At 49.2% G+C, this 56541-nt stretch carries 60 protein-coding genes (2 of these 60 running past the window's edge); 35 read left to right on the top strand and 25 right to left on the bottom strand.

The window, feature by feature from the left end; translation table 11 throughout:
* Both glsB and sad read right to left on the bottom strand, forming a co-directional pair.
* A protein-coding gene (gene glsB, locus QUE34_RS09730; RefSeq protein ID WP_032303054.1) for a glutaminase B crosses the window boundary here: on the bottom strand, positions 1 to 107 show its 5' portion. Its footprint begins 820 nt before the window's first position; the window shows 107 of its 927 coding nt (coding positions 1-107); its start codon is at positions 105 to 107; its stop codon lies off the left edge, out of view.
* A gap of 63 nt (positions 108 to 170) precedes the next feature.
* A complete protein-coding gene (gene sad / locus QUE34_RS09735) occupies positions 171 to 1559 on the bottom strand; it encodes a succinate-semialdehyde dehydrogenase (RefSeq protein ID WP_103253601.1) in 1389 nt (462 codons plus the stop codon).
* Positions 1560 to 1659: 100 nt separating this feature from the next.
* Between sad and ptrR the strand changes: the two genes are divergently transcribed.
* The 3 genes from ptrR (at position 1660) to ydeA (ending at position 5072) form a co-directional block, all read left to right on the top strand.
* Positions 1660 to 2541, top strand: a complete 882-nt coding sequence (gene ptrR / locus QUE34_RS09740) for a putrescine utilization regulator PtrR (RefSeq protein ID WP_032303055.1) — start codon at positions 1660 to 1662, stop codon at positions 2539 to 2541.
* A 77-nt stretch (positions 2542 to 2618) separates the two neighbouring features.
* The gene (yneK, locus tag QUE34_RS09745; RefSeq protein ID WP_088541883.1) at positions 2619 to 3734 is read left to right on the top strand and encodes a putative protein YneK; all 1116 of its coding nucleotides are present in this window, start codon (positions 2619 to 2621) and stop codon (positions 3732 to 3734) included.
* Between the two features lie 147 nt (positions 3735 to 3881).
* On the top strand, positions 3882 to 5072 hold the full coding sequence (gene ydeA, locus QUE34_RS09750; protein WP_000210785.1) for an L-arabinose MFS transporter: 1191 nt from the start codon (positions 3882 to 3884) through the stop codon (positions 5070 to 5072).
* 24 nt (positions 5073 to 5096) lie between these two features.
* Here ydeA and marC read toward each other — a convergent pair whose 3' ends face one another.
* Positions 5097 to 5762, bottom strand: coding sequence for an NAAT family transporter MarC (gene marC / locus QUE34_RS09755; RefSeq protein ID WP_000885028.1), 666 nt, complete (start codon positions 5760 to 5762; stop codon positions 5097 to 5099).
* 211 nt (positions 5763 to 5973) lie between these two features.
* On the opposite strand from marC, the gene marR reads away from it, so the two are divergent.
* From marR to marB, 3 genes are read left to right on the top strand one after another with little or no spacing between them, the layout of a single operon-like run.
* On the top strand, positions 5974 to 6408 hold the full coding sequence (marR, locus tag QUE34_RS09760; RefSeq protein WP_000843424.1) for a multiple antibiotic resistance transcriptional regulator MarR: 435 nt from the start codon (positions 5974 to 5976) through the stop codon (positions 6406 to 6408).
* Between the two features lie 19 nt (positions 6409 to 6427).
* The gene (gene marA / locus QUE34_RS09765) at positions 6428 to 6811 is read left to right on the top strand and encodes an MDR efflux pump AcrAB transcriptional activator MarA (protein ID WP_000091199.1); all 384 of its coding nucleotides are present in this window, start codon (positions 6428 to 6430) and stop codon (positions 6809 to 6811) included.
* 31 nt (positions 6812 to 6842) lie between these two features.
* A complete protein-coding gene (gene marB, locus QUE34_RS09770) occupies positions 6843 to 7061 on the top strand; it encodes a multiple antibiotic resistance protein MarB (protein ID WP_000803541.1) in 219 nt (72 codons plus the stop codon).
* Between the two features lie 30 nt (positions 7062 to 7091).
* Here the strand turns inward: marB and eamA are convergent, their stop codons facing one another.
* Positions 7092 to 7991, bottom strand: a complete 900-nt coding sequence (eamA, locus tag QUE34_RS09775) for an O-acetylserine/cysteine exporter (RefSeq protein WP_032184269.1) — start codon at positions 7989 to 7991, stop codon at positions 7092 to 7094.
* A 194-nt stretch (positions 7992 to 8185) separates the two neighbouring features.
* On the opposite strand from eamA, the gene ydeE reads away from it, so the two are divergent.
* The 3 genes from ydeE (at position 8186) to mgtT (ending at position 9699) form a co-directional block, all read left to right on the top strand.
* The gene (gene ydeE / locus QUE34_RS09780; protein ID WP_105268488.1) at positions 8186 to 9373 is read left to right on the top strand and encodes an efflux MFS transporter YdeE; all 1188 of its coding nucleotides are present in this window, start codon (positions 8186 to 8188) and stop codon (positions 9371 to 9373) included.
* Positions 9374 to 9499: 126 nt separating this feature from the next.
* Positions 9500 to 9595 (top strand): protein MgtS, encoded by a 96-nt coding sequence (gene mgtS / locus QUE34_RS09785; RefSeq protein WP_000901367.1) that lies wholly within the window; start codon positions 9500 to 9502, stop codon positions 9593 to 9595.
* A complete protein-coding gene (gene mgtT / locus QUE34_RS09790; protein ID WP_212734532.1) occupies positions 9595 to 9699 on the top strand; it encodes a hypothetical protein in 105 nt (34 codons plus the stop codon). Before mgtS ends, mgtT begins: the two co-directional genes overlap by 1 nt.
* Before the next feature lie 114 nt (positions 9700 to 9813).
* Here mgtT and dgcZ read toward each other — a convergent pair whose 3' ends face one another.
* Entirely contained in the window at positions 9814 to 10704 is an 891-nt protein-coding gene (gene dgcZ / locus QUE34_RS09795; RefSeq protein ID WP_105268489.1) for a diguanylate cyclase DgcZ, read from the bottom strand.
* 254 nt (positions 10705 to 10958) lie between these two features.
* Positions 10959 to 11351 (bottom strand): YdeI family stress tolerance OB fold protein, encoded by a 393-nt coding sequence (gene ydeI / locus QUE34_RS09800; RefSeq protein WP_000671737.1) that lies wholly within the window; start codon positions 11349 to 11351, stop codon positions 10959 to 10961.
* 275 nt (positions 11352 to 11626) lie between these two features.
* On the opposite strand from ydeI, the gene QUE34_RS09805 reads away from it, so the two are divergent.
* On the top strand, positions 11627 to 12145 hold the full coding sequence (locus QUE34_RS09805; protein WP_001024558.1) for a 2-oxo-tetronate isomerase: 519 nt from the start codon (positions 11627 to 11629) through the stop codon (positions 12143 to 12145).
* Positions 12146 to 12189: 44 nt separating this feature from the next.
* On the opposite strand, the gene dcp is transcribed toward QUE34_RS09805, so the two are convergent.
* Entirely contained in the window at positions 12190 to 14235 is a 2046-nt protein-coding gene (gene dcp / locus QUE34_RS09810; RefSeq protein ID WP_103253638.1) for a peptidyl-dipeptidase Dcp, read from the bottom strand.
* A gap of 136 nt (positions 14236 to 14371) precedes the next feature.
* Between dcp and ydfG the strand changes: the two genes are divergently transcribed.
* The 3 genes from ydfG to ydfZ all read left to right on the top strand — a co-directional run bounded on the left by ydfG (position 14372) and on the right by ydfZ (position 16273).
* Positions 14372 to 15118 (top strand): bifunctional NADP-dependent 3-hydroxy acid dehydrogenase/3-hydroxypropionate dehydrogenase YdfG, encoded by a 747-nt coding sequence (ydfG, locus tag QUE34_RS09815; RefSeq protein WP_000636571.1) that lies wholly within the window; start codon positions 14372 to 14374, stop codon positions 15116 to 15118.
* Between the two features lie 88 nt (positions 15119 to 15206).
* A complete protein-coding gene (gene rspR / locus QUE34_RS09820; protein ID WP_000215549.1) occupies positions 15207 to 15893 on the top strand; it encodes a DNA-binding transcriptional regulator rspR in 687 nt (228 codons plus the stop codon).
* Positions 15894 to 16069: 176 nt separating this feature from the next.
* On the top strand, positions 16070 to 16273 hold the full coding sequence (ydfZ, locus tag QUE34_RS09825) for a putative selenium delivery protein YdfZ (RefSeq protein ID WP_000214712.1): 204 nt from the start codon (positions 16070 to 16072) through the stop codon (positions 16271 to 16273).
* Between the two features lie 35 nt (positions 16274 to 16308).
* On the opposite strand, the gene QUE34_RS09830 is transcribed toward ydfZ, so the two are convergent.
* From QUE34_RS09830 to QUE34_RS09850, 5 genes are all read right to left on the bottom strand, one after another.
* Positions 16309 to 17769 (bottom strand): mannitol dehydrogenase family protein, encoded by a 1461-nt coding sequence (locus QUE34_RS09830; protein ID WP_103253595.1) that lies wholly within the window; start codon positions 17767 to 17769, stop codon positions 16309 to 16311.
* An 89-nt stretch (positions 17770 to 17858) separates the two neighbouring features.
* Positions 17859 to 19226 carry an MHS family MFS transporter YdfJ gene (ydfJ, locus tag QUE34_RS09835; RefSeq protein WP_286338957.1) on the bottom strand — a complete coding sequence of 456 codons (1368 nt, stop codon included), beginning with the start codon at positions 19224 to 19226 and terminating at the stop codon, positions 17859 to 17861.
* 57 nt (positions 19227 to 19283) lie between these two features.
* The gene (locus QUE34_RS09840; protein ID WP_032303095.1) at positions 19284 to 20303 is read right to left on the bottom strand and encodes a Zn-dependent oxidoreductase; all 1020 of its coding nucleotides are present in this window, start codon (positions 20301 to 20303) and stop codon (positions 19284 to 19286) included.
* Between the two features lie 11 nt (positions 20304 to 20314).
* Entirely contained in the window at positions 20315 to 21529 is a 1215-nt protein-coding gene (gene rspA / locus QUE34_RS09845; RefSeq protein ID WP_001354684.1) for a starvation-sensing protein RspA, read from the bottom strand.
* 205 nt (positions 21530 to 21734) lie between these two features.
* The gene (locus QUE34_RS09850; protein ID WP_001314753.1) at positions 21735 to 22061 is read right to left on the bottom strand and encodes a YnfA family protein; all 327 of its coding nucleotides are present in this window, start codon (positions 22059 to 22061) and stop codon (positions 21735 to 21737) included.
* 134 nt (positions 22062 to 22195) lie between these two features.
* Here QUE34_RS09850 and QUE34_RS09855 point away from each other — a divergent pair, with 134 nt between their 5' ends.
* Together QUE34_RS09855 and speG are read left to right on the top strand one after the other, a co-directional pair.
* Positions 22196 to 22537: a DUF1283 family protein gene (locus tag QUE34_RS09855; RefSeq protein WP_032303097.1), complete on the top strand. Its 342-nt coding sequence runs from the start codon at positions 22196 to 22198 to the stop codon at positions 22535 to 22537.
* A gap of 34 nt (positions 22538 to 22571) precedes the next feature.
* Positions 22572 to 23132, top strand: coding sequence for a spermidine N1-acetyltransferase (gene speG, locus QUE34_RS09860; RefSeq protein WP_001138584.1), 561 nt, complete (start codon positions 22572 to 22574; stop codon positions 23130 to 23132).
* Positions 23133 to 23134: 2 nt separating this feature from the next.
* Here speG and QUE34_RS09865 read toward each other — a convergent pair whose 3' ends face one another.
* On the bottom strand, positions 23135 to 23845 hold the full coding sequence (locus QUE34_RS09865) for a YnfC family lipoprotein (protein ID WP_103253696.1): 711 nt from the start codon (positions 23843 to 23845) through the stop codon (positions 23135 to 23137).
* 107 nt (positions 23846 to 23952) lie between these two features.
* Here QUE34_RS09865 and QUE34_RS09870 point away from each other — a divergent pair, with 107 nt between their 5' ends.
* The 7 genes from QUE34_RS09870 to clcB all read left to right on the top strand — a co-directional run bounded on the left by QUE34_RS09870 (position 23953) and on the right by clcB (position 32958).
* The gene (locus QUE34_RS09870) at positions 23953 to 24258 is read left to right on the top strand and encodes a DUF1161 domain-containing protein (protein WP_103253694.1); all 306 of its coding nucleotides are present in this window, start codon (positions 23953 to 23955) and stop codon (positions 24256 to 24258) included.
* A gap of 198 nt (positions 24259 to 24456) precedes the next feature.
* Entirely contained in the window at positions 24457 to 26883 is a 2427-nt protein-coding gene (ynfE, locus tag QUE34_RS09875) for a selenate/tellurate reductase subunit YnfE (protein WP_129708342.1), read from the top strand.
* Positions 26884 to 26943: 60 nt separating this feature from the next.
* A complete protein-coding gene (ynfF, locus tag QUE34_RS09880) occupies positions 26944 to 29367 on the top strand; it encodes a selenate/tellurate reductase subunit YnfF (protein WP_077756966.1) in 2424 nt (807 codons plus the stop codon).
* 10 nt (positions 29368 to 29377) lie between these two features.
* Positions 29378 to 29995 (top strand): DMSO reductase like molybdoenzyme iron-sulfur subunit YnfG, encoded by a 618-nt coding sequence (ynfG, locus tag QUE34_RS09885; protein WP_032184287.1) that lies wholly within the window; start codon positions 29378 to 29380, stop codon positions 29993 to 29995.
* A gap of 1 nt (position 29996) precedes the next feature.
* Entirely contained in the window at positions 29997 to 30851 is an 855-nt protein-coding gene (ynfH, locus tag QUE34_RS09890) for a selenate reductase membrane anchor subunit YnfH (protein WP_103253692.1), read from the top strand.
* 42 nt (positions 30852 to 30893) lie between these two features.
* Positions 30894 to 31508, top strand: a complete 615-nt coding sequence (gene dmsD, locus QUE34_RS09895) for a Tat proofreading chaperone DmsD (RefSeq protein ID WP_032303100.1) — start codon at positions 30894 to 30896, stop codon at positions 31506 to 31508.
* A gap of 157 nt (positions 31509 to 31665) precedes the next feature.
* Positions 31666 to 32958 (top strand): voltage-gated ClC-type chloride channel ClcB, encoded by a 1293-nt coding sequence (clcB, locus tag QUE34_RS09900; protein WP_103253691.1) that lies wholly within the window; start codon positions 31666 to 31668, stop codon positions 32956 to 32958.
* On the opposite strand, the gene bioD is transcribed toward clcB, so the two are convergent.
* From bioD to ynfL, 3 genes are all read right to left on the bottom strand, one after another.
* Positions 32911 to 33606 (bottom strand): dethiobiotin synthase, encoded by a 696-nt coding sequence (bioD, locus tag QUE34_RS09905; RefSeq protein WP_032184291.1) that lies wholly within the window; start codon positions 33604 to 33606, stop codon positions 32911 to 32913. The two genes, clcB and bioD, sit on opposite strands and share 48 nt — an antisense overlap.
* Before the next feature lie 124 nt (positions 33607 to 33730).
* Positions 33731 to 34951 carry a sugar metabolism global transcriptional regulator Mlc gene (mlc, locus tag QUE34_RS09910; RefSeq protein ID WP_000225276.1) on the bottom strand — a complete coding sequence of 407 codons (1221 nt, stop codon included), beginning with the start codon at positions 34949 to 34951 and terminating at the stop codon, positions 33731 to 33733.
* 134 nt (positions 34952 to 35085) lie between these two features.
* Complete coding sequence (gene ynfL / locus QUE34_RS09915; protein ID WP_001019560.1) at positions 35086 to 35979, bottom strand: multidrug efflux transcriptional activator YnfL/SxtR(Kp); 894 nt, start codon at positions 35977 to 35979, stop codon at positions 35086 to 35088.
* Between the two features lie 106 nt (positions 35980 to 36085).
* Here ynfL and ynfM point away from each other — a divergent pair, with 106 nt between their 5' ends.
* On the top strand, positions 36086 to 37339 hold the full coding sequence (gene ynfM, locus QUE34_RS09920) for a multidrug efflux MFS transporter YnfM/SxtP(Kp) (protein WP_000091858.1): 1254 nt from the start codon (positions 36086 to 36088) through the stop codon (positions 37337 to 37339).
* A gap of 47 nt (positions 37340 to 37386) precedes the next feature.
* Here the strand turns inward: ynfM and QUE34_RS28430 are convergent, their stop codons facing one another.
* Positions 37387 to 37506, bottom strand: a complete 120-nt coding sequence (locus QUE34_RS28430) for a KPN_01571 family protein (protein ID WP_212591547.1) — start codon at positions 37504 to 37506, stop codon at positions 37387 to 37389.
* Positions 37507 to 37761: 255 nt separating this feature from the next.
* On the opposite strand from QUE34_RS28430, the gene asr reads away from it, so the two are divergent.
* The 3 genes from asr to QUE34_RS09935 all read left to right on the top strand — a co-directional run bounded on the left by asr (position 37762) and on the right by QUE34_RS09935 (position 39167).
* Positions 37762 to 38070 (top strand): acid resistance repetitive basic protein Asr, encoded by a 309-nt coding sequence (gene asr / locus QUE34_RS09925; RefSeq protein WP_001362115.1) that lies wholly within the window; start codon positions 37762 to 37764, stop codon positions 38068 to 38070.
* A 92-nt stretch (positions 38071 to 38162) separates the two neighbouring features.
* A complete protein-coding gene (ydgU, locus tag QUE34_RS09930; protein WP_000233092.1) occupies positions 38163 to 38246 on the top strand; it encodes a small membrane protein YdgU in 84 nt (27 codons plus the stop codon).
* Positions 38247 to 38345: 99 nt separating this feature from the next.
* The gene (locus tag QUE34_RS09935) at positions 38346 to 39167 is read left to right on the top strand and encodes a trypsin-like serine peptidase (protein WP_032303104.1); all 822 of its coding nucleotides are present in this window, start codon (positions 38346 to 38348) and stop codon (positions 39165 to 39167) included.
* A gap of 38 nt (positions 39168 to 39205) precedes the next feature.
* Here QUE34_RS09935 and mdtI read toward each other — a convergent pair whose 3' ends face one another.
* From mdtI to QUE34_RS28590, 3 genes are all read right to left on the bottom strand, one after another.
* The gene (gene mdtI, locus QUE34_RS09940) at positions 39206 to 39535 is read right to left on the bottom strand and encodes a multidrug/spermidine efflux SMR transporter subunit MdtI (RefSeq protein WP_000046674.1); all 330 of its coding nucleotides are present in this window, start codon (positions 39533 to 39535) and stop codon (positions 39206 to 39208) included.
* On the bottom strand, positions 39522 to 39887 hold the full coding sequence (gene mdtJ, locus QUE34_RS09945; protein WP_000276155.1) for a multidrug/spermidine efflux SMR transporter subunit MdtJ: 366 nt from the start codon (positions 39885 to 39887) through the stop codon (positions 39522 to 39524). The genes mdtI and mdtJ overlap by 14 nt, the downstream gene beginning before the upstream one ends.
* Positions 39888 to 39993: 106 nt before the next feature.
* Complete coding sequence (locus QUE34_RS28590) at positions 39994 to 40164, bottom strand: protein YdgV (RefSeq protein ID WP_085948401.1); 171 nt, start codon at positions 40162 to 40164, stop codon at positions 39994 to 39996.
* Between the two features lie 134 nt (positions 40165 to 40298).
* Here QUE34_RS28590 and tqsA point away from each other — a divergent pair, with 134 nt between their 5' ends.
* On the top strand, positions 40299 to 41333 hold the full coding sequence (tqsA, locus tag QUE34_RS09950) for an AI-2 transporter TqsA (protein WP_001118215.1): 1035 nt from the start codon (positions 40299 to 40301) through the stop codon (positions 41331 to 41333).
* A gap of 24 nt (positions 41334 to 41357) precedes the next feature.
* Here the strand turns inward: tqsA and pntB are convergent, their stop codons facing one another.
* Positions 41358 to 42746 (bottom strand): Re/Si-specific NAD(P)(+) transhydrogenase subunit beta, encoded by a 1389-nt coding sequence (gene pntB / locus QUE34_RS09955; protein ID WP_032303105.1) that lies wholly within the window; start codon positions 42744 to 42746, stop codon positions 41358 to 41360.
* Between the two features lie 10 nt (positions 42747 to 42756).
* On the bottom strand, positions 42757 to 44289 hold the full coding sequence (pntA, locus tag QUE34_RS09960; protein WP_001219378.1) for a Re/Si-specific NAD(P)(+) transhydrogenase subunit alpha: 1533 nt from the start codon (positions 44287 to 44289) through the stop codon (positions 42757 to 42759).
* A 523-nt stretch (positions 44290 to 44812) separates the two neighbouring features.
* On the opposite strand from pntA, the gene ydgH reads away from it, so the two are divergent.
* The 3 genes from ydgH to folM all read left to right on the top strand — a co-directional run bounded on the left by ydgH (position 44813) and on the right by folM (position 48084).
* Entirely contained in the window at positions 44813 to 45757 is a 945-nt protein-coding gene (gene ydgH / locus QUE34_RS09965) for a DUF1471 family protein YdgH (protein ID WP_000769317.1), read from the top strand.
* A gap of 185 nt (positions 45758 to 45942) precedes the next feature.
* Positions 45943 to 47325 (top strand): amino acid permease, encoded by a 1383-nt coding sequence (locus QUE34_RS09970; protein WP_000412394.1) that lies wholly within the window; start codon positions 45943 to 45945, stop codon positions 47323 to 47325.
* Positions 47326 to 47361: 36 nt separating this feature from the next.
* Entirely contained in the window at positions 47362 to 48084 is a 723-nt protein-coding gene (gene folM, locus QUE34_RS09975) for a dihydromonapterin reductase (RefSeq protein WP_000520808.1), read from the top strand.
* Here the strand turns inward: folM and QUE34_RS09980 are convergent.
* Entirely contained in the window at positions 48081 to 48416 is a 336-nt protein-coding gene (locus QUE34_RS09980; RefSeq protein ID WP_032303107.1) for a GlpM family protein, read from the bottom strand. The genes folM and QUE34_RS09980 overlap by 4 nt on opposite strands.
* 128 nt (positions 48417 to 48544) lie before the next feature.
* On the opposite strand from QUE34_RS09980, the gene rstA reads away from it, so the two are divergent.
* The 3 genes from rstA to tus all read left to right on the top strand — a co-directional run bounded on the left by rstA (position 48545) and on the right by tus (position 51575).
* Positions 48545 to 49264 (top strand): two-component system response regulator RstA, encoded by a 720-nt coding sequence (gene rstA / locus QUE34_RS09985; protein WP_001092506.1) that lies wholly within the window; start codon positions 48545 to 48547, stop codon positions 49262 to 49264.
* A gap of 3 nt (positions 49265 to 49267) precedes the next feature.
* Positions 49268 to 50569, top strand: coding sequence for a two-component system sensor histidine kinase RstB (rstB, locus tag QUE34_RS09990; protein ID WP_000732483.1), 1302 nt, complete (start codon positions 49268 to 49270; stop codon positions 50567 to 50569).
* 76 nt (positions 50570 to 50645) lie between these two features.
* Positions 50646 to 51575 carry a DNA replication terminus site-binding protein gene (gene tus / locus QUE34_RS09995; RefSeq protein WP_105268561.1) on the top strand — a complete coding sequence of 310 codons (930 nt, stop codon included), beginning with the start codon at positions 50646 to 50648 and terminating at the stop codon, positions 51573 to 51575.
* Here the strand turns inward: tus and fumC are convergent.
* Both fumC and fumB read right to left on the bottom strand, forming a co-directional pair.
* The gene (gene fumC / locus QUE34_RS10000) at positions 51572 to 52975 is read right to left on the bottom strand and encodes a class II fumarate hydratase (protein ID WP_032303110.1); all 1404 of its coding nucleotides are present in this window, start codon (positions 52973 to 52975) and stop codon (positions 51572 to 51574) included. The two genes, tus and fumC, sit on opposite strands and share 4 nt — an antisense overlap.
* A gap of 142 nt (positions 52976 to 53117) precedes the next feature.
* Positions 53118 to 54764 (bottom strand): class I fumarate hydratase, encoded by a 1647-nt coding sequence (gene fumB / locus QUE34_RS10005; RefSeq protein WP_000066639.1) that lies wholly within the window; start codon positions 54762 to 54764, stop codon positions 53118 to 53120.
* Positions 54765 to 54962: 198 nt separating this feature from the next.
* Between fumB and manA the strand changes: the two genes are divergently transcribed.
* Both manA and QUE34_RS10015 read left to right on the top strand, forming a co-directional pair.
* A complete protein-coding gene (gene manA, locus QUE34_RS10010) occupies positions 54963 to 56138 on the top strand; it encodes a mannose-6-phosphate isomerase (protein ID WP_103253688.1) in 1176 nt (391 codons plus the stop codon).
* 100 nt (positions 56139 to 56238) lie between these two features.
* On the top strand, positions 56239 to 56541 hold the 5' portion of the coding sequence (locus QUE34_RS10015) for a YdgA family protein (protein ID WP_001043385.1). Its footprint extends 1206 nt past the window's final position; 303 of the gene's 1509 nt are visible here — the first part of the coding sequence; its start codon is at positions 56239 to 56241; its stop codon lies beyond the right edge, outside the window.

The raw sequence follows: 56541 nt of genomic DNA on the forward strand, positions 1-56541 counted from the left end.
ACCGTCGCCAGCGCCGGAATATAATCCGCGACTTTACCCTGACCAATGAGCGGCTGCACTTGCCGCAAGATGTTTTCTAAAATTGCATTATCCATGGCGACTGCCACTTTCTACTCCTGGACCGCAGGTCTGAAAAGACCTGCGAGTATATCAGAGCTGAATATGTAGCGTCAGATCCGGTCTTTCCACACCGTCTGGATATTACAGAACTCATGTAAACCGAAATGGGAAAGTTCACGACCAAAGCCACTCTTCTTCACGCCACCAAAGGCGACTCGCGCATCACTGGCACAATAACCATTGATAAACACGCCACCGCATTCCAGACGTGCCGCCATCTGTCTGGCCCGTGTTTCGTCGGTGGTGAAAATGGTCGCTGAAAGGCCGAACTCGCTATCATTAGCCAGTTCCAACGCATGTTCTGCATCCTTTGCAATAGTGATTGCCGCAACGGGGCCAAACATCTCTTCCCGAAATGCAGTCATTTCTGGGGTAACATTCGCCAGAATCGTCGGCGGATAGTAGTTACCTGCCCCAGCCATCTTTTCCCCGCCCAGTAACAAACGCGCACCCTGCGCCAGGGTTTTCTCCACCTGATGATGCAGCTCATCACGTAAATCAAAACGAGCCATTGGTCCGAGAGCGTTCTCTTCGTCACGGGGATCGCCCATTTTCAAGGCTGCCGCAGCTGCCACAAAACGTTCGGTAAATGCCGAAGCAATTCCCTCTTCGATAATAAAGCGTTTTGCCGCTGCACAAACCTGTCCGGTATTCTGATAACGTCCGGCTACTGCCGCTTTCACCGCAAGTTCCAGATCGGCATCGTTAAGCACAATAAACGGATCCGAACCGCCCAGTTCCAGTACACATTTTTTCAGTGCCGCTCCAGCCTGTGCGCCAATAGCTGCTCCCGCACGAACACTTCCGGTCACTGTGACAGCAGCAATGCGCGAGTCTTTAATCATCTGACTGACACCGTCGTTGTCAGCATTCAGCCAGCCATATACGCCTTGCGGGATCCCCGCATCTTTAAACACCTGGGCAATGAGCTGTGCACAGCCCATCACATTCGGCGCATGTTTAAGTAAGTAGCCGTTACCTGCAAGAATGATGGGAACAGCGCCACGCATCACCTGCCATAACGGAAAATTCCACGGCATAATCGCCAGAATCGTCCCCAACGGTCGATACTCAATAACCGCCTGCTGATTTTCCACCAGCGTAGATTCTGCTTTCAGCATTGCTGGACCATGTTCTGCATACCAGTCACACAAATTCGCCGATTTCGCCACTTCAGCACGCGCCTGGTTGATCGGTTTGCCCATTTCACGGGTGATCATTTGAGCCATTTCTTCGCTACGGGCGCGCAGAGCCTTACCGATATCACGCAGTTTTTCAGCACGATAATCTATATTTGTCTCGCGCCAGTCGCGAAAGCCTGCTGCCGCCAGCTGAAGTGCGTTTTCTATATCGTCAGCGCCAGCCCACGGCAGCACAGAAAGTTGTTCACCAGTGGCAGGATTTATCGAAATTGCATGGGTTGCCGGAGTAATGGTCATCGGGGTATCTCCTTTATGGGTTATGGTAAAAAGATACGCAGATTTACTCTTGCTTGAAAATGAATAATATTAAGCCACTTATTCACGAATTGAGAATGCCATGGATCTGACCCAACTGGAGATGTTCAACGCGGTTGCCGAAGCTGGCAGCATTACCCAGGCTGCAGCAAAAGTGCATCGCGTCCCGTCGAATCTCACTACCCGTCTACGCCAGCTGGAAACAGAACTGGGGGTTGATCTGTTTATTCGCGAGAATCAGCGTTTACGTCTCTCGCCTGCCGGGCATAACTTTTTACGCTATAGCCAACAAATTCTCGCGTTAGTGGATGAAGCGCGGAGTGTTGTCGCTGGCGATGAGCCGCAAGGTTTATTTTCTCTTGGTTCGCTGGAAAGCACCGCTGCAGTGCGCATTCCGGCCACGCTGGCGGAATATAACCGTCGTTATCCCAAAATTCAGTTTTCACTTTCCACCGGTCCTTCCGGCACCATGCTGGAAGGTGTGCTGGAGGGAAAACTGAATGCGGCATTTATTGATGGGCCCATTAACCATACTGCTATTGATGGAATACCGGTCTACCGCGAGGAGTTGATGATTGTCACGCCGCAAGGACATGCACCAGTAACCCGCGCCAGTCAGGTTAATGGCTGTAACATTTATGCATTCCGTGCCAATTGTTCATATCGTCGCCACTTTGAAAGCTGGTTTCATGCCGACGGTGCAGCGCCGGGGACCATCCATGAGATGGAGTCGTATCACGGTATGTTAGCCTGTGTGGTTGCAGGTGCGGGCATTGCACTTATCCCACGCTCAATGCTGGAAAGTATGCCGGGGCATCACCAGGTTGAAGCGTGGCCGTTGGCTGAGCAATGGCGTTGGTTAACAACCTGGCTGGTCTGGCGTCGCGGTGCGAAAACGCGTCCTCTTGAAGCGTTTATTCAACTGCTCGATGTGCCTGACTCAGCAAAACAGTCTTCCCAATGAGCTATTTTTGATAGTTCTTGCAGCTCATATGCTCTATATAGTGATGTTCCGATGACTTATGACTATATGGGGCAAATATGGTTACGCCAGTAAGCATCAGCAATTTCATCTCACTTCCTGATGATTTTCCCGTTCGCAATATTGCACCTCAGGTAAAAGAAGTTTTGAAGGATTTTATTGATGCGCTCAGCATTATAATATGTGATGAGGAGTGGCGTACGTCTTTAAACATCAATTCAAACACCAAAAAGATATTCAATAATCTTGATAACCTATCTTATATACAGAGGACAACTTTCCGAGATAACGACACGCTATACAATGAAAAGGTTCAATTTAAACTCACTTATCCTGTTAAGAATGGAAGACATAAAGAAAACATTGAATTTCAGGTAGTAATAAATTTAAGCCCTATTTATTTAGATAATTTTCGCCACGATGGGGAAATTAATATTTATTGTGCTCCCGACCCAAAGCCTGTCACTATGGGTCGGGCCTTTCAGACCGGCGTCGAGCGTGTGCTCTTTCTGTTTCTTAATGACTTTATTGAACAATTTCCAATGATCAGCCCCGGCGTCCCCATCAAAAGGTCTCATACTCCACATATTGAACCTCTTCCTCCTGAGCATCATACCGCTGCAGATTACTTACGTCAGTTTGATTTATTCGTACTGAACTTTATCTCTCGTGGTAATTTTGTCATACTCCCACGACTATGGAATAAGCCGCAGGTCCACAGGTGGTTCGCGAATAAAAACCCAAACTTAATCACCGCCATCTACGACATAAAGGATAACCCATTAAAAGAGGAGTTATTACAAAACCTCATGGATTCATTAGGTTCTAACAAACAAGTACTACCTGAAGTTTGTATCTGCTTTTTATCGCTTTTATCAAACAAAGAAATACCTCACTTTCAGAGTCTATTCTTATTTTTTACAAATATGTTATTGCACTTTCAAATTTTTATGAAACCTAATGAAAATGACCTGAATGATGTGTTGATACCGGCATTATTAAGTGAAGATAAAAGTATCCATCGTATGGCACGCAAGATTTTAAAACTTTTTGTAAAAAATGAAATTCCGCCCAAAATTAGTAACGAAGAACTACTGGACAACAGGCCTCGTTCCCCTGTGAGGCCACCTTTACCATCAGCCACCAAAACGCCAGACCTTCCTGATCGTCATTAAAATGTGATGTTAACAACTCTCTGACGCGTGACAGAACAACCGTCAGAGAGATGGAAATGCGATCCAGATCACAAATGCATTGTATTCACATCATTAACCGTTTTAAGATCATTTCATTACTTTTCGCAACTCACCCGATAATCTGTTATGACAACAAACACTGTTTCCCGCAAAGTGGCGTGGCTACGGGTCGTTACGCTGGCAGTCGCCGCTTTCATCTTCAATACTACCGAATTTGTCCCTGTTGGCCTGCTTTCTGACATCGCACAAAGTTTCCATATGCAAACCGCTCAAGTCGGTATCATGTTAACCATTTATGCATGGGTAGTGGCGCTAATGTCATTGCCTTTTATGCTAATGACAAGCCAGGTTGAACGCCGCAAATTACTGATCTGCCTGTTTGTGGTGTTTATTGCCAGCCATGTACTGTCTTTTTTGTCGTGGAGCTTTACCGTTCTGGTGATCAGTCGCATTGGTGTAGCTTTTGCACATGCGATTTTCTGGTCGATTACGGCGTCTCTGGCGATCCGTATGGCTCCGGCCGGAAAGCGAGCACAGGCATTGAGTTTAATTGCCACCGGTACAGCTCTGGCGATGGTATTAGGTTTACCTCTCGGGCGCATTGTGGGGCAGTATTTCGGTTGGCGTATGACCTTCTTCGCGATCGGTATCGGGGCATTTATCACCCTTCTGTGCCTGATTAAGTTACTTCCCTTACTCCCCAGCGAGCATTCAGGGTCGTTGAAAAGCCTTCCGCTATTGTTCCGCCGCCCGGCATTGATGAGCATTTATTTGTTAACTGTGGTGGTTGTCACCGCCCATTACACGGCATACAGCTATATCGAGCCTTTTGTGCAAAACATTGCGGGATTCAGCGCCAACTTTGCCACGGCATTACTGTTATTACTCGGTGGTGCGGGCATTATTGGCAGCGTGATTTTCGGTAAACTGGGTAATCAGTATGCGTCTGCGTTGGTGAGTACGGCGATTGCGTTGTTGCTGGTGTGCCTCGCACTGCTGCTACCTGCGGCGAACAGTGAAATACACCTCGGGGTGCTGAGTATTTTCTGGGGGATCGCGATGATGATCATCGGGCTTGGTATGCAGGTTAAAGTGCTGGCGCTGGCACCAGATGCCACCGACGTCGCGATGGCGCTATTCTCGGGAATATTTAATATTGGAATCGGCGCTGGCGCGTTGGTAGGTAATCAGGTCAGTCTGCACTGGTCAATGTCGATGATTGGTTATGTGGGCGCGGTGCCTGCTTTTGCCGCGTTAATATGGTCAATCATCATTTTTCGCCGCTGGCCAGTGACACTCGAAGAACAGACGCAATAGTTGAAAGGCCCATTCGGGCCTTTTTTAATGATACGTTTTAATGATTTCCAGGATGCCGTTAATAATAAACTGCACACCCATACATACCAGCAGGAATCCCATCAGACGGGAGATCGCTTCAATTCCCCCCTTGCCCACCAGCCGCATAATTGCGCCAGAGCTGCGTAGGCTTCCCCACAAAATAACCGCCACCAGGAAAAAGATCAGCGGCGGCGCAGCCATCAGTACCCAATCAGCGAAGGTTGAACTCTGACGCACAGTGGACGCCGAGCTAATAATCATCGCAATGGTTCCCGGACCGGCGGTACTAGGCATTGCCAGAGGTACAAAGGCAATATTGGCGCTGGGTTCATCTTCCAGCTCTTCCGACTTGCTTTTCGCTTCCGGTGAATCAATCGCTTTCTGTTGCGGAAAGAGCATCCGAAAACCGATAAACGCGACGATTAAGCCGCCTGCAATTCGCAGACCGGGAATCGAAATGCCAAATGTATCCATCACCAGTTGCCCGGCGTAATACGCCACCATCATGATGGCAAAGACGTACACCGAGGCCATCAACGACTGACGATTACGTTCGGCACTGTTCATGTTGCCTGCCAGACCAAGAAATAACGCGACAGTTGTTAATGGGTTAGCTAACGGCAGTAACACCACCAGCCCCAGGCCTATTGCTTTAAACAAATCTAACATTAGTGGTTGTTATCCTGTGTATCTGGGTTATCAGCGAAAAGTATAAGGGGTAAACAACGATAAAGTGTCACTCTTTAGCTAGCCTTGAATCGCATTGACCAAAACTTGAACCGATTTAGCAAAACGTGGCATCGGTCAATTCATTCATTTGACTTATACTTGCCTGGGCAATATTATCCCCTGCAACTAATTACTTGCCAGGGCAACTAATGTGAAAAGTACCAGCGATCTGTTCAATGAAATTATTCCATTGGGTCGCTTAATCCATATGGTTAATCAGAAGAAAGATCGCCTGCTTAACGAGTATCTGTCTCCGCTGGATATTACCGCGGCACAGTTTAAGGTGCTCTGCTCTATCCGCTGCGCGTCGTGTATTACTCCGGTTGAACTGAAAAAAGTGTTGTCGGTCGACCTGGGAGCGCTGACCCGTATGCTGGATCGCCTGGTTTGTAAAGGCTGGGTGGAAAGGTTGCCGAACCCGAATGATAAGCGCGGCGTACTGGTAAAACTTACCACCAGCGGCGCGGCAATATGTGAACAATGCCATCAATTAGTTGGCCAGGACCTGCATCAAGAATTAACAAAAAACCTGACGGCGGACGAAGTGGCAACACTTGAGCATTTGCTTAAGAAAGTCCTGCCGTAAACAAAAAAGAGGTATGACGATGTCCAGACGCAATACTGACGCTATTACCATTCATAGCATTTTGGACTGGATCGAGGATAACCTGGAATCGCCACTGTCACTGGAGAAAGTGTCAGAGCGTTCGGGTTACTCCAAATGGCACCTGCAACGGATGTTTAAAAAAGAAACCGGTCATTCATTAGGCCAATACATCCGCAGCCGTAAGATGACGGAAATCGCGCAAAAGCTGAAGGAAAGTAACGAGCCGATACTCTATCTGGCAGAACGATATGGCTTCGAGTCGCAACAAACTCTGACCCGAACCTTCAAAAATTACTTTGATGTTCCGCCACATAAATACCGGATGACCAATATGCAGGGCGAATCGCGCTTTTTACATCCATTAAATCATTACAACAGCTAGTTGATAACGTGACAACGTCACTGAGGCAATCATGAAACCACTTTTATCCGCAATGGTAACTGCGCTTATTCTCTTCTCTGCGCAGAGCTTTGCGGAACAAACCACGCAGCCGGTTGTTACTTCCTGTGGCAATGTGGTGGTTGTTCCCCCATCGCAGGAACAACCACCGTTTGATTTAAATCACATGGGTACTGGCAGTGATAAGTCGGATGCGCTCGGCGTGCCCTATTATAATCAACACGCTATGTAATTTATTCTGGCCCCGACATCTCGGGGCCTTTTAGCCTCTCACTTTCACGGCTTTACGCCACCGCATACCAAACACATTGATATATAGCCCGGTCATAATGAGCACCGCACCAAAGAATTGCAGACCCGTTAAGCGTTCATCCAATAATAGTGCTGCACTTGCCAGTCCTACTACGGGCACCAGTAACGATAACGGTGCAACCCGCCAGGTTTCATAGCGTCCCAGTAACGTCCCCCAGATCCCATAACCAACAATTGTCGCCACAAACGCCAGATACATCAGAGACAAGATGGTGGTCATATCGATAGTGACCAGGCTGTGAATCATGGTTGCGGAACCATCGAGAATCAGCGAGGCAACAAAGAAAGGAATGATCGGGATTAATGCGCTCCAGATGACCAGCGACATCACTGCCGGACGCGTTGAGTGTGACATTATTTTTTTATTGAAGATATTGCCGCACGCCCAACTAAATGCTGCCGCCAGGGTCAACATAAAGCCGAGCATCGCCACATGCTGACCGTTAAAACTATCTTCGATTAACACCAGTACGCCAAAAATCGCTAACGCGATCCCCGCCAGTTGCTTACCGTGCAGCCGTTCGCCAAAAGTAAACGCACCGAGCACAATAGTAAAAAACGCCTGAGCCTGTAATACCAGTGAGGCCAGCCCAGCAGGCATACCAAAATTTATGGCACAGAACAGAAAGGCAAACTGCGCAAAACTGATGGTTAATCCATACCCCAGCAGCAAATTCAGTGGTACTTTCGGTCGTGCGACAAAAAAGATGGCCGGAAAAGCGACCAGCATAAAGCGCAAACCGGCCAGCATCAGCGGTGGCATGTTATGAAGCCCCACTTTGATGACAACAAAATTTAGCCCCCATACGACCACTACCAGTAGCGCCAACACCCCATCTTTTCGCGACATTCTACCGCCTCTGAATTTCATCTTTTGTAAGCAATCAACTTAGCTGAATTTACTTTTCTTTAACAGTTGATTCGTTAGTCGCCGGTTACGACGGCATTAATGCGCAAATAAGTCGCTATACTTCGGATTTTTGCCATGCTATTTCTTTACATCTCTAAAACAAAACATAACGAAACGCACTGCCGGACAGACAAATGAACTTATCCCTACGACGCTCTACCAGCGCCCTTCTTGCCTCGTCGTTGTTATTAACCATCGGACGCGGCGCTACGCTGCCATTTATGACCATTTACTTGAGTCGCCAGTACAGCCTGAGTGTCGATCTAATCGGTTATGCGATGACAATTGCGCTCACTATTGGCGTCGTTTTTAGCCTCGGTTTTGGTATCCTGGCGGATAAGTTCGACAAGAAACGCTATATGTTACTGGCAATTACCGCCTTCGCTAGCGGTTTTATTGCCATTCCTTTAGTGAATAACGTGACGCTGGTGGTGCTCTTTTTTGCCCTTATTAACTGCGCCTATTCCGTTTTTGCTACCGTGTTGAAAGCCTGGTTTGCCGACAATCTTTCGTCCACCAGCAAAACGAAAATCTTCTCAATCAACTACACCATGCTCAACATTGGCTGGACCATCGGTCCGCCGCTCGGCACGCTGTTGGTGATGCAGAGCATCAATCTGCCCTTTTGGCTGGCAGCTATCTGTTCCGCGTTTCCCATGCTTTTCATTCAAATTTGGGTAAAGCGCAGCGAGAAAATCATCGCCACGGAAACAGGCAGTGTCTGGTCGCCGAAAGTTTTATTACAAGATAAAGCACTGTTGTGGTTTACCTGCTCTGGTTTTCTGGCTTCTTTTGTTAGCGGCGCATTTGCTTCATGCATTTCACAATATGTGATGGTGATTGCTGATGGGGATTTTGCCGAAAAGGTGGTCGCGGTTGTTCTTCCGGTGAATGCTGCCATGGTGGTTACGTTGCAATATTCCGTGGGCCGCCGCCTTAACCCGGCTAACATCCGCGCGCTGATGACAGCAGGCACCCTCTGTTTCGTCATTGGGCTGGTCGGTTTTATTTTTTCCGGCATCAGCCTGCTATTGTGGGGTATGTCAGCTGCGGTATTTACTGTCGGTGAAATCATTTATGCGCCGGGCGAGTATATGTTGATTGACCATATTGCGCCGGCAGGAATGAAAGCCAGCTATTTTTCCGCTCAGTCTTTAGGCTGGCTTGGTGCGGCGATTAACCCATTAGTGAGTGGCGTAGTGCTAACCAGCCTGCCGCCTTCCTCGCTGTTTATCATCTTAGCGTTGGTGATCATTGCTGCGTGGGTGCTGATGTTAAAAGGGATTCGTGCAAGACCGTGGGGGCAGCCCGCGCTTTGTTGATTTAAGTCGAACACAATAAAAATTTAATTCAGCCTTCGTTTAGGTTACCTCTGCTAATATCTTTCTCATTGAGATGAAAATTAAGGTAAGCGAGGAAACACACCACACCATAAACGGAGGCAAATAATGCTGGGTAATATGAATGTTTTTATGGCCGTACTGGGAATAATTTTATTTTCTGGTTTTCTGGCCGCGTATTTCAGCCACAAATGGGATGACTAATGAACGGAGATAATCCCTCACCTAACCGGCCCCTTGTTACAACTGTGTACAAGGGGCCTGATTTTTATGACGGCGAAAAAAAACCGCCAGTAAACCGGCGGTGAATGCTTGCATGGATAGATTTGTGTTTTGCTTTTACGCTAACAGGCATTTTCCTGCACTGATAACGGATCGTTGACACAGTAGCATCAGTTTTCTCAATGAATGTTAAACGGAGCTTAAACTCGGTTAATCACGTTTTGTTCGTCAATAAACATACAGCGATTTCTTCCGGTTTGCTTACCCTCATACATTGCCCGGTCCGCTTTTCCAATGACCACATCCAGAGGCTCTTCAGGAAATGCACGACTCACACCAGCAGTCACGGTAATGTTGATATGCCCTTCAGAATGTGTGATGGCATGGTTATCGACTAACTGGCAAATTCTGACACCTGCACGACATGCTTCTTCATCATTAGCCGCTTTCACAATAATGATAAATTCTTCGCCACCGTAGCGATAAACCGTTTCGTAATCGCGCGTCCAACTGGCTAAGTAAGTTGCCAGGGTGCGTAATACTACATCGCCGATTAAATGCCCGTAGGTATCATTAACCAATTTAAATCGGTCAATATCCAACAACATTAAATAAAGATTCAGAGGTTCAGCGTTGCGTAACTGATGATCAAAGGATTCATCAAGAACCCGACGACCCGGCAAACCCGTCAAAACATCCATATTGCTACGGATCGTCAGCAAATAAATTTTGTAATCGGTTAATGCCGCAGTAAAAGAAAGCAACCCTTCCTGAAAGGCGTCGAAATGCGCGTCCTGCCAGTGATTTTCAACAATAGCCAGCATTAATTCCCGACCACAGTTATGCATATGTTGATGGGCAGAATCCATTAGCCGAACGTAAGGTAATTCATCGTTATCGAGTGGCCCCAGATGATCAATCCACCGACCAAACTGGCACAGTCCATAAGAATGGTTATCCGTTATTTCTGGCTTACTGGCATCTCTCGCGACCACGCTGTGAAACATACTTACCAGCCACTGGTAGTGGGCATCGATAGCCTTATTGAGATTTAACAAGATGGCATCAATTTCCGTTGTCTTCTTGATCATTGCCACTCCTTTTTCACAGTTCCTTGTGCGCGCTATTCTAACGAGAGAAAAGCAAAATTACGTCAATATTTTCATAGAAATCCGAAGTTATGAGCCATCTCTGAGATAACATTGTGATTTAAAACAAAATCAGCAGATAAAAAAGTGTTTAATTCTATAAATTAACTCTGCATTATCGCAATTAAAAGGATGACAAATAGCATAACCCAATACCCTAATGGCCCAGTAGTTCAGGCCATCAGGCTAATTTATTTTTATTTCTGCAAATGAGTGACCCGAACGACGGCCGGCGCGCTTTTCTTATCCAGACTGCCGCTAATGTTGATCATCTGGTCCGGCTGAACTTCTCGTCCATCAAAGACTGCCGCAGGAATAACAACATTAATTTCACCGCTCTTATCGCGAAAAACGTAACGGTCCTCTCCTTTGTGAGAAATCAAATTACCGCGTAGTGAAACCGAAGCGCCATCGTGCATGGTTTTTGCGAAATCAACGGTCATTTTTTTTGCATCATCGGTTCCGCGATAGCCATCTTCTATTGCATGAGGCGGTGGTGGCGCTGCATCCTGTTTTAAACCGCCCTGGTCATCTGCCAACGCATAAGGCATGACAAGAAAACTTGCTAATACAATGGCCTGAAATTTCATACTAACTCCTTAATTGCGTTTGGTTTGACTTATTAAGTCTGGTTGCTATTTTTATAATTGCCAAATAAGAATACTGCCAATTGTTATAAGGCATTTAAAATCAGCCAACTAGCTGTCAAATATTCAGAGAATTTAACTCACTAAAGTTAAGAAGATTGAAGAGTCTTAAACATATTTTCAGAATAATCGGATTTATATGTTTGAAAATTATTATATTGGACGAGCATACAGAAAAAGCAAATCACCTTTACATATAATAGCGTGGACAAAAAACAGTGAACATTAATAAAGATAAAATTGTACAACTCGCAGATACCGACACTATTGAAAACCTGACATCCGCGTTGAGTCAAAGACTTATCGCGGATCAATTACGCTTAACTACCGCCGAATCATGCACCGGCGGTAAGTTGGCTAGCGCCCTGTGTGCAGCTGAAGATACACCCAAATTTTACGGTGCAGGCTTTGTTACTTTCACCGATCAGGCAAAGATGAAAATCCTCAGCGTAAGCCAGCAATCTCTTGAACGATATTCTGCGGTGAGTGAGAAAGTGGCAGCAGAAATGGCAACCGGTGCCATAGAGCGTGCGGATGCTGATGTCAGTATTGCCATTACCGGCTACGGCGGACCGGAGGGCGGTGAAGATGGTACGCCAGCGGGTACCGTCTGGTTCGCGTGGCATATTAAAGGCCAGAACTACACTGCGGTTATGCATTTTGCTGGCGACTGCGAAACGGTATTAGCTTTAGCGGTGAGGTTTGCCCTCGCCCAGCTGCTGCAATTACTGCTATAACCAGGCTGGCCTGGCGATATCTCCAGGACAGCCATTGGTTGTGTTTATACGTTCAAGCCACGATGTTGCAGCATCGGCATAATCTGAGGAGCCTTACCGCGCCATTGTCGATACAGGCGTTCCAGATCTTCGCTGTTACCTCTGGAAAGGATCGCCTCGCGAAAACGCCTCCCATTTTCACGCGTTAATCCGCCCTGCTCAACAAACCACTGGTAACCATCATCGGCCAACATTTGCGTCCACAGATAAGCGTAATAACCTGCGGCATATCCGCCACCAAAAATATGGGCGAAATAACTGCTGCGATAGCGTGGCGGTATAGCAGGAAGATCCATATTTTCCGCCACCAGCGCCCGCAATTCGAAATCATCGACATCCTGTATTGCTTCGTTTTCTTCCAGGCAATGCCAGCGCATATCGAGAAGTGCGGCGCTAAGCAGTTCGCTCATCTCATACCCTTTGTTGAACAGGCTGGCTTTACGCATTTTCTGTTGCAGTTCGTCAGGCATTGCTGCCCCGCTCTGATAATGCCGGGCGTAGCGAGCGAATACCTGCGGATACGTTGCCCAGTGTTCGTTGATTTGCGATGGAAATTCGACAAAATCACGCGGCGTGTTGGTACCGGAAAGCGTGGTATAACGCTGGCGGGCAAAAAGGCCGTGCAGCGTATGACCAAATTCATGGAATAAGGTTATCACATCATCCCAGAGTAACAACGCAGGTTCACCGGCAGCGGGTTTCTGATAATTGCAGACGTTATAAATTACCGGATGCGTTTCATTCAGCGTTGATTGCTCAACAAAATTGCCCATCCATGCACCGCCGCTTTTTGAATCACGGGCGAAGAAATCACCGTAAAATAACGCCAGCCCCACGCCATTATGATCAAAAATTTCCCACACACGAACGTCAGGATGGTAGACAGGAATATCAAAACGTTCGACAAACTTAATACCGAAGAGCTGATTCGCGGTCCAGAATACACCTTCATTCAATACTGTGTTTAATTCAAAATATGGCTTGAGCTGCGCCTCATCAAGATCAAATTTCTCTCGCCGTACCTGTTCGGCATAAAATGCCCAGTCCCAAGGCTGGGCGATAAATCCGCCTTGCTGCTTTTCAATAACCGTCTGAATAGACGCAAGTTCATCGTCTGCTCGCTTACGCGCGGCCGGGACAATTTCCCGCATAAAGTTGAGTGCTGCTTCAGGCGTTTTTGCCATCTGATCGGCGATTTTCCATGCAGCATAATGAGGGAAACCAAGCAGTTTTGCCTGCTGCGCGCGGATCTCCACCAGCCGTTGAATAATGGCACGGGTATCGTTAGCGTCATTTTTTTCTGCCCGAGTCCAGCCCGCAGTGAATAGTTTTTCACGCGTCGCGCGATCGCGCAGTTCAGCAAGCGCCGGTTGCTGGGTGGTATTCAGCAGCGGAATAAGCCATTTGTTATCCAGACCTTTCTCGCGAGCCGCCTCTGCCGCCAGCGCAATCTCCTGCTCGCTCATCCCAGCCAGTTGCGCAATATCGTCCAGAACCAGACCGCCGGATTTATTTGCCGCAAGTAACCGCTGGTTAAACTGGCTGGTCAGGGTCGCAGCTTCTGTATTAAGAACTTTTAATTTTGCTTTATCAGCTTGTGCAAGTTTGGCTCCGGCAAGGACAAAACGTTGATGAATAACCTCCACCAGGCGAATGGATTCACTATCAAGCCCCTCGGATTCACGGCGCTGCCAGACAGCATCTACTCGCGCGAATAATTCACCGTTCAGATAGATATCATTAGCCAGTTCTGCCAGTTCAGCGGAAAACTGCTCATCAAGACGCTGTAATTCATCATTGGTATGCGCCGCAGTCATCGCAAAAAAAACGCTGGTGACGCGGGTCAGCAGTTCCCCACTCTGCTCCAGTGCCAGAATAGTATTGTTGAAATCAGGTGTTTGCGGGTTGAGCTCAATGGCGGCAATTTCGGCCCGCTTTTGCTGCATTCCCTCATCAAATGCCGGTCGATAGTGATGATTGGCAATTTGATCAAAATGGGGAGCCAGATACGGCAGTGTGCTTTGCACAAGGAAAGGATTCATTGTTGTCATTTTCTTCTCCTGAACGCGAGGTGTTCCATAGCGTAGGCTTACTGATAACGGAGTGCAATCTTGCAAACCAGTATTACCCGCTCTTAAGCATCACGTGCTATGTTATTGACACACAAAAGCGTTGAGGAACAGTGAGATGATCGTTTTAGTAACTGGAGCAACGGCAGGTTTTGGTGAATGCATTACTCGTCGTTTTATTCAACAAGGGCATAAAGTTATCGCCACTGGCCGTCGCCAGGAGCGGTTGCAGGAGTTAAAAGACGAACTGGGTGATAATCTGTATATCGCCCAACTGGACGTTCGTAATCGCGCCGCTATTGAAGAGATGCTGGCATCGCTTCCTGCCGAGTGGTGCAATATTGATATCCTGGTAAACAATGCCGGTCTGGCGCTGGGCATGGAGCCTGCGCATAAAGCCAGCGTTGAAGACTGGGAAACGATGATTGATACCAACAACAAAGGCCTGGTATATATGACGCGGGCCGTCTTACCGGGTATGGTTGAACGTAATCATGGTCATATCATTAACATTGGCTCCACGGCAGGCAGCTGGCCGTATGCTGGTGGTAACGTTTATGGTGCGACGAAAGCGTTTGTTCGTCAGTTCAGCCTTAATCTACGCACAGATCTGCACGGTACGGCAGTACGTGTCACAGACATCGAACCGGGACTGGTGGGTGGCACCGAGTTTTCCAATGTCCGCTTTAAAGGTGATGACGGTAAAGCGGAAAAAACCTATCAAAACACAGTTGCATTGACGCCAGAAGATGTCAGCGAAGCCGTCTGGTGGGTGTCAACGCTGCCTGCTCACGTCAATATCAATACCCTGGAAATGATGCCGGTTACCCAAAGCTATGCCGGACTGAATGTCCACCGTCAGTAATTTTTATACCCGGCGTAACTGCCGGGTTATTGCTTGTCACAAAAAAGTGGTAGACTCATGCAGTTAACTCACTCACAAGCAAGAACGAATGACCGTCGAAACGCAACTTAATCCCACACAGCCTGTCAATCAGCAGATTTATCGTATTCTTCGCCGCGACATTGTCCATTGCCTGATTGCACCAGGCACACCGTTGTCGGAAAAAGAAGTTTCTGTTCGTTTCAATGTGTCACGCCAGCCGGTTCGTGAAGCCTTTATTAAACTGGCGGAAAACGGCCTGATTCAAATTCGTCCGCAGCGTGGCAGCTACGTCAACAAAATTTCCATGGCCCAGGTGCGCAACGGCAGTTTTATCCGTCAGGCCATTGAGTGCGCGGTGGCGCGTCGGGCGGCGAGCATGATTACCGAAAGCCAGTGCTACCAACTGGAACAAAATCTTCACCAGCAACGCATTGCCATTGAGCGCAAGCAACTGGATGATTTTTTTGAACTTGATGACAACTTCCATCAACTCCTGACGCAGATTGCCGACTGTCAACTGGCGTGGGATACCATTGAGAACCTGAAAGCGACCGTTGATCGCGTGCGCTATATGAGTTTCGACCACGTTTCTCCACCAGAAATGCTGTTACGCCAGCATCTTGATATTTTCTCTGCCCTGCAAAAACGTGATGGCGATGCGGTAGAACGTGCAATGACGCAACATTTGCAGGAAATCAGCGAATCCGTGCGCCAGATCCGCCAGGAAAACAGCGACTGGTTTAGCGAAGAGTAATTCATTTCCTCTCATCCCATCCGGGGTGAGAGTTTTTCCCTCCGTCATATGGCTCATGCATGCATCAAAAAAGATGTGAGCTTGATCAAAAACAAAAAATATTTCACTCGACAGGAGTATTTATATTGCGCCCGTTACGTGGGCTTCGACTGTAAATCAGAAAGGAGAAAACACCTATGACGACCTACGATCGTAACCGTAACGCAATCACCACTGGCAGCCGTGTTATGGTTAGCGGCACCGGTCACACTGGCAAGATCCTGTCGATTGATACTGAAGGTCTGACCGCTGAGCAAATCCGCCGCGGAAAAACCGTAGTTGTTGAAGGTTGTGAAGAGAAACTGGCACCTCTGGACCTGATTCGTCTCGGCATGAACTAAGCGTGTGAATGCCGCCGATGGCGGCATTGCTTTTTTTACTTCACGGAATATTTCGCCACGGTCGCTTTTGCGCCATGCGCTAATAAAGACAAGTACGCTTCCGTCACTTTTGCAGTAAACAAGCTATTGCCCGGTAAATCATCACCAAAGATCGCCTTAATCGCCAGCAATGACTGGACGCGCGCTTTCCCTTCAGCACTACTTTGTACTGCCTTCTGAATAACAGGTAACAGTGGGTCACTGATTTCTATCTGATTTCCCTGTTCATCAACACCACCGACATAACGCATCCAACCCGCGACGCCCAGCGCCAGCAGATCGAACTTGCTGTCATGCGCCAGATGCCAGCGAACAGAATCCAACATCCGCTGTGGCAATTTCTGGCTGCCATCCATCGCAATCTGCCAGGTTCGATGACGTAGCGCCGGGTTGCTATAGCGTTCAATTAATCGGTTAGCGTAATCTTGCAAATCAACGCCCTGCACTTTCAGCGTGGGCGCTTGTTCCTGCAACATCAAGGCATACGCTGCATGATGATAATGTTCATCTTCCATGCAGTCATTAATGTGCTGATATCCGGCAAGATACCCCAGATACGCCAGGAATGAATGACTGCCGTTGAGCATGCGCAACTTCATCTCTTCATAAGGCAGCACATCACTAACCAGTTCGGCTCCCGCTTTTTCCCATTCCGGACGTCCGGCAACAAAGTTATCTTCTATTACCCACTGGCGGAAAGGTTCACAGGCAACGCCAGCAGGATCGCGCACACCGGTAAGTTGTTCGATTTTCGCCAGCGTATCCTCCGTCACTGCGGGCACAATACGGTCCACCATTGTTGATGGGAAAGTCACGTTTTCTTCGATCCATTGTGCCAGTTTTACATCAACAGCTTGCGCGTAGGAAGTGACAACGTCACGCATAACATGACCGTTTTCTGGCATGTTGTCACATGACATGACGGTAAATGCGGGAAGTCCTGCCGCTTTACGGCGAGCCAGCGCCTCAACAATCACCCCTGTTGCAGTTTTCGGCTGGTGGGGATTTTGCACGTCGGCAACGACCATCGGGTGATCGAGCATTAACTGTCCGGTCGCCGGAGAGTGGAAATACCCTTTTTCGGTGATTGTCAGAGAGACAATCGCGATTTGCGGTTCACACATCGCAGCCAGCACGGTTTCTAAGCCATCTATTTGTATGTGCAAGGCTTTTTTAACGACGCCAACGACGCGAGCCGTCCACGCATCGGCCGACATTTCCGCAACGGTATAAAGATTATCTTGCTGTTGTAAATCGGCAATTTGCTGTTCGCCGCCGATTAAATTGACCTCATAATATCCCCAGTCACTGAAATGTTCCGTAGCAAGAATATCGGCATACACGCCCTGATGCGCACGGTGAAATGCACCAAAGCCTAAATGAACAATTCTTGGGGCCAGGTTATTACGATCATAAACAGGGAGCGTCGCTTTTGCTGATAACAAATTATTTCCCATAACAATTCCTTAAATTTAAATATGGCAAGCTGCATGTTTTGTTATATGAATAAAAAATCCCCTCTCCGGTAAGAGAAGGGATGGAGGATTTACAGACTTCTTGAAGGTTGCGCAGCTGTTACAACACGCGGTTGATCTTCCGCGGCATCTTCCAGTGCACTTAAATCACGGTCTTTCACTTCTGGCATTTTCAGCGCAGAGATTAAACCAATCACTGAATATGCCATGATCATAATGGCGATCGGATACCAGGATTCCGTCATGGTGCAGAAAATACCCGCCAGGATAGGACCAAAACCGGAAGCGATAAGACCACCAATTTCTTTAGAAATGGCCATCCGGGTAAAGCGGTTTTTACAGCCGAACATTTCTGCCATGGTAATGTTTTCCAGAGCAAATAATCCCAGCACCGCACAGTTATGAATCACAATCAGTGCAACCATAATGGTGCTCGGGGCATAGCTTTTATCTACGATGATAGAAAGCATTGGCCACGCCAGCACAATCGCAGAGGTATTCATAATAATATACGGGATCCGGCGACCAATTTTATCGGATAACCAACCAAGGAACGGAATGGTCATAAAGCCGAGAATCGAACTGATCATCAATGCATCTGTTGGAATTGCTTTGTTAAACAATAACGTCTGCACTAAATAGCCTGCAAGGAAAGTCTGAATTAAACCTGAGTTACCAGCCTGACCAAAACGCAGCCCTATTGCCAGCCAGAAGGATTTGCTCTGGAACATGCTACCAGCAGGTGCAGGTTTTGCTGTCGGTTGGTTGCTGTCGTTAACCTTCTCAAAGACCGGGCTTTCTTTCAGATTCATACGCAACCAGATAGCAAAGACCATCACGACAACGCTCGCCAGGAACGGTATACGCCATCCCCACGCCAACAGTTCCTCTTTACTGAGAATGAAGAACATAAAGGCCCAGATTGCCGTTGCGCTCAAGGTTCCGCAGTTAGTCCCCATAGCAACAAATGAGGAGATAATTCCGCGCTTACCTTTTGGCGCATATTCCGCCAGCATCGTACCGGCACCGGAAATTTCCGCGCCTGCCCCCAGCCCCTGAATAATACGCAGCGTCACCAGCAAAATTGGCGCAAACACACCAATTTGTGCATAGGTCGGCAGCACACCAATTAAGGTGGTACAGATCCCCATCATAGTGATGGTAATAAAGAGCACTTTTTTACGCCCGATTCTGTCGCCCATTTTGCCGAAAATAAATGCTCCGACAATACGCGCCACATAACCTGCACCGTAGGTTCCCATTGCCAGAATTAACGCCATTGCCGTTGATGATTCAGGAAAAAATATTTCATGAAACACTAACGCTGCGCCGAGCGAATATAACTGGAAATCCATGAATTCAAGCGCAGTGCCCAGCCATCCCGATACTGCTGCTTTCACCAAATCCTTAGTGCTTCTTTCGTGTTTTTCTATTGTCATAATGGTTATCTCTAAAAAAGAGGTAAGATGCGTACTACTTACTCGCCGTTATTGGTATTATTCAGAAAAAGTGAGTAAGACTTTGCAGCAATGCTTTTGATCCTGTTCAAATAAACTAATGGCATCAGCAACATGCTGGAAATCAAACGTATGGGTAATTAGTTTTTCTGGTTTAATTAACCCTTTACTTAACCAGTCGATAACGACCGGGAATTTATTTGCATTTAAGCGTGAAGAGAAAATAGAGAGTTCTTTTCCGGTAATTCCTTGCTGAATCACCTCAGACGGTTCACTGGAGAAGCCCATCAATACAATACGTGCCGCTGGAGAAGCCAGCATTACGGCTTCTTTCAGGATTGAAGGATGACAAGCCGCATCGATAATTAATGTCGGCTTTATGCCTTTTTCAGCGAAAATCTCGCCAAGCGGTGTCTGGCTGTTATTAATCGCCCAGTCTGCCCCGCTCTCTTTCGCTTTTTCCAGTCGTTCATCAATGCGATCGGCAACAATCACATTCTTAACGTTATAGACGCCTTTTAATACCTGAACGATTGTCAGGCCGATTGGACCTGCACCGTAAACCAGAACGGTATCATTTTCAGTCGGTTGACCATGACCGGTAACGTTAGCCGCAATGGTAAAAGGTTCGATCATCACCGCATATTGATCGGCCACTGCTTCAGGAATTTTCCACGCATTTTTTGCCGGCACCACGGCATATTCACTGAAACCACCGTCAGCGTGCACACCTAATACAGCCAGTGTCGTACAAACGTTCGGCTTACCTATAGAGCACGGATAGCAATGCCCACAGCTGACCACCGGATCGACAGCAACGCGTTCACCGACTCTGTCGCTTTCCACGCCTTCACCCACTGCATCAATGACGCCAAAGAATTCATGTCCAATGACGCGCGGATATTTCGCAAAAGGATTATGCCCACGATAAATATGGCTATCTGAACCACAAATTCCGGCAAGTTTCACTTTTACTCGTACTTCACCCGCTGACGGGGTGGGTATTTCGCGTTCGATAATTGCCAGTTGATTCGGTTTTTCAATTAAAATGCTTTTCATTATCTTACTCCTTACCAGTTCCACAGCGTGCCATCTTCCAGACGTGCGACTGGCAGATAAGCAGGTTCATAGGGATATTTCGCCGCCAGCTTTTCATCGAATTCGATGCCAAGACCCGGTTTGTCTCCCGGATGCATATAGCCGTTATCGAAAGTCCAGTTGTGCGGGAAGACTTCAAGCATTTGTTCGGAATAGCCCATGTATTCCTGGACACCGAAATTGGGGACCCACAGATCAAAGTGCAGCGCCGCAGCCATGCAGACTGGTGACAAATCGGAAGGACCGTGTGAGCCAGTACGTACCTGATACAACGAAGCAAAATCGGCAATCCGGCGCATACCGGTAATCCCCCCCGCGTGAGTCAGCGTGGTGCGGATATAGTCGATAAGTTGCTCTTCAATCAGCTGTTTGCAGTCCCAGATGCTGTTGAAGACTTCACCCACTGCAATTGGCGTGACGGTGTGTTGGCGAATCAGGCGGAAGCATTCCTGGTTTTCCGCAGGCGTCGGGTCTTCCATCCAGAACATGCGATAATCTTCAATGCTTTTACCAAAGCGCGCCGCTTCAATAGGCGTTAAGCGATGGTGCATGTCATGCAGCAAATGTTCATTAAAACCAAACTTGTTACGTACCGCGTCAAACAATTTCGGCATGAAATCGAGGTATTTCTCCGTCGACCACAGCTGCTCTTCCGGCCACTGTCCTTTGGTTGCGGGTTCATAAGCCAGACCTTTGCCTTTCGACATGCCGTAGGTGGTTTTCATACCAGGGATTCCGCACTGCACGCGGATGGCTTTGAATCCCAGCTCCTGATGACGGGCATAATCATCCAGAGCTTCATCAATACTGTGACCGGTGGTATGGCAATAAACCATCACCCCTTCACGAGACGCGCCGCCGAGTAACTGGTAAAGCGGCATGTTGGCAGCTTTGGCTTTAATATCCCACAGCGCCATATCAACCGCTGAAATGGCCGACATCGTCACCGGACCGCGACGCCAGTACGCACCTTTATAGAAAAACTGCCAGATATCTTCGATACGCTGTGCATCGCGACCAATAAGCTGCGGACAAAGGTGATCCTGCAAATAAGAGGCCACGGAAAGCTCACGTCCATTGAGGGTGGCATCCCCAAGGCCCGTAATACCGTCCTCAGTGGTGATTTTTAATGTGACGAAATTACGCCCCGGACAGGTAACAAAAACTTCAGCCTTTACGATCTTCATGTTCGATTCCTTGCATCGCTTGTCGTGATGCATGAAATCTACGCAACTGAGCTACTACCATACAAGTATGAAGATCGAAAAAAGCCGGAGTGATCACAAAAAAAGGCGTATATTTGCGCCGTGAATGGTTGACAAAAGATGAAATAGAATACCTTTTGTCAGCTGACACTTCCTTGTATCTTATTGATAAAATGGATTTATGTCCTTACGCGCGCCCCCAGCCCGCAACAATGATCAACATGCCGCAAAGCGCAATCAACGCCCCCGTCCAGTCATAAAGACTCAGTTTCACGCCATCCACAACGCGCAGCCAAATCAACGCCGTGCAGACATAAACGCCACCATAAGCCGCGTAAACACGCCCACTCGCCGCAGGATGCAACGTTAACAACCAGACAAATAGCGCCAGTGAAATCCCCGCCGGAAGCAACAGCCAGATACTGGCGTTTCGTTTTAACCACAACCAAGGCAGAAAGCATCCAATAATTTCACACAGCGCAGTAGCAAAAAACAGTAACGTTGTTTTAATCATCTTTGTCACTTATTGACATCATGTATAGTTATAGGGCGACATAATATCATCAATATAAACATCCTCCCGGTGCGTTTTGCGTTCACAGTGGATGGTGTAGAATCGCCTTTAATCATTCACACAAGGAATGAATTATGAAAGTCACTCTCAGCAAACGAATCGGCCTGCTCGCTTTTCTGCTGCCTTGCGCACTGGCATTGAGCACAACGGCCCATGCCGAAACTAACAAACTGGTGATTGAGTCTGGAGACAGTGCACAAAGCCGCCAGCACGCTGCAATGGAAAAAGAACAATGGAATGACACGCGCAATCTGCGACAGAAAGTGAATAAACGCACTGAAAAAGAGTGGGATAAAGCCGACGCCGCTTTTGATAACCGCGATAAATGCGAGCAAAGTGCCAACATCAATGCCTACTGGGAGCCAAATACATTGCGCTGCCTGGACCGTCGAACTGGCCGCGTTATTACCCCCTAACCTGTTATTGATTTAAGGAATGTAAGGACACGTTATGCCAAGCGCCCACAGTGTTAAGCTACGTCCGCTGGAGCGTGAAGATTTACGCTATGTACATCAACTCGACAATAACGCCAGTGTGATGCGTTACTGGTTTGAGGAACCCTACGAAGCCTTCGTTGAACTCTCTGATCTGTATGATAAGCATATTCACGATCAGAGCGAGCGGCGCTTCGTGGTGGAATGTGACGGCGAAAAAGCCGGTCTGGTGGAGCTGGTGGAAATTAACCATGTCCATCGCCGCGCAGAATTTCAGATAATTATCTCCCCGGAGTATCAGGGGAAAGGTCTGGCTACCCGCGCCGCAAAATTAGCAATGGACTATGGCTTCACCGTTCTCAATCTTTATAAGCTGTATCTGATCGTCGATAAAGAGAACGAAAAAGCAATTCACATTTACCGTAAGCTTGGCTTTACGGTTGAAGGTGAATTGATGCATGAGTTCTTTATTAATGGTCAATATCGTAATGCCATTCGTATGTGCATATTCCAGCATCAGTATCTGGCAGAGCACAAAACACCGGGGCAGACTCTCCTGAAGCCGACCGCACAATAGCATTAATAATAATCTATTGTATTTTTGATGGTATAAACCCGTTCGACGGCGGGTTTTACTCCTTCATCAACAATGATTAGCTGACAGTCCACCGGATTGGCGTGACTGTCATATTCACAGCTCTGTTTTACATTACCTACCCGTTGATTATTCAGTAAAGTAACCGCGGTGTAATCTAATTTTTTGATCGGATCCGTTGATGGCGTGGCGCTGACAGATAATGTTTTGTCGTTACTTTTCGTGGTTTTACCCAGCGGATACCCCTGCTCATCATAGCGATATTCCATCTGCATTTGTTGGCTGCTGGCTTTAATCACGAAGCCATTATCATCGGTTTCCCAACTCACCCCGGCAGAAGGTAATTCTGCTAGCTGGCATTTTCCCTGCAAACGAACTCTTTTCTCCAGTGTCTGGGCATCACGGTAATAATTGGCGTCCAGTACCAGGGCAACCACGGTATTATTTTCCAGATCCAGTAATTCGAGTGAATCAAAACAGCCTTCTTCCGACAAAGTCCCCGAAACACGCTTCGTTACTTCCCCTTGCTCATCCATTAATGTCTGAGTGAAATCTTTTACCGGACCACGCAGCGGATCAAAATCGAATTCATTAGAGAAACTGGCCATCTCAGGGGTAAATGAAAGTGTTACCTCTGTGCGGTCACATCCTGTGAGTAATATCGCGAGTAAGCATGGTAGTAATTTGTATTTCACAACAGTCACCAGACAGTAGAGATGATTCTCAATCATAATAGCAAATACAGTACTTTACACGTTAAATGCTATGCTTAAAGAAGTTATCTTCGCGTAAGGAGCTTATGATGAAACTCTCAACCTGCTGTGCCGCGCTTCTGCTCGCACTCACCTCACCCGCGGTACTCGCCGTCCCGGTTTCCTGTGAGCGCATACAGAGCGATATATTACAGCGTATTATCAATAATGGCGTACCTGAAAGCAGCTTCACGTTAAGTATTGTACCCAATGACCAGGTTGATCAGCCTGATTCCCAGGTCGTCGGGCATTGCGCCAATGATACGCATAAAATTCTTTACACCCGCACCACCAGCGGTAACGTCTCTGCCCCCGCGCAGTCTACTCAGGATGGCGCGCCTGCCGAACCGCAGTAACACATTATTGACTAAACGCCGGATTCAACAGGTCCGGCGATATGAACATACAACATAATCCCGCCTTATTACTCATACCGTTCTATTGATATGGATTAATAATTCTTAACCCAAAATGGGTAGACTCCCTCTATTGTTAGCGCGCTAAATATTCAATATATAAACTTTTATATAACGATAAAGAACAGGGAGTGAGTTATGTCCAAAAATGAACAAATGGTGGGCATCAGCCGCAGAACACTCGTTAAATCTACCGCGATAGGTTCTCTGGCGCTGGCTGCAGGCGGTTTTTCTTTACCGTTCACCCTGCGCAGTGCAGCGGCAGCGGTACAACAGGCCAGCGAAAAAGTGGTCTGGGGTGCCTGTTCCGTCAACTGTGGTAGCCGCTGTGCACTTCGTCTACATGTTAAAGATAATGAAGTCACCTGGGTGGAAACTGACAACACCGGCAACGACGAGTATGGCAATCATCAAGTACGCGCCTGTTTGCGCGGTCGGTCCATTCGTCGACGTATTAATCATCCCGATCGCTTGAATTACCCAATGAAACGCGTGGGCAAACGTGGCGAAGGCAAATTCGAACGGATTAGCTGGGATGAAGCCCTGGATACTATCGCCAGTAGCCTGAAGAAAACCGTCGAACAATATGGCAATGAGGCTGTATATATTCAGTACTCTTCGGGGATCGTTGGCGGCAATATGACCCGCTCTTCGCCATCGGCCTCGGCGGTCAAACGCCTGATGAACTGCTACGGCGGTTCACTCAACCAGTATGGCTCCTACAGCACTGCGCAAATTTCCTGTGCCATGCCCTACACCTACGGCAGTAATGATGGCAACAGCACCACGGATATTGAAAACAGCAAGCTGGTCGTGATGTTTGGTAACAACCCGGCAGAAACCCGCATGAGCGGTGGTGGCATCACTTATCTTCTTGAAAAAGCGCGCGAGAAATCGAACGCAAAAATGATTGTTATCGATCCGCGATATACCGATACGGCTGCCGGTCGTGAAGACGAGTGGATTCCTATTCGCCCGGGCACTGATGCCGCGCTGGTAGCGGGCATTGCCTGGGTATTGATTAACGAAAATCTCGTTGATCAACCTTTTCTCGATAAATACTGCGTCGGCTATGACGAAAAAACCTTACCCGCAGATGCACCAAAAAATGGTCACTATAAAGCCTATATTCTTGGTGAAGGAGACGACAAAACAGCGAAAACGCCGCAGTGGGCTTCGCAAATTACCGGTATCCCGGTGGACCGTATCATCAAACTGGCGCGTGAAATTGGCACAGCAAAACCCGCTTATATCTGCCAGGGCTGGGGACCGCAACGCCAGGCAAACGGCGAGCTGACTGCACGCGCTATTGCGATGTTGCCTATTCTGACGGGCAATGTCGGCATCAGCGGCGGAAATAGTGGCGCGCGTGAATCCACCTATACCATTACCATAGAACGCCTGCCGGTGCTGGATAATCCGGTCAAAACATCAATCTCCTGCTTCAGCTGGACGGATGCTATCGATCATGGCCCGCAAATGACGGCAATCCGCGACGGCGTCCGCGGCAAAGATAAACTGGATGTGCCCATTAAGTTCATCTGGAACTACGCGGGAAATACCCTGGTTAATCAGCATTCTGACATTAACAAAACGCATGAAATTCTGCAGGACGAATCGAAATGCGAAATGATTGTGGTCATCGAAAACTTTATGACCTCATCGGCGAAATATGCCGACATTCTGCTGCCAGACCTGATGACCGTTGAGCAGGAAGATATTATTCCTAACGATTACGCCGGTAACATGGGATATCTCATTTTCCTCCAGCCAGTCACCAGCGAAAAATTCGAACGCAAACCGATTTACTGGATCCTAAGTGAAGTCGCGAAACGTCTTGGCCCTGACGTCTATCAAAAATTCACTGAAGGCCGCACTCAGGAACAATGGTTACAACATCTGTACGCCAAAATGCTTGCCAAAGATCCGGCGTTACCGTCTTACGACGAACTGAAAAAAATGGGTATCTATAAGCGTAAGGATCCCAATGGTCATTTTGTCGCCTACAAAGCATTTCGTGACGACCCCGAGGCAAATCCACTTAAAACGCCTTCCGGTAAGATTGAAATTTATTCCAGCAAGCTGGCGGAAATTGCCCGTACCTGGGAACTGGAAAAAGATGAAGTGATAAGCCCACTGCCGGTTTATGCCTCAACCTTTGAAGGCTGGGACGCCCCTGAACGTAGTACCTTCCCGCTACAACTGTTTGGTTTCCATTACAAATCCCGTACTCACTCGACCTACGGCAACATTGATGTCCTGAAGGCAGCCTGCCGTCAGGAAGTGTGGATCAACCCTATAGATGCACAGAAACGTGGGATTGCCAACGGCGATATGGTGCGAGTGTTTAACCATCGTGGCGAAGTTCGGCTACCAGCCAAAGTGACACCACGCATTCTCCCTGGAGTTAGCGCTATGGGCCAGGGAGCCTGGCACGAAGCCGATATGTCTGGCGATAAAATCGACCACGGCGGCTGTGTGAATACGCTAACCACTCTGCGCCCTTCACCACTGGCGAAGGGAAACCCGCAGCACACTAATCTGGTCGAGATCGAAAAAATATAACCCACTACGACCATAAATTTTGACATGACATTTTGTTTGAAAAGCAATAAGTGAGTAATGATGAAAATCCATACCACAGAGGCGCTCATGAAGGCTGAAATCAGCCGTAGAAGTCTGATGAAAACCTCCGCACTTGGCAGTCTCGCGCTGGCAAGCAGTGCTTTCACTCTGCCATTTTCCCAAATGGTCCGAGCGGCAGAGGCTCCGGTAGAAGAGAAAGCGGTCTGGAGTTCCTGCACCGTTAACTGCGGGAGCCGCTGTCTGTTACGTTTGCATGTGAAAGATGACACTGTGTACTGGGTGGAGTCTGATACGACAGGTGACGACGTTTACGGTAATCATCAGGTTCGGGCCTGTTTACGCGGGCGCTCTATCCGCCGACGGATGAATCATCCTGATCGGCTGAAATATCCCATGAAGCGCGTCGGCAAGCGCGGTGAAGGTAAATTTGAACGGATAAGTTGGGACGAAGCCCTGGATACCATCAGTGATAATCTTCGGCGGATCCTAAAAGATTACGGAAATGAGGCTGTACATGTCCTGTACGGAACAGGCGTAGATGGCGGAAACATCACCAACTCAAACGTCCCGTACCGTCTGATGAACTCTTGTGGTGGTTTTCTCAGTCGCTATGGCAGCTACAGTACCGCACAGATCAGTGCCGCAATGAGTTATATGTTCGGTGCCAATGATGGCAACAGCCCGGATGATATCGCCAATACGAAGCTGGTCGTTATGTTCGGAAATAACCCGGCAGAAACGCGGATGAGCGGCGGTGGTGTCACTTACTACGTCGAGCAAGCCCGCGAACGTTCAAACGCACGCATGATCGTCATTGATCCACGTTATAACGACACAGCTGCCGGGCGTGAAGATGAATGGCTACCCATTCGCCCTGGCACCGATGGCGCACTGGCCTGTGCGATTGCCTGGGTACTAATTACGGAAAACATGGTCGATCAGCCATTTCTCGACAAATATTGTGTTGGTTACGATGAAAAAACGCTGCCCCCCAGCGCACCACGTAACGCGCATTATAAAGCCTATATTCTGGGCGAAGGGCCTGACGGCATTGCTAAAACGCCGGAATGGGCAGCAAAAATCACCAGCATCCCGGCAGAAAAAATTATCCAGTTGGCACGAGAGATCGGTTCAGCAAAACCTGCTTATATTTGTCAGGGTTGGGGGCCACAACGACACTCCAACGGTGAGCAAACGTCCCGCGCTATTGCCATGCTTTCCGTTCTCACCGGTAACGTCGGCATAAACGGCGGCAACTCAGGTGTACGCGAAGGTAGCTGGGATCTGGGGGTCGAATGGTTCCCGATGCTTGATAATCCCGTTAAAACGCAGATTTCCGTCTTTACATGGACAGATGCCATCGACCACGGTACGGAAATGACCGCGACCCGTGATGGTATTCGTGGAAAAGAAAAACTGGATGTCCCCATCAAGTTTTTATGGTGCTACGCCAGTAACACATTGATCAATCAACATGGCGACATCAATCACACCCATGATGTGCTTCAGGATGACAGCAAGTGCGAGATGATTGTTGGCATTGACCACTTCATGACGGCCTCGGCTAAGTATTGCGATATCCTGTTGCCCGACCTGATGCCAACAGAGCAAGAAGACCTTATCTCTCATGAATCTGCAGGGAATATGGGCTATGTGATCCTCGCCCAACCCGCCACCTCGGCAAAATTTGAACGCAAACCCATCTACTGGATGCTGAGTGAAGTCGCGAAACGCTTAGGACCAGACGTTTATCAAACTTTTACTGAAGGTCGCAGCCAGCATGAATGGATCAAATATCTCCATGCGAAAACGAAGGAACGTAACCCTGAGATGCCGGACTACGAGGAGATGAAAACGACCGGGATCTTTAAGAAAAAATGCCCGGAAGAACATTACGTCGCTTTCCGCGCATTCCGTGAAGATCCACAGGCAAACCCGTTGAAAACACCTTCGGGAAAAATCGAAATTTATTCTGAACGACTGGCGACGATTGCGGATACCTGGGAATTGAAAAAAGATGAAATTATTCATCCCCTTCCTGCGTATACCCCAGGTTTTGATGGCTGGGACGATCCCCTGCGGAAAACCTATCCACTGCAGCTAACGGGCTTCCACTACAAAGCGCGTACCCACTCCAGCTACGGCAATATTGATGTGTTACAGCAGGCCTGCCCACAAGAGGTGTGGATCAACCCCATTGATGCTCAGGCACGTGGTATCCGTCATGGCGATACAGTGCGGGTATTTAACAATAATGGAGAAATGCGCATTGTCGCAAAAGTGACTCCGCGTATTCTGCCTGGCGTTACCGCCATCGGGCAAGGTGCGTGGCTTAAAGCGGATATGTTTGGTGACCGGGTCGATCACGGTGGCAGCATCAATATTCTGACCTCTCACCGCCCTTCACCGCTGGCAAAGGGAAACCCGTCGCACAGCAATCTCGTCCAGATCGAAAAGGTTTAAGGAGTAGCCCATGACCACACAATATGGATTTTTTATCGATTCCAGCCGCTGTACAGGCTGTAAAACCTGCGAACTGGCGTGCAAAGATTTTAAAGATCTTGGCCCGGAAGTCAGTTTCCGCCGTGTTTATGAATATGCTGGCGGCGACTGGCAGGAAGATAATGGCGTCTGGCACCAGAACGTGTTCGCTTATTATCTCTCCATCTCCTGTAACCATTGCGATGACCCCGCATGTACAAAAGTCTGCCCCAGCGGCGCAATGCATAAGCGTGAAGATGGCTTTGTGGTGGTTGATGAAGATGTTTGTATCGGCTGCCGCTACTGCCACATGGCTTGTCCGTACGGCGCGCCACAGTACAATGCTGAAAAAGGACACATGACGAAGTGCGATGGTTGTTATTCGCGCGTCGCCGAAGGGAAACAACCCATCTGTGTCGAATCCTGCCCGCTGCGTGCACTTGAGTTCGGTCCAATTGAAGAGCTGCGCCAGAAACACGGTACTCTGGCTGCCGTCGCGCCACTGCCGCGCGCGCATTTCACAAAACCTAATATCGTAATCAAACCTAACGCCAACAGCCGCCCGACCGGCGATACCACTGGTTATCTGGCTAATCCGGAGGAAGTGTAAAATGGGAAATGGATGGCATGAATGGCCACTGGTTATCTTTACCGTATTGGGTCAATGCGTAGTAGGCGCGCTGATTGTTAGCGGAATTGGCTGGTTCGCCGCCAAAAATGACGCAGACCGTCAGCACATTGTTCGTGGCATGTTTTTCCTCTGGCTGTTGATGGGCATCGGGTTTATTGCCTCTGTCATGCACCTGGGATCGCCACTGCGGGCGTTTAACTCGCTGAATCGAATCGGTGCTTCTGGTCTGAGTAACGAGATTGCTGCCGGTTCAATATTTTTTGCCGTTGGCGGATTATGGTGGCTGGTGGCGGTCATCGGTAAAATGCCGCAAGCGTTGGGGAAACTCTGGTTACTTGTCAGCATGGCGCTCGGCGTCATTTTCGTCTGGATGATGACCGGCGTGTATCAAATCGACACTGTGCCAACCTGGCATAACGGTTACACTACGCTGGCTTTCTTCCTGACAGTATTATTGAGCGGTCCAATACTTGCTGCCGCAATTCTGCGGGCAGCCCGCGGTACATTTAATACCACACCATTTGCCATCATTAGCGTTCTGGCGCTGATCGCTTGTGCCGGGGTGATTGTGCTGCAAGGTTTGTCTCTGGCGTCTATTCACTCATCCGTACAACAAGCCAGCACACTGGTACCAGATTACGCCTCCTTACAGGTCTGGCGTGTGGTATTGTTATGCACAGGTCTAGGATGCTGGCTTTGTCCGCTCATTCGTCGCCGTGAACCTCACGTTGCCGGACTTATTCTGGGGCTAATCCTCATACTTGGCGGTGAGATGATCGGGCGTGTGCTCTTTTATGGCCTGCACATGACGGTAGGAATGGCTATTGCAGGTTAACAAATTGGTGCGGGGCAACCCGCACATTTCAGGATGTTAGGAATGACCCATTTTTCACAGCAAGATAATTTTTCTGTCGCGGCGCGCGTGTTGGGCGCACTGTTTTATTACGCCCCAGAGAGTACGGAAGCCGCCCCTCTGGTTACGGTACTCACCAGCGACGGCTGGGAAAACCAGTGGCCGCTACCAGAAGCATCATTAACACCGCTGGTGACGGCGTTTCAAACACAGAGTGAAGAGACTCGAACCCAGGCCTGGCAGCGTCTATTTGTCGGCCCGTGGGCTCTGCCGTCTCCTCCATGGGGATCTGTCTGGCTGGATCGCGAATCTGTGCTGTTTGGCGATTCAACATTGGCACTTCGTCAGTGGATGCGCGAGAAAGGCATTCAGTTTGAAATGAAGCAAAATGAACCGGAAGATCATTTTGGCTCACTGCTGTTGATGGTTGCATGGTTGGCGGAGAATGGTCGCCAGACAGAATGCGAAGAATTGCTGGCATGGCATCTTTTTCCGTGGTCAACACGTTTTCTCGACGTTTTTATCGAAAAAGCAGAACACCCTTTCTACCGTGCGCTGGGTGAACTGGCTCGCTTAACGCTGGCGCAATGGCAATCACAACTGTTGATTCCTGTCGCGGTTAAACCACTGTTTCGATAAAGTTGCCGCAATATTGCCGGATGGCGACAATCACGCGTTATTCGGCAATAATACGTTACAACGTCACGTATTTTATCGCTTTAAGCACGCACTGCTTTTGCCGATAACCTGTTTTGCCGCAAAATAGTCGCTCGTGTTTCATTGTCCATTTCTGCTCATGCACCATCTACACAGCTATCCGGATCTGCGTACTATGTTTCGCCGTCTGCTTATCGCAACAATAGTCGGTATTCTTGCGGCCTTTGCCGTTGCCGCGTTTCGTCACGCGATGCTGCTACTGGAATGGCTGTTCCTCAATAATGACTCCGGCAGTCTGGTCAATGCAGCGACGAATCTTTCTCCGTGGCGACGGCTGCTAACTCCGGCGCTCGGCGGACTGGCGGCGGGTTTGTTGTTGATGGGCTGGCAGAAATTTACCCAGCAACGCCCTCATGCGCCGACCGATTACATGGAAGCGTTGCAAACCGATGGTAAATTCGATTACGCAGCAAGCCTGGTTAAATCGCTTGCCTCTCTGCTGGTAGTAACTAGCGGCAGCGCAATTGGTCGCGAAGGTGCGATGATTCTTTTAGCTGCCCTTGCCGCCTCCTGTTTTGCTCAGCGTTTTACGCCACGCCAGGAGTGGAAATTATGGATTGCCTGTGGAGCTGCGGCGGGAATGGCTGCGGCTTACCGCGCCCCGCTTGCTGGCAGTTTATTTATAGCCGAAGTGCTGTTTGGCACTATGATGTTGGCCTCTCTCGGACCGGTGGTTATTTCTGCTGTCGTGGCGTTGCTGATTAGCAATCTGATTAATCATAGCGATGCATTACTCTACAGCGTGCAACTCTCAGTGACGGTTCAAGCTCGTGACTATGCGCTGATTATCAGTACTGGTGTGCTGGCAGGTCTATGCGGACCAGTGTTGTTAACGTTAATGAACGCCAGTCATCGAGGATTTGTTATTCTCAAACTTGCGCCCCCCTGGCAACTGGCACTCGGCGGGTTGATCGTGGGTCTGCTTTCCCTGTTCACCCCTGCCGTGTGGGGCAACGGCTATAGCACCGTACAATCCTTTTTAACCGCCCCGCCACTGTTTATGATCATTGCCGGGATCTTCCTTTGCAAACTGTTTGCCGTTCTGGCGAGTAGCGGTTCCGGCGCGCCTGGTGGTGTGTTTACACCAACACTCTTTATCGGTCTTGCCATTGGCATGTTGTATGGACGTAGCCTGGGGTTATGGTTTCCTGACGGCGAAGAAATGACACTCTTACTCGGATTAACCGGGATGGCGACACTGTTGGCGGCGACCACGCACGCGCCGATTATGTCGACGTTGATGATATGTGAAATGACCGGGGAGTATCAGCTACTCCCCGGTTTATTGATTGCCTGCGTAATTGCGTCGGTAATTTCGCGGACGTTACACCGTGACTCTATCTACCGACAGCACACTGCGCAGCATGGATAGGCGAATGTATTGCCCCAGTTCACGCTGTTCGGCGCGCGGTAAATAAGGCAGTTCACCAATGAGCGGTGCTGGAAGTTTTTTACCCAGCACATCAATGATTTCCGCATAATGCGCCAGTCCTGGGTTGATTCGGTTAGCCACCCAGCCAATGAGCGGCAGCCCGTCGTTGGCAATCGCCTGAGCTGTCAGCAGTGCATGGTTAATGCAACCTTCCTGAATACCGACAACCATCAACACCGGCAGTTGTTCCTGCACCACCCATTCAGAGAGCGGACGTAAATCATTCATCAGACTGCGCCAGCCGCCAGTCCCTTCTACCACGACATGATCGACTTTATCGGTCAGGTTTGCCAGGCCGTTTGAAATGAGGGTGTAATTGATTGGGCAACTGTGCGCCACGCTACTTTCTTCTTCGCTTAACGCGATAGGATTAACTGCTTCATAAGGCAGTTCGATGGTTGAAACACTCTGCAACACCAGGGCATCTTTATTACGCAGCCCTTCGGGTGTCTCTTTGCTCCCCTTCGCTACGGGTTTATATCCCGCAACCGTTTTTCCCTGGGAGGCTAACGCTTGTAGCAATGCGCGGGAAACCACCGTTTTCCCTACAGAAGTGTCTGTACCGGTAATAAAGAAACGCTTCAGCATCACTAACTCCACCGTTATGCTTCACAAATATAAACCAGGAAAATAATTAACCTTGAAAGTCTAAGTTATGCTTTCCTGGCCCAAATTGAGATAGCGCAAATTTTGGTAGAACAGTTAAAAAATGTTAACCCTGCAACAGACGAATCAACAAAGAACCGTTATACATCGCGTCTTTTACCAGCGCAGCCCCTGCCATCGTACCCTGGTTAGAAAATTGAGTACTCTCAACACTAATGTGCTGACTATACGCAGGAAGGGCCTGCTGACGGATGCTGTCCGAGATGACCGGGAAGAGGATATCTGCCGCTTTACTTAACGGTGAGCCAATCAGTATTTTTTGTGGGTTAAATAAATTCACCATGATGGCAAGAATGCGCCCGACATGCGCGCCCACCCCGGTAATGATGTCTTTTGCCAGCAGATCGCCGCGCAATGCCGCCTGACACAATGAGTCCACGGTTAACGGCTGTCCATGTAACATCGAGCTCATGGATTGATTGAGACGCAGCTGTGCCAACTCAAGAATACTGTCCACACTGGCAATGGTTTCGAGGCAGCCGTGATTCCCGCAATAACAGCGTTTCCCATATGGGTCGACCTGCGTGTGACCAATCTCCACGAGGCTACTGCTGCCTGCGTGTAGCAGATGACCATCGGTAATGACGCCCGCCCCCACGTTGTGATCGATAACCACCTGAATCACATCGCGCGCCCCGCGTGAGGCACCAAACAAGGCCTCAGCCATCGTCCATGCGCTGATATCATGCTGAATATAAACCGGTACGCCGGTATGCTGCTCCAGCGCCTCGCCGAGCGGCATCTCTTTTACATCCTCGTAGAACGGCATGCGATGTACAATACCATTTTCCGTATCAATAATTCCCGGCAAGGTAATGGCAATCGAAGTCAGACGCTCAAGTTTTTTCTGATGGCGGATAAAAAACTGATCGATATGGGAAATGATACGATCCAACAATGGCGAGTCATCTTTTAACGCCAGTTCCTGCGACTCCTCCACCACCAGTTTGCTGCTCAGATCGCGCAAAGCAAGGAAAATCTCCCCGCGACTAATGCGCAGAGAAAGATAGTGCCAGGCTTCAGTTTCAACCACCAGCCCCACCGCCGGACGGCCACGGTTCCCCGCTTCTTTGATTTCCAGCTCTTGCACCAGGTGTGCTTCGAGCATCTCACGGACAATTTTGGTGATACTGGCAGGAGCCAGTTGCGCCAGACGGGAAAGATCGATACGCGAGACTGGACCAAGCTGATCAATCAGGCGATAAACCGCGCCCGCGTTGGTCTGCTTTATTTGATCAATGTGCCCAGGCTGGTTTTCAGCAACCACCGCATACTCCCTATATTTTCGCGCTCCGAAATAATCTGTAGGCTATGGTGAAGCACTTCAATACGTGTCGTCAAATTTTTACTTAGGCATGTGATTAACAGCACATTTTTCGGGCTTTTTCGCTGAAATTTCCCTCACCTGAGAGCATTCAGCAGATGAATACGAAAGTTACGCGCAGCCGGACTTTGTTCATGGTGTTTCGGCCAGACCAACCACATTTCAGAAACCGCATCCTCTTCAGCAATCGGCACCCAGCGCATTTCGTTGAGCTGAACACGTTTAAATGACGCAGGCAAAATTGAAACACCCAGACCAGCGGAAACCAGACCGATGATGGTCATTGCCTCACCCACCTCCTGAGTGATGACGGGCGTCAAATTGTAACGTCTCATCAGCCCGAGAATATCGTCATACAGCCCTGTCCCTACGTGCGGATCAAAAAAGACAAAGGGTTCTTTCGCCAGTTCAGCCAGCGTTACACTCGGGTTATTTGCCAGGGGATGATCGTGCGGGATCATCGCCATAAGCGGTTCATGGACGATGACTGCGTGTTCAAGCGTCTCCGGTAACGCTGTGTTACGCAGCAATCCCATATCCAGCGTTCCTTCAATGAGCGGAGCGATTTGCTCGCGAGTGTTCATTTCGCGGGTTTGTAAATGGACATCGGGATAATCACGACGAAACAGCGATAACGTATCGGACACCGCCCGAATAAAAGGAGCGGACGAAGTAAAACCAATGCGCAACTCCCCCGCTTCGCCCTGATGCAGCCTTTCAGCGCGAGCGGCAGCGTCATCCACCATAGACAGGATTTGCCGACTATCTGCAAGAAACTGTTTTCCTGCTTCCGTCAGCAATACACTGCGATTGGTCCGTGCCAGCAGTCGGGCACCAATTTGTTGCTCCAGCGCCTGAATCTGCTGACTTAGCGGTGGTTGCGAAATATTCAGGCGGGCAGCGGCGCGCCCGAAATGCAGCTCTTCCGCAACAGCAACAAAGTAACGCAGATGACGAAGTTCAATATTCATATTTAAAACATCTTATTTGAGATTATTAATATATTAGACAGAACAATTCGATTTTCCTAATCTATTCATAAGCCTGATCCACAGGCATATTTAGCAAGGATTTCAAGTGAGCCGTACTACAACTGTTGATGGCGCTCCGGCAAGCGTCACTGACAAGCAAAGCATTTCTCAGCCAAATCAATTTATTAAACGCGGTACGCCGCAATTTATGCGCGTCACCCTGGCGCTTTTCTCTGCCGGACTGGCAACCTTCGCACTTCTCTATTGTGTGCAACCTATCCTTCCGGTGCTTTCGCAGGAGTTTGGCTTAACGCCTGCGAACAGTAGTATTTCACTGTCCATTTCAACGGCGATGTTGGCTATCGGTTTGCTGTTTACTGGCCCGCTATCCGATGCCATTGGTCGCAAACCAGTGATGGTCACGGCGCTACTGTTGGCCTCCATTTGTACGTTACTTTCGACAATGATGACCAGCTGGCACGGCATTTTGATTATGCGCGCCTTGATTGGGCTTTCGTTAAGTGGCGTGGCAGCTGTTGGCATGACTTATCTTAGCGAGGAAATCCACCCCAGTTTCGTGGCCTTTTCGATGGGGTTGTATATCAGCGGCAACTCAATTGGCGGCATGAGCGGACGCTTAATTAGCGGTGTCTTCACGGACTTTTTCAACTGGCGAATTGCTCTGGCGGCTATCGGCTGTTTCGCGCTGGCCTCGGCGTTGATGTTCTGGAAAATCCTCCCGGAATCACGCCATTTTCGCCCGACTTCCCTGCGACCAAAGACGTTATTTATCAACTTTCGTCTGCACTGGCGTGACCGGGGATTGCCGTTATTGTTCGCAGAAGGCTTTTTGCTGATGGGGTCGTTCGTCACGCTGTTTAATTACATCGGCTATCGGTTGATGCTTTCCCCCTGGCATGTCAGTCAGGCCGTGGTTGGCTTATTATCGCTGGCTTATTTGACCGGTACATGGAGCTCACCCAAAGCCGGAACCATGACCACCCGCTATGGGCGCGGTCCAGTGATGTTGTTTTCGACGGGGGTTATGCTGTTTGGTTTACTGATGACCTTATTCAGCTCGCTGTGGCTAATCTTTGCCGGAATGTTACTCTTCTCAGCCGGATTCTTCGCAGCCCACTCCGTTGCCAGCAGCTGGATCGGCCCCCGCGCAAAACGCGCTAAAGGCCAGGCCTCCTCGCTGTATCTGTTCAGTTACTATCTGGGGTCGAGTATTGCCGGGACGCTGGGTGGTGTTTTCTGGCATAACTATGGCTGGAACGGCGTCGGCGCATTTATTGCTCTGATGCTGGTCATTGCTCTGCTGGTCGGGACGCGTTTGCATCGTCGTCTGCACGCCTAAAAATAAGTCCGGACTGCGGTAAATACCCATCCGGACTTATTGCCTGCTCAAACCAACGTTAATAGCCATCCTAAAATAGACGAAGCGCCAGCCAATTCCCGCAGCGCATCTAGTGTCATCAGGATTATAAATATCCAAAGAAACGGATTCATTTTGCTGTGTGTCATTTATTACTGATGCGCAGGTATTGTACTGCTTTGTACGTAGTAAAATAGTTAACCCGATCAAGACTACTATTATTGGTAGCTGAATTTTCCTTAAGTCACAATACGTTATTATCAATTCTGTAATTTGTTCTGCTATTGTACATATCGTTACACGCTGAAACCAACCACTCACGGAAGTCTGCCATTCCCAGGGATATAGTTATTTCAACGGCCCCGCAGTGGGGTTAAATGAAAAAACAAATTGAGGGTATGACAATGAAAAAAGTATTAGCTCTGGTTGTTGCCGCTGCTATGGGTCTGTCTTCTGCCGCCTTTGCTGCAGAGACTGCGACCACACCTGCTCCGACTGCGACGACCACCAAAGCAGCGCCGGCGAAAACTACACATCATAAAAAACAGCATAAAGCAGCACCTGCCCAGAAAGCGCAGGCGGCTAAAAAGCATCATAAAAATGCGAAAGCTGAACAGAAAGCCCCTGAACAAAAAGCGCAGGCAGCGAAGAAACACGCCAAGAAACACAGCCATCAGCAACCGGCAAAACCTGCTGCACAACCCGCAGCGTAAGTTTTCAACAGTAATGCTGGCGCGCCCCCTCGCGCCTGAAAATTACGGTGCTAAGCGGGTAACGTTTAGCACCGCCTTAAGCGGAGGGTAGTATGGTGGGCCGTTATCGCTTTGAGTTCATTCTTATCATCCTTATTTTATGCGCACTGATTGCCACCCGTTTTTATCTTTCCTGATCGTAGTTATCTGATTTTACTCCCACTTTCATCCCGTCCCGTCTATAGTATTTATGAGGGTTTGCTTTTAATAATCATAATTACCCACCAGAGTGTGATATGCGTACAACCATTGCTGTAGTGTTGGGTGCAATTAGTTTGACGTCTGCTTTTGTGTTTGCAGATAAACCAGACGTTGCCAAATCGGCAAACGATGAGGTCAGCACCCTGTTTTTTGGTCATGATGATCGTGTGCCAGTGAATGACACGACCCAATCACCGTGGGATGCGGTTGGGCAACTGGAAACGGCCAGCGGCAATTTATGTACGGCGACGCTGATTGCACCCAATCTGGCATTAACGGCAGGACACTGTTTATTGATGCCGCCAAAGGGTAAAGCCGATAAAGCGGTGGCGCTGCGTTTTGTGTCAAATAAAGGTCTTTGGCGCTATGAGATCCACGACATAGAAGGCCGCGTTGACCCGACACTGGGAAAGCGGTTAAAAGCAGATGGGGATGGTTGGATTGTTCCTCCCGCAGCTGCGCCGTGGGACTTCGGTTTGATTGTGCTACGTAATCCCCCTTCTGGCATTACACCGTTGCCGTTATTTGCGGGAGATAAAGCCGCACTTACCGCCGCATTAAAAGCGGCAGGTCGAAAAGTGACTCAAGCGGGATATCCTGAAGATCACCTCGATACGCTATACAGTCATCAAAATTGCGAAGTAACTGGCTGGGCGCAAACGTCGGTGATGTCGCATCAGTGCGATACTTTGCCGGGTGATAGCGGTTCGCCTCTGATGTTGCATACCGATAACGGCTGGCAGTTAATTGGCGTGCAAAGTTCGGCTCCTGCCGCGAAAGATCGCTGGCGTGCCGATAACCGGGCCATTTCTGTCACTGGTTTTCGCGACAAGCTAGACCAACTTTTGCAAAAATAGCATTCAAACGCTGCCCGACAGCACGGGCAGCGTGTTCATCAGGCAAACTTCACCATAATCATTCCAGCCAACAGCAAGACCAGGCCAATCCAGCCTTTGCGATTTAAACGTTGACCAAACAAAACCCAACCTGCGACTAACGTGGCGGCAATACCAAATCCGCCCCACAATGCATAGGCTACAGACAAGTCAATCCCTTTAACGGCTTGAGAAAGCGCACTAAAGGCAGCCAGCACCGCCGCCAGGGAGAGCAAACCATAGATTTTGCGACGAAAGCCGTCAGAAAATTTCAAAAAGACATTAGCAACGATTTCCAGCACGATTGCCAATGCCAGCCAGACGGCGTGTACCCATTCAAACTGCGCCATGGTTCACCTCCGGCTCAGGTTTACACGCTTTACGGGTACCTGATTTGATTAATACAATCCCAGCCACCAGGGTCGTTAACCCGGCAATTTTCATCAGCGATAAACTTTCATCGAATAACAAAACGCTAAACAAGGTAATCAATAAAATACCGATACCTTCCCACAGCGCATAAGCTACGCCTAAGGCGATTTTTTTAACGGCGAAGGAGAGAAATATATACGACAGAGAAATCATCACCAGCATTAAAATAAAACCGCCATTACCCTCACTGACGCTCGCCCATTTCATTGACAGCGTGCCGGTAATTTCCGTAGCAATAGCCAGACCTAATAAAATCCAATAAATATACATCGTCCTTCTCCTGCAAGAGAATTATTTTATCTTTCGCTCAATTCAGCGAAACCAGAGCAAAGTGATCAAGCCCCGCGCATAGCGCAAGGTTAGGCAGAAGAAAGGACTAAAGCGCGTTGCGCCAGTGCTGCTCACCTACGAGCAAGATAGTGGATGAGGTACGAAGATGGGTAAATGTAGAAAATAACGTCCTGAACAAATTGTCCATAATATTACAATTATCCGCAGTGTTGCTTCTCATCATCGCGGATGATAATTGTCCTCGGTAGTTGAACACGCCTGATTTGTATCATAGCTTAAGAATTAACTCAAAATATTTTCACTTCTTTACCTGAGCGGTTTGATTTTCGTTATGATGACGGAGCGAAAAAGACATTATTATTAGCAAAGGAAGAAAAAACGGGGACAAGCATGGCAAAGCCGATCATCACGCTCAATGGCCTAAAAATCGTCATTATGTTGGGAATGCTGGTCATTATTCTCTGCGGTATCCGTTTTGCCGCCGAGATCATCGTGCCGTTTATTCTCGCATTATTTATTGCTGTTATTCTTAACCCGCTGGTGCAACACATGGTCCGCTGGCGAGTGCCGCGTGTACTGGCGGTGTCGATTTTGATGACCATCATCGTGATGGCAATGGTGTTGCTGCTAGCTTATCTGGGGTCCGCGCTCAATGAATTAACGAGGACGTTGCCGCAATATCGCAACTCCATTATGACACCACTTCAAGCTATTGAACCGTTGTTGCAACGCGTAGGGATTGATGTCTCAGTTGACCAACTGGCGCATTACATTGACCCGAACGCGGCGATGACGTTGCTCACCAACTTATTGACGCAGTTATCTAATGCCATGTCATCAATATTTTTATTGCTGCTGACGGTGCTGTTTATGCTGCTCGAAGTGCCACAATTGCCCGGAAAATTTCAGCAAATGATGGCGCGTCCGGTTGAAGGGATGGCGGCGATTCAGCGCGCGATTGACAGTGTGTCTCATTATCTGGTGCTGAAAACAGCCATCAGCATCATCACCGGCCTGGTCGCCTGGGCGATGCTCGCCGCACTCGATGTTCGCTTCGCTTTTGTCTGGGGATTGCTGGCCTTTGCGCTTAATTACATCCCGAATATTGGTTCAGTTCTCGCGGCAATCCCCCCTATCGCTCAGGTACTGGTGTTTAATGGCTTCTACGAAGCGTTGCTGGTGCTGGCGGGATATCTGCTAATTAATCTGGTCTTCGGCAATATTCTGGAGCCGCGCATCATGGGACGTGGGCTGGGGCTTTCCACATTGGTGGTATTTTTGTCGTTGATTTTTTGGGGATGGTTGTTAGGACCGGTGGGTATGCTGCTTTCCGTGCCGTTAACAATTATTGTCAAAATTGCGCTTGAACAAACAGCGGGAGGTCAAAGCATCGCCGTTCTGTTAAGCGATCTCAATAAAGAGTGACGGCCTCCGCAGAGGCCGTCAGGGTTACAGAGCTTTCAGGATTGCATCCACACTGGCTTTGGCATCACCAAACAGCATGTGGGTGTTTTCTTTGAAGAACAGCGGGTTTTGCACACCAGCATAGCCTGTGTTCATCGACCGTTTAAAGACAATCACGTTCTGCGCTTTCCACACTTCAAGCACAGGCATACCAGCAATCGGACTCTTCGGATCATCCTGCGCCGCCGGGTTAACCGTATCGTTAGCACCAATCACCAGTACGGTATCGGTATCAGAAAAGTCATCGTTGATCTCGTCCATTTCCAGCACGATGTCATACGGTACTTTTGCTTCAGCCAGCAATACGTTCATATGCCCAGGCAAACGCCCCGCAACCGGGTGGATACCGAAACGCACATTGATACCACGAGCGCGCAGTTTCTCGGTTATTTCAGCGACAGGATATTGCGCCTGCGCGACTGCCATGCCGTACCCCGGAGTAATGATCACTGAATGGGAGTTTTTCAGCAGTTCCGCTGTCTCTTCTGCGGTGATTTCGCGGTGCTCGCCCACTTCCTGATCATCGCCAGTAGAAGAGCCATCGGTGCCGAAACCACCCGCAATAACGCTGATAAAGGAACGGTTCATCGCCTTACACATAATGTAAGAAAGGATTGCCCCCGAAGAACCGACCAGCGCGCCGGTCACGATCAGCAGGTCGTTGCTAAGCATAAAGCCCGCTGCCGCTGCCGCCCAACCAGAGTATGAGTTCAGCATTGACACGACGACTGGCATATCTGCACCACCGATGGAGGCGACTAAATGCCAGCCAAATACCAGCGCAATGGCGGTCATTATCAGCAATGACAGCACTTGCAGGCCTACGCTGTCCGTGCGAACAAATACAATCAGCAGCAGGAAGGAAACGACCAGAGCTGCCAGGTTCATTTTGTGACGGTTTGGCAGCATCAACGGTTTAGACGAAATTTTGCCACACAGTTTGCCGAACGCCACCACCGAACCCGTGAACGTTACCGCCCCGATGAAGATACCGAGGAACACTTCCGTCAGGTGAATATTGACCAGAATCGGTGCCATTCCCGCGTCATGATGCAGATAGCTGTTAAAACCAACCAGTACTGCTGCCAGACCCACGAAGCTATGCAGGATTGCCACCAGTTCTGGCATTTCGGTCATTTCAACTTTCTTCGCCAGGCGGATACCAATTGCCCCACCGATGACCATCGCCAACAAGATCCAGCCAACATTACCCGTATCCGGTCCAAAGATGGTTGCGATTAACGCAATCGCCATCCCGGCGATACCGAAGTTGTTACCCTGGCGAGACGTTTCATGTTTCGAAAGCCCGGCCAGACTGAAGATAAACAGGATCGCGGCAACAATGTATGCAGCTGTAACTAATCCTCCAGACATATGTTACCCCTTAATTTTTGCGGAACATTTTCAGCATGCGCTGAGTCACGGTGAAGCCACCGAAAATATTAATGCTGGCTATAAGCACCGCGATAAAACTAAGGAAGCTAACCCAGCCGCCCTGGCCAATCTGCAGCAGTGCTCCGACAACAATAATCCCTGAAATCGCGTTGGTGACCGACATCAACGGTGTATGCAGCGCGTGCGAAACATTCCACACCACGTAATAGCCGACAACGCACGCCAGCGCGAAAACGGTGAAGTGCCCAAGAAACTCTTTCGGCGCAACGCTTGCCAGCCAGCCGAAAAGGATAATTGCCAGCGCCATCAAGGCATATTTACGCCACGGTGAGCAGGTACATTTTTCCTCAGTTTTCACTTCCGGTGCCGCTTTTTGTGCCGCCTGCGGCTGAGCTGATACCTGAATCGGCGGTGCCGGCCAGGTAATTTCGCCAGCACGGATCACGGTCACACCGCGAATCACCACATCATCAAAATCAACCGTGATGTTGCCGTCTTTCTCTTTGCACAACAGTTTCAGCAGATTAACGAGGTTAGTGCCATAAAGCTGTGAGGATTGCGTCGGCAGACGGCCCGGAAGATCGGTATAACCAATCACTTTGACACCATTTTCCGTAGTGAAAATTTCACCCGGTACGGTGTATTCACAGTTGCCGCCGTTTTGGGCTGCCAGGTCGACAATCACACTGCCCGACTTCATGGAGTCAACCATTTCACGGGTAATCAGCTTCGGCGCTGGTTTGCCTGGAATAAGCGCGGTGGTGACAATGATATCGACCTCTTTTGCCTGGGCGGCAAAGAGCTCCATTTCCGCTTTGATGAACGCATCCGACATCACTTTGGCATAGCCATCGCCGCTGCCCGCTTCCTCTTTAAAGTCCAGCTCGAGGAATTCCGCGCCCATACTTTGAACTTGTTCTTTCACTTCCGGGCGGGTGTCGAATGCACGCACAATCGCGCCGAGACTATTGGCTGCGCCAATGGCGGCCAGACCTGCAACACCCGCACCAATCACCATCACTTTTGCCGGTGGCACTTTCCCTGCCGCCGTGATTTGCCCGGTAAAGAAGCGCCCAAATTCATGTGCCGCTTCAACAATGGCGCGATAACCAGCGATGTTCGCCATCGAACTGAGTGCGTCAAGCGATTGTGCGCGTGAGATACGCGGCACAGAGTCCATCGCCATCACGGTCACGTTACGTTCCGCAAGTTTTTGCATTAATTCCGGATTCTGCGCAGGCCAGATAAAACTCACCAGCGTTGTCCCTGGATTCAGTAACGCAATTTCATCATCTAACGGCGCATTGACCTTCAGAATGATCTCTGACTGCCAGACGTTATTCCCTTCTACAATTTCGGCGCCCGCTTGCACAAACGCTTTATCGTCAAAACTTGCCAGTTGACCCGCGCCGCTCTCTACCGCGACGGTAAAACCCAGTTTCAGCAGCTGTTCCACTGTTTTTGGCGTTGCTGCAACACGGGTTTCATTGGTTAACCGTTCTCTTGGTATGCCAATTCGCATGATATTCCCTTCCATCGGTTTTATTGATGATGGTTTGCCTGTGTCAGGATCCACACAAGCCGCTCATGTACGAGCTAAATGTTACTCCGTTAAAATAAATTAGTAACAAACGCCCTATAACGTACTGAAAATTATGCCTGTGATCTAGCGCCAAAAATCAGTATTTCGGCGTGAACTCGCAAAATATTAACGATTCAGCCGTGATAGTGGGATAAACACCTTAGAACGCTGGATAAAGACTGATAATTGTCTTCGACGGTCGGGTAAAACGAGACATCGCCCCGGCACGAATCACTACTTAACATTAAATTAACTTATACAATTCAGTTGCTTCAGTAGTATTGATGCTGATACGGCTGTTTTTTAAGCATAGACGGTCATTTGAGCACGATTAAAATTGGCTTAAGGAATGTGATATGAAAAATGACGCAGACAGTTACACCGTTTAAATGCAATAATCAGCCACGTTTCTCGTTAATAACAATACCAGTACCTGGTTTGCGCAAGGCGAAGGATTATTTTTATGAAGCTTAAGAACACCCTCCTGGCGTCGGCACTGCTTTCTGCTACGGCCTTTTCCGTTAACGCAGCAACAGAACTGACACCGGAGCAAGCGGCAGCGGTTAAACCTTTTGACCGTGTAGTGGTTACCGGTCGTTTTAATGCTATTGGCGAAGCGGTGAAAGCCGTTTCTCGTCGCGCTGATAAAGAAGGTGCCGCCTCTTTTTATGTTGTCGACACTTCTGATTTTGGTAACAGCGGTAACTGGCGTGTGGTCGCTGACCTCTATAAAGCCGATGCTGAAAAAGCCGAAGAAACAAGTAATCGCGTTATCAACGGTGTTGTCGAACTGCCAAAAGATCAGGCCGTTCTGATTGAACCGTTTGATACGGTTACCGTTCAGGGCTTCTATCGTAGCCAGCCTGAAGTCAATGACGCCATCACCAAAGCGGCAAAAGCGAAAGGCGCTTACGCTTTCTACATTGTTCGTCAAATCGATGCTAACCAGGGCGGTAACCAGCGCATTACAGCGTTCATCTATAAAAAAGATGCTAAGAAACGCGTCGTACAAAGCCCGGATGTGATCCCGGCAGATTCCGAAGCGGGACGTGCAGCTCTGGCTGCGGGTGGCGAAGCAGCGAAGAAAGTAGAGATCCCAGGGGTTGCGACAACCGCATCACCAAGTTCTGAAGTTGGTCGCTTCTTTGAAACCCAGTCATCAAAAGGCGGGCGTTACACTGTCACGCTTCCTGATGGTACTAAAGTCGAAGAACTGAACAAAGCAACAGCAGCGATGATGGTTCCATTCGACAGCATCAAATTCTCTGGCAACTATGGCAACATGACCGAAGTCTCCTATCAGGTTGCGAAACGTGCCGCGAAGAAAGGCGCTAAGTATTACCACATCACCCGCCAGTGGCAGGAACGAGGTAATAACCTCACCGTTAGCGCAGATCTGTATAAATAACTATTCAGTTACCACTATAAGGCGGCTTAATGCCGCCTTTCGCATTTTTAGTCACAAATTTCCCCACGACCATTGCATGCAGACACATCTCTTCGTAAAATCCCGCGCTTCAGTGGCAAACTCCATTTTTATGCGTTTTGCCCTAATATTTATTCTTCTAATCACGTTTTAACCACTGGATATCGATGGAAAAGAAACTGGGACTGAGCGCACTCACCGCGCTGGTATTAAGCTCAATGCTGGGCGCGGGTGTTTTCAGTCTGCCGCAAAATATGGCGGCAGTTGCCAGCCCGGCAGCACTGCTCATCGGCTGGAGCATTACTGGTGCTGGCATTTTATTGCTGGCCTTTGCCATGCTGATCCTCACACGCATTCGCCCCGAGCTTGACGGCGGCATCTTTACCTATGCCCGCGAAGGGTTTGGTGAGTTAATCGGCTTTTGTTCCGCATGGGGGTACTGGCTGTGCGCGGTTATCGCCAACGTCTCCTATCTGGTGATCGTTTTTTCCGCGTTAAGCTTTTTTACGGACACGCCGGAATTGCGTCTGTTTGGCGATGGCAATACCTGGCAATCGATCGTCGGTGCCTCGGCTTTATTGTGGATTGTTCACTTTTTGATCCTGCGCGGGGTACAAACCGCTGCCAGCATTAACCTGGTGGCGACACTGGCAAAATTGTTGCCGCTGGGCCTGTTTATTGTGCTGGCGATGATGATGTTCAAACTGGACACCTTCAAGCTCGACTTTACTGGCCTTGCACTTGGCGTACCGGTATGGGAACAGGTGAAAAACACCATGCTGATCACCCTGTGGGTTTTCATTGGTGTGGAAGGTGCTGTGGTCGTTTCGGCGCGTGCGCGTAATAAACGTGATGTAGGTAAAGCAACACTGCTGGCGGTTCTCTCCGCTCTGGGCGTTTACTTGCTGGTAACGCTGCTTTCGCTGGGCGTGGTAGCACGTCCTGAACTGGCTGAAATTCGTAACCCGTCAATGGCCGGTCTGATGGTGGAAATGATGGGACCGTGGGGCGAAATCATCATCGCTGCCGGTTTGATCGTTTCCGTTTGCGGTGCGTACTTAAGCTGGACCATCATGGCGGCAGAAGTTCCGTTCCTGGCAGCCACCCATAAAGCATTCCCGCGCATTTTTGCGCGCCAGAACGCACAAGCCGCGCCATCCGCCTCACTGTGGCTGACCAATATCTGCGTGCAAATTTGTCTGGTACTGATCTGGCTGACCGGTTCCGATTACAACACGTTGCTGACCATCGCCTCAGAAATGATTCTGGTACCTTATTTCCTGGTCGGCGCGTTCTTGCTGAAAATTGCAACCCGTCCACTGCATAAAGCGGTAGGTGTCGGTGCCTGCATTTATGGCTTATGGTTATTGTACGCCTCTGGTCCAATGCATCTGCTGTTGTCCGTCGTTCTGTATGCGCCAGGGCTACTGGTCTTCCTGTACGCGCGTAAAACGCATACACATGATAATGTACTGAATCGTCAGGAAATGGTGCTGATTGGCATGCTGTTAATTGCCTCAGTTCCGGCGACCTGGATGCTGGTGGGATAACGTTCATCCCATCGTTGGATAGCAAAGGAGATAACGATGGGTAAAACCCAGCCCTTGCCAATATTAATTACTGGAGGCGGCCGTCGCATCGGCCTCGCCCTCGCATGGCATTTCATTAATCAAAAGCAACCGGTGATAGTCAGCTATCGGACACACTATCCTGCCATTGATGGGCTGATGAATGCGGGTGCGCTGTGTATTCAGGCTGATTTTTCGACCAACGACGGTGTGATGGCGTTTGCCGATGAAGTGCTAAAAAGCACCCACGGCCTGCGTGCGGTGTTGCACAATGCCAGTGCGTGGATGGCAGAAAAACCAGGTATGCCACTCACCGACGTACTGGCCTGCATGATGCAGATCCACGTTAATGCCCCATACCTACTTAACCACGCGCTGGAAAGATTACTGCGTGGGCACGGACACGCCGCCAGCGATATCATTCACTTTACCGATTATGTGGTGGAGCGCGGTAGCGACAAACATATTGCCTATGCTGCAAGCAAAGCGGCACTGGATAATATGACCCGCTCGTTTGCCCGCAAGCTGGCACCGGAAGTGAAAGTGAATTCTATTGCGCCATCGCTGATCCTGTTTAATGAGCATGATGATGCCGAATATCGACAACAGGCGCTGAATAAATCACTGATGAAAACCGCGCCTGGCGAGAAAGAAGTGATCGACCTGGTCGATTACTTACTTACCAGTTGCTTTGTCACCGGACGCAGTTTCCCACTTGATGGCGGTCGTCATCTGCGTTAATGCAGCTTAATCCAGCATATAATCAACACCCATGCGCTTAGTCCCCAGCACACTACAGAACCGATAAAAGCGGCGGACAAGCGCATAATTCCGGTGAAATACCACAGCGACACCAGGTAAACAAAATAGGGAATTATCGACCACATACTAAAAATGATTGTTGCACGTAAGGCTTCAATGCCGCGTTCGCTGGCAACAATATAATGCGCGATGAGCGCAAAAGTCGGAAAAAGCGGAATCAGTCCGGCGATATAATAATTTTTCGTTTTTGCTAATACACCAATCAACAGCACTACCAGCGCACCGAGCGCGGCTTTGATTACCAGCCCCATCTTTTTACCTTAACACTTCCATAACAAGTCACCAGTAGAATACCTGATGAAACCTTGTTTAGAAACGATTGATAGTAAGTAAAAACAGCGCGGTGTATTGTGACGTTTTTATATCTACCGTGAATAATATGAACACTATCGTATTTGTGGAAGATGATGCGGAAGTCGGTTCACTGATTGCCGCGTACCTGGCAAAACATGATATGCAGGTTACCGTAGAGCCGCGCGGCGACCAGGCCGAAGAAACTATTCTGCGAGAAAATCCGGATTTGGTGTTACTCGATATCATGCTACCAGGCAAGGACGGCATGACCATTTGTCGTGATTTACGCGCAAAGTGGTCCGGACCGATTGTTCTTCTAACCTCTCTCGATAGCGATATGAACCACATCCTGGCACTAGAAATGGGTGCCTGCGACTATATTCTCAAAACGACGCCCCCTGCTGTTTTGTTAGCGCGTTTACGTTTGCATTTGCGTCAGAATGAGCAAGCCACACTGAGCAAAGGTCTTCAGGAAACGACGCTGACTCCCTACAAAGCCCTGCATTTCGGCACGTTGACTATCGATCCCATCAACCGCGTAGTCACTCTGGCTAATGCTGAAATCTCGCTCTCGACGGCTGATTTCGAATTATTGTGGGAATTAGCCACTCATGCCGGGCAAATCATGGACCGCGATGCATTGCTGAAGAACTTACGTGGCGTCAGTTATGATGGTCTGGATCGTAGCGTGGATGTGGCTATTTCGCGATTAAGAAAAAAACTGCTCGATAACGCCGCAGAACCTTATCGCATTAAAACTGTGCGTAACAAAGGCTATCTTTTTGCGCCTCATGCATGGGAATAAGCGATGAAAAAACTGTTTATCCAGTTTTACCTGTTATTGTTTGTCTGCTTCCTTGTGATGTCTCTGCTGGTTGGGCTGGTGTACAAATTTACCGCCGAACGCGCGGGCAAACAGTCGCTGGATGATTTGATGAACAGTTCGCTGTATCTGATGCGCAGCGAATTGCGTGAGATCCCCCCACACGATTGGGGTAAGACGCTGAAAGAGATGGATTTAAATCTCTCTTTCGATCTGCGTGTCGAGCCGCTGAGTAAATATCATCTTGATGATATTTCCATGCACCGGCTGCGTGGCGGCGAAATTGTCGCCCTGGACGATCAGTACACTTTTTTGCAACGCATCCCGCGCAGCCACTACGTGCTGGCAGTTGGTCCTGTTCCTTATCTTTATTACCTCCATCAGATGCGATTACTGGATATCGCCCTAATCGCTTTTATTGCCATTTCCCTCGCCTTTCCGGTGTTTATCTGGATGCGTCCGCACTGGCAGGATATGTTAAAACTGGAAGCAGCGGCGCAACGATTTGGCGATGGGCATCTCAATGAGCGTATCCACTTTGATGAGGATTCAAGCTTTGAACGACTTGGTGTCGCATTTAACCAGATGGCGGACAATATCAACGCCTTGATCGCCAGCAAAAAACAGCTTATTGACGGAATCGCTCACGAACTGCGAACGCCGTTAGTGCGCTTGCGTTATCGACTGGAAATGAGCGATAACCTGAGCGCCGCCGAATCCCAGGCATTGAATCGTGATATCAGTCAACTTGAAGCTTTAATTGAAGAGTTGCTGACTTATGCCCGACTCGATCGCCCACAAAACGAGCTTCATCTTAGCGAACCAGACCTGCCGTTGTGGCTGTCAACGCATCTGGCAGACATTCAGGCAGTAACGCCCGATAAAACGGTACGGATTAAAACGCTCGCGCAAGGCCATTATGCGGCGTTGGATATGCGCTTAATGGAGCGCGTGCTGGATAATTTGCTCAATAACGCCCTGCGCTACTGTCACTCAACGGTTGAAACCAGCCTGCTACTGTCGGGAAATAGAGCGACATTAATTGTTGAGGATGATGGCCCAGGGATTGCCCCAGAAAACCGCGAACATATCTTTGAACCTTTTGTTCGCCTCGATCCCAGCCGGGATCGCTCAACCGGCGGCTGCGGGCTGGGGTTGGCGATTGTCCACTCTATAGCACTAGCAATGGGCGGTACGGTTAATTGTGACACCAGCGAACTGGGGGGTGCCCGCTTCTCGTTTAGCTGGCCGTTATGGCATAACATCCCGCAATTTACCTCTGCTTGACATTACGCGCACGGTGGTCAGGCTGTCGATACTGTGCTATAAAATAAAGTATGTTGTAACTAAAGTGGTTAATATTATGGCGCGTTACGATCTCGTAGACCGACTCAACACTACCTTTCGCCAGATGGAACAAGAACTGGCTGCATTTGCCGCTGAGCTAGAACAGCACAAATTGCTGGTTGCCCGCGTGTTCTCTTTGCCGGAGGTAAAAAAAGAGGATGAGCATAACCCGCTTAATCGTATTGAGGTAAAGCAACATCTGGGCAACGACGCGCAGTCGCTGGCGTTGCGTCATTTCCGCCATTTGTTTATTCAGCAACAGTCCGAAAATCGCAGCAGCAAGGCTGCTGTTCGACTGCCTGGCGTGTTGTGTTACCAGGTCGATAACCTTTCGCAAGCAGCGTTGGTCAGTCATATTCAGCGCATCAATCAACTCAAAACCACTTTCGAACATATCGTCACGGTAGAGTCAGAACTCCCCACAGCGGCGCGTTTTGAATGGGTGCATCGTCATTTGCCGGGGCTGATCACCCTTAATGCTTACCGAACGCTCACTGTTCTGCACGACCCCGCCACTTTACGTTTTGGCTGGGCCAATAAACATATCATTAAGAATTTGCATCGTGATGAAGTCCTGGCACAGCTGGAAAAAAGCCTGAAATCACCGCGCAGTGTCGCACCGTGGACGCGCGAAGAGTGGCAACGAAAACTGGAGAGAGAGTATCAGGATATTGCTACCCTGCCACAGGACGCGAAGTTAAAAATCAAACGTCCGGTGAAGGTGCAGCCGATTGCCCGCGTCTGGTACAAGGGAGATCAAAAACAAGTACAACACGCTTGCCCTACGCCGCTTATTGCGCTGATTAATCGGGATAATGGCGCGGGCGTGCCGGACGTTGGGAAGTTGTTAAATTACGATGCCGACAATGTGCAACACCGTTATAAACCACAGGCGCAGCCGCTTCGTTTGATCATTCCCCGGCTGCACCTGTATGTTGCAGATTAACGCCCTGCTTTCATACTGCCGACCATCTGTTCTGGCCGTACCCAGCTGTCAAACTCGGCTTCGCTAAGATAACCCAGCGCAAGGGCCGCAGCTTTTAAGGTCAGCCCTTCTTTATGCGCTTTTTTGGCGATCTCGGCGGCTTTGTCATAACCAATGTGAGTGTTGAGCACAGTCACCAGCATCAGCGATTCATTGAGTAATTGATTGATTCGCTCACGATTCGGTTCAATGCCCACTGCGCAGTGTTTGTTGAAACTTTCCATGCCATCTGCCAGCAAGCGCACCGATTGCAGGAAATTGTGGATCACCATCGGACGGAAGACGTTCAGTTCAAAGTTACCGGAAGCGCCCCCCATGTTGATCGCCACGTCGTTCCCCATCACCTGACAGCAGAGCATGGTTAATGCCTCACACTGGGTTGGGTTCACTTTCCCCGGCATGATTGAGCTGCCCGGCTCATTTTCCGGGATTGAGATTTCACCAATTCCGCAGCGCGGGCCTGAGGCCAGCCAGCGGACATCATTGGCAATTTTCATCAGTGACGCAGCCAACCCTTTCAACGCGCCGTGCGCCTGAACCAGGGCATCACAGGTCGCCAGCGCTTCAAATTTGTTCGGCGCGGTAACAAACGGTGCGCAGGTAATGACTGCCAGTTCATCTGCCACGCGACGCGCATACTCCGGATGGGTATTTAGTCCAGTACCCACAGCTGTACCGCCCATAGCCAGTTCCGCTACATGCGGCAGGCTGTATTCGATATGTTTGAGATTATGCTCCAGCATCGCTACCCAGCCGGAAATCTCCTGCCCCAGTGTTAGCGGCGTGGCATCCTGCAAGTGGGTACGACCAATTTTGACGATATCGGCAAATGCGTGCGATTTCTCATTCAGCGTCTGTGTCAGGGTTTTAAGCTGCGGAATAAGTTGCTTGCGCAGCGCCAGCAGCGCCGCAACGTGCATCGCCGTCGGAAAGACATCATTGGAACTTTGGCTTTTGTTCACGTCGTCGTTAGGGTGAACTTTACGCTCCATCCCGCGCACGCCGCCAAGTAATTCACTGGCCCGATTAGCCAGCACTTCATTCATGTTCATATTACTTTGCGTGCCGGAGCCGGTCTGCCAGATTGCCAGCGGGAATTCATCGTCATGCTGTCCTGCCAATACTTCATCCGCCGCCTGACGAATGGCGCTCGCTTTCTCTTCAGACAACAAGCCTAAATCTTCATTAACTTTTGCCGCTGCGCGCTTGGTTAGCGCCAGCGCATGAATCAGTGAGGTGGGCATTTTCTCCGTCGAAATGCGGAAATGCTCCAGCGAGCGTTGAGTTTGTGCGCCCCACAGCTTATCTGCCGGGACATCAATCGCCCCCATCGAATCTTTTTCGCTGCGTACTGTATTCATGGCCTGCTCCTCACCTGATTAATTTTTTCTTTCTGTTTTGCTTTCGTTAAGCAACTTTTAGCTCACTCATTATTTACTATTTGATAACAAATGTTTGGTCTTTCGTGCCATGTAAAAAAACCGCCCCGAAGGGCGGCTCTGTTTATTTCACACAGCGGGTGCACTGTGTGAGTTGTATCTGCTGGAAGAAGTCATTTCCTTTATCATCCACAAGGATAAACGCCGGGAAATCTTCTACTTCAATTTTCCAGATGGCTTCCATTCCCAGTTCCGGATATTCAACACATTCCAGGCTCTTAATACTTCCCTGCGCCAATACTGCTGCCGGACCACCGATACTACCGAGGTAGAAACCGCCGTGTTTTTTACAGGCATCCGTCACCTGCTGGCTGCGGTTGCCTTTCGCCAGCATGATCATACTGCCGCCCTGCGCTTGCAGTTGATCGACATAAGAATCCATCCGTCCGGCGGTCGTTGGGCCAAGAGAACCGGAGGCATAACCTTCCGGCGTTTTGGCCGGACCCGCATAGTAAATCGGATGATCTTTGATGTACTGCGGCAGCCCTTCACCGTTATCCATCCGCTCTTTCAGTTTGGCGTGAGCAATATCACGACCGACGATAATCGTGCCATTCAGCGATAAGCGTGTAGAAACGGGATACTGCGACAACTGTGCGAGGATCTCTTTCATCGGACGGTTAAGGTCAACGCGCACTGCTTCGCCTTCTCCCGCTTTGCGCAGCTCTTCCGGGATATATTTGCCTGGATTATGTTCCAGTTTTTCGATCCAGATCCCCTGACGGTTGATCTTCGCTTTGATATTACGGTCAGCAGAACAGGAGACGCCCATACCGACCGGGCAGGATGCGCCGTGACGTGGCAGGCGAATCACGCGGATGTCGTGAGCGAAGTATTTACCACCAAACTGCGCACCCAGACCAAGATTTTGCGCTTCGATCAGCAATTCTTTTTCAAGTTCCACATCGCGGAACGCCTGACCGTGCTCATTCCCTTCCGTTGGCAGTTCATCATAGTATTTAGCGGAAGCCAGTTTCACCGTTTTAAGATTCGTTTCTGCAGAAGTTCCACCAATAACGAACGCAATATGATAGGGAGGACAGGCCGCCGTACCCAGCGTGCGCATCTTCTCAACCAGGTAATTTTTCAGTTTTCCCGGCGTCAGTAACGCTTTGGTTTCCTGATAGAGATACGTCTTGTTTGCCGAACCGCCACCTTTGGCGATACAGAGGAATTTGTACTCGTCACCATCAACGGCATAAAGATCGATCTGCGCTGGTAAGTTAGTGCCGGTATTCACCTCTTTATACATATCCAGCGGCGCGTTTTGCGAGTAGCGCAGATTATCCTCGATATAAGTGTTATAGACACCGCGCGCCAGCGCTGCTTCATCACCGCCACCGGTCCATACACGCTGCCCTTTTTTACCAACAATAATCGCGGTGCCGGTATCCTGACAGGTTGGCAGAACGCCTTTTGCCGCGATGTCGGAGTTACGCAGGAATTGCAGCGCCACATATTTATCATTTTCGCTGGCCTCCGGGTCACGCAGAATGTCGGCCACCTGTTGTTGGTGAGCCGGACGCAGCATAAATGACGCATCATGAAACGCCTGACGCGCCAACAGAGTTAACGCTTCGGGTGCGACTTTCAAAATCTCCTGCCCTTCAAATTCAGATACGCTAACGTGTTCGCTGGTTAGCAGGTAATACTCAGTATCATCTTTTTTGAGTGGAAAAGGAGCCTGATAATGAAAGGGTTTGTTTGACATTGTTCTCTCACTTACTGCCTGGTTTGGTTATGCTCTGGGCGGGTGTTCCGTTGCCCTGTTAAAAGCGAGTAACAATATCCTACACAGTTTTTTAACAAAAACTGAGACTAGTACGACTTTTTGCGGCTCCAGGTTACTTCCCGTAGGATTCTTGCTTTAATAGCGGGATTAATTTCCACATTAAAACAGGGATTGATCATGCAAAAACTCATTAACTCAGTGCAAAACTATGCCTGGGGCAGCAAAACGGCGTTGACTGAACTTTATGGTATGGAAAATCCGTCCAGCCAGCCGATGGCCGAGCTGTGGATGGGCGCACATCCGAAAAGCAGTTCACGAGTGCAGAATGCCGCCGGAGATATCGTTTCACTGCGTGATGTGATTGAGAGTGATAAATCGACTCTGCTCGGAGAGGCCGTTGCCAAACGCTTTGGCGAACTGCCTTTCCTGTTCAAAGTATTATGCGCAGCACAGCCGCTCTCCATTCAGGTTCATCCAAACAAACGCAATTCTGAAATCGGTTTTGCCAAAGAAAATGCTGCAGGTATTCCGATGGATGCCGCTGAGCGTAACTATAAAGATCCTAACCACAAGCCGGAGCTGGTTTTTGCGCTGACGCCTTTCCTTGCGATGAACGCGTTTCGTGAGTTTTCCGAGATTGTCTCCCTACTCCAGCCAGTCGCAGGTGCACATCCGGCGATTGCTCACTTTTTACAACAGCCTGATGCCGAACGTTTAAGCGAACTGTTCGCCAGCCTGCTGAATATGCAGGGGGAAGAAAAATCCCGCGCGCTGGCGATTTTAAAATCGGCGCTCGACAGTCAGCAGGGTGAACCGTGGCAAACGATTCGTTTAATTTCTGAATTTTACCCGGATGACAGCGGTCTGTTCTCCCCGCTGTTGCTGAATGTGGTGAAATTGAATCCTGGCGAAGCGATGTTCCTGTTCGCTGAAACGCCGCACGCTTACCTGCAAGGCGTGGCGCTGGAAGTGATGGCGAACTCCGATAACGTGCTGCGTGCGGGTCTGACGCCTAAATATATTGATATTCCGGAACTGGTTGCCAACGTGAAGTTCGAAGCCAAACCGGCTAACCAGTTGTTGACCCAGCCAGTGAAACAAGGTGCAGAACTGGACTTCCCGATTCCGGTGGATGATTTTGCCTTCTCGCTGCATGACCTTAGCGAAGAAGAAACCACCATCAGCCAGCAGAGTGCCGCCATTTTGTTCTGCGTCGAAGGCGATGCAACGCTGTGTAAAGGTTCTCAGCAGTTACAGCTTAAACCGGGTGAATCAGCGTTTATTGCCGCCAACGAATCACCGGTGACTGTCAAAGGCCACGGCCGTTTAGCGCGTGTTTACAACAAGCTGTAAGAGCTTACTGAAAAAATTAACATCTCTTGCTAAGCTTATTAAAGGCTTATAACACCTTCAGGCGGCCAGTCCGCCTGATTTCATTTTATGGATAATCATTATGAATAAATCGCTGGTAGCGGTAGGCGTCATTGTTGCGCTAGGCGTAGTCTGGACAGGCGGCGCATGGTATACAGGCAAGAAGATAGAAACCCATCTCGAAGACATGGTCGCGCAGGCGAACGCGCAACTCAAACTGACAGCTCCTGAATCCAACCTGGAAGTAAGTTATCAAAACTATCATCGCGGCGTATTCAGCAGCCAGTTGCAGCTGTTGGTGAAACCCGTTGCCGGAAAAGAAAATCCGTGGATTAAAAGTGGTCAGAGCGTCATCTTCAACGAATCAGTTGATCATGGCCCCTTC

The sequence above is a fragment of the Escherichia sp. KS167_9B genome (assembly GCF_030295215.1).
GTDB classification, from domain to species: Bacteria; Pseudomonadota; Gammaproteobacteria; order Enterobacterales; family Enterobacteriaceae; genus Escherichia; species Escherichia coli_F.

Coding starts and splice junctions, on each gene's coding strand:
- sad (WP_103253601.1), bottom strand. CDS start 1,559: ATGACCATTACTCCGGCAACCCATGCAATTTCGATAAATCCTGCCACT.
- ptrR (WP_032303055.1), top strand. CDS start 1,660: ATGGATCTGACCCAACTGGAGATGTTCAACGCGGTTGCCGAAGCTGGC.
- yneK (WP_088541883.1), top strand. CDS start 2,619: ATGGTTACGCCAGTAAGCATCAGCAATTTCATCTCACTTCCTGATGAT.
- ydeA (WP_000210785.1), top strand. CDS start 3,882: ATGACAACAAACACTGTTTCCCGCAAAGTGGCGTGGCTACGGGTCGTT.
- marC (WP_000885028.1), bottom strand. CDS start 5,762: ATGTTAGATTTGTTTAAAGCAATAGGCCTGGGGCTGGTGGTGTTACTG.
- marA (WP_000091199.1), top strand. CDS start 6,428: ATGTCCAGACGCAATACTGACGCTATTACCATTCATAGCATTTTGGAC.
- marB (WP_000803541.1), top strand. CDS start 6,843: ATGAAACCACTTTTATCCGCAATGGTAACTGCGCTTATTCTCTTCTCT.
- eamA (WP_032184269.1), bottom strand. CDS start 7,991: ATGTCGCGAAAAGATGGGGTGTTGGCGCTACTGGTAGTGGTCGTATGG.
- ydeE (WP_105268488.1), top strand. CDS start 8,186: ATGAACTTATCCCTACGACGCTCTACCAGCGCCCTTCTTGCCTCGTCG.
- mgtS (WP_000901367.1), top strand. CDS start 9,500: ATGCTGGGTAATATGAATGTTTTTATGGCCGTACTGGGAATAATTTTA.
- mgtT (WP_212734532.1), top strand. CDS start 9,595: ATGAACGGAGATAATCCCTCACCTAACCGGCCCCTTGTTACAACTGTG.
- dgcZ (WP_105268489.1), bottom strand. CDS start 10,704: ATGATCAAGAAGACAACGGAAATTGATGCCATCTTGTTAAATCTCAAT.
- ydeI (WP_000671737.1), bottom strand. CDS start 11,351: ATGAAATTTCAGGCCATTGTATTAGCAAGTTTTCTTGTCATGCCTTAT.
- dcp (WP_103253638.1), bottom strand. CDS start 14,235: ATGACAACAATGAATCCTTTCCTTGTGCAAAGCACACTGCCGTATCTG.
- ydfG (WP_000636571.1), top strand. CDS start 14,372: ATGATCGTTTTAGTAACTGGAGCAACGGCAGGTTTTGGTGAATGCATT.
- rspR (WP_000215549.1), top strand. CDS start 15,207: ATGACCGTCGAAACGCAACTTAATCCCACACAGCCTGTCAATCAGCAG.
- ydfZ (WP_000214712.1), top strand. CDS start 16,070: ATGACGACCTACGATCGTAACCGTAACGCAATCACCACTGGCAGCCGT.
- QUE34_RS09830 (WP_103253595.1), bottom strand. CDS start 17,769: ATGGGAAATAATTTGTTATCAGCAAAAGCGACGCTCCCTGTTTATGAT.
- ydfJ (WP_286338957.1), bottom strand. CDS start 19,226: ATGACAATAGAAAAACACGAAAGAAGCACTAAGGATTTGGTGAAAGCA.
- QUE34_RS09840 (WP_032303095.1), bottom strand. CDS start 20,303: ATGAAAAGCATTTTAATTGAAAAACCGAATCAACTGGCAATTATCGAA.
- rspA (WP_001354684.1), bottom strand. CDS start 21,529: ATGAAGATCGTAAAGGCTGAAGTTTTTGTTACCTGTCCGGGGCGTAAT.
- QUE34_RS09850 (WP_001314753.1), bottom strand. CDS start 22,061: ATGATTAAAACAACGTTACTGTTTTTTGCTACTGCGCTGTGTGAAATT.
- QUE34_RS09855 (WP_032303097.1), top strand. CDS start 22,196: ATGAAAGTCACTCTCAGCAAACGAATCGGCCTGCTCGCTTTTCTGCTG.
- speG (WP_001138584.1), top strand. CDS start 22,572: ATGCCAAGCGCCCACAGTGTTAAGCTACGTCCGCTGGAGCGTGAAGAT.
- QUE34_RS09870 (WP_103253694.1), top strand. CDS start 23,953: ATGAAACTCTCAACCTGCTGTGCCGCGCTTCTGCTCGCACTCACCTCA.
- ynfE (WP_129708342.1), top strand. CDS start 24,457: ATGTCCAAAAATGAACAAATGGTGGGCATCAGCCGCAGAACACTCGTT.
- ynfF (WP_077756966.1), top strand. CDS start 26,944: ATGAAAATCCATACCACAGAGGCGCTCATGAAGGCTGAAATCAGCCGT.
- ynfG (WP_032184287.1), top strand. CDS start 29,378: ATGACCACACAATATGGATTTTTTATCGATTCCAGCCGCTGTACAGGC.
- ynfH (WP_103253692.1), top strand. CDS start 29,997: ATGGGAAATGGATGGCATGAATGGCCACTGGTTATCTTTACCGTATTG.
- dmsD (WP_032303100.1), top strand. CDS start 30,894: ATGACCCATTTTTCACAGCAAGATAATTTTTCTGTCGCGGCGCGCGTG.
- clcB (WP_103253691.1), top strand. CDS start 31,666: ATGCACCATCTACACAGCTATCCGGATCTGCGTACTATGTTTCGCCGT.
- bioD (WP_032184291.1), bottom strand. CDS start 33,606: ATGCTGAAGCGTTTCTTTATTACCGGTACAGACACTTCTGTAGGGAAA.
- ynfL (WP_001019560.1), bottom strand. CDS start 35,979: ATGAATATTGAACTTCGTCATCTGCGTTACTTTGTTGCTGTTGCGGAA.
- QUE34_RS28430 (WP_212591547.1), bottom strand. CDS start 37,506: ATGACACACAGCAAAATGAATCCGTTTCTTTGGATATTTATAATCCTG.
- asr (WP_001362115.1), top strand. CDS start 37,762: ATGAAAAAAGTATTAGCTCTGGTTGTTGCCGCTGCTATGGGTCTGTCT.
- ydgU (WP_000233092.1), top strand. CDS start 38,163: ATGGTGGGCCGTTATCGCTTTGAGTTCATTCTTATCATCCTTATTTTA.
- QUE34_RS09935 (WP_032303104.1), top strand. CDS start 38,346: ATGCGTACAACCATTGCTGTAGTGTTGGGTGCAATTAGTTTGACGTCT.
- mdtI (WP_000046674.1), bottom strand. CDS start 39,535: ATGGCGCAGTTTGAATGGGTACACGCCGTCTGGCTGGCATTGGCAATC.
- mdtJ (WP_000276155.1), bottom strand. CDS start 39,887: ATGTATATTTATTGGATTTTATTAGGTCTGGCTATTGCTACGGAAATT.
- tqsA (WP_001118215.1), top strand. CDS start 40,299: ATGGCAAAGCCGATCATCACGCTCAATGGCCTAAAAATCGTCATTATG.
- pntB (WP_032303105.1), bottom strand. CDS start 42,746: ATGTCTGGAGGATTAGTTACAGCTGCATACATTGTTGCCGCGATCCTG.
- pntA (WP_001219378.1), bottom strand. CDS start 44,289: ATGCGAATTGGCATACCAAGAGAACGGTTAACCAATGAAACCCGTGTT.
- ydgH (WP_000769317.1), top strand. CDS start 44,813: ATGAAGCTTAAGAACACCCTCCTGGCGTCGGCACTGCTTTCTGCTACG.
- QUE34_RS09970 (WP_000412394.1), top strand. CDS start 45,943: ATGGAAAAGAAACTGGGACTGAGCGCACTCACCGCGCTGGTATTAAGC.
- folM (WP_000520808.1), top strand. CDS start 47,362: ATGGGTAAAACCCAGCCCTTGCCAATATTAATTACTGGAGGCGGCCGT.
- QUE34_RS09980 (WP_032303107.1), bottom strand. CDS start 48,416: ATGGGGCTGGTAATCAAAGCCGCGCTCGGTGCGCTGGTAGTGCTGTTG.
- rstA (WP_001092506.1), top strand. CDS start 48,545: ATGAACACTATCGTATTTGTGGAAGATGATGCGGAAGTCGGTTCACTG.
- rstB (WP_000732483.1), top strand. CDS start 49,268: ATGAAAAAACTGTTTATCCAGTTTTACCTGTTATTGTTTGTCTGCTTC.
- tus (WP_105268561.1), top strand. CDS start 50,646: ATGGCGCGTTACGATCTCGTAGACCGACTCAACACTACCTTTCGCCAG.
- fumC (WP_032303110.1), bottom strand. CDS start 52,975: ATGAATACAGTACGCAGCGAAAAAGATTCGATGGGGGCGATTGATGTC.
- fumB (WP_000066639.1), bottom strand. CDS start 54,764: ATGTCAAACAAACCCTTTCATTATCAGGCTCCTTTTCCACTCAAAAAA.
- manA (WP_103253688.1), top strand. CDS start 54,963: ATGCAAAAACTCATTAACTCAGTGCAAAACTATGCCTGGGGCAGCAAA.